Below are 55,141 nucleotides of genomic sequence, written 5' to 3' on the forward strand. Positions count from 1 at the left end.
GAAGTCGGGGATGACGTCGATCGGCGAGATGATGTAGAGCACGCCAAGGCCCATCATGGTCAGCTTGCCCTTGCTCATACCGGGGTACTGCCCGCGCATGACCGCGCCGATCATCCTGGGGAGGGCGCGCAGGCGAGCGCCGAGACCGGGCGAGCCCGGCTTCGACACATTCCTGTACGTCTTCCACGCCTGCGCCGCGCGCGCCGCCTTCGCCATGGGGATTCCTCTCGGAAGCACGTTCGCCTGGTGGCGTATTACCCCACCACCTCACGATATAACGCGTGATTTTCCGATACGGTTCCCGAACGCCCGCCGCGACCGGGACGATCACACCCCCGCCGCCGCTCCCGTCCATCCGTTCCCCGATATCACCAAATATCCCGAAAAAATAGCGTCAGCGCATCGCCGGATGCTGGAAGGGCCGCTCCTCCTCGATCTGGGCGGCCACCCGGATGAGCAGATCCTCCCGTCCCGCCGCGGCGACCAGTTGCACGCCTACCGGCAGACCGTCCGCGGTGCGGTGCAGCGGCAGGGAGATCGCGGGCTGCCCGGTGGCGTTGATCGGCGAGGTGAACGCCACCGCCTGGTTGGTCAGGCCCCGCGAGAGGCTGACGTCGTCCGCGGGCAGCCGGCCGAGGCGGAAAGGCGCCACCCCCAGGGACGGCATGAGCAGCAGGTCGTGGGATTCCCACCAGGCGGCCATCCGCCGCCGGAACCCGTCGATCCAGTCGCGCGAGGCCAGGTAGCCGACCGCACCGAGCTCGCGACCCGCCGCGCCCAGGATCCGGTTGCGCGTCTCCACCTCGTCCAGCTCCACGGGTCTGCCGCGCCAGCGCCCGATGTCCTCCAGGTCGGCGGCCACGTGGGCGGCGACGACGGTGCCGAAGTGCGTGGCGAAGCCGTCCTCGGCGAGCGCGGACGGTCCCCCCGGCTCGACGTCGTGCCCCAGCGCCGCCAGCAACCCGGCGGCCCCGGTGACCGCGGCCACCAGGTCCGCCTCCGGCGGGACGGTCCCGTCCGGATGTTCGGTGAGGAAACCGATCCGCAGCCGCCCGGGGTCGGCGCCGACCTCCTCGGCGAGCGGGCGCCGCCAGGCGGACGCGCCGTACGGATCACCCGGCATCGTCCCCGCGACCACGTCGAGGGTCGCCGCGCTGTCCCTGACCGTACGGCAGAGCAGGCCCGCGGCCGAGAAGCCCGCCCAGGGCTCGCCCGCCGACGGCCCCGAGCTGACCCTGCCCCTGCTGGGCTTCAGCCCGACCAGCCCGCACATACTCGCCGGGATCCGGATCGATCCGCCGCCGTCGCTGGCCGTGGCCACCGCGACCATGCCCGCCGCCACCGCCGCCGCGGATCCCCCGCTCGACCCGCCGCTGCTGTAGCGGAGGTCGTACGGGTTGCGGGTCGGGCCGAACGCCACCGGCTCGGTGGTGATCGCGGTGCCGAACTCCGGGGTGTTGGTCCGGCCCAGGATCGTGAACCCCGCCCGGCGCAGCTTGGCCACCGCGTAGCCGTCACGCTCCGCCGAGATCCCGTCGAGGGTACGCGATCCCGCGCGGTACGGCTCACCGGCCATGCCCCAGCCCAGATCCTTCAACAGTGTCGGCACCCCCGCGAAGGGAGCGTCGAGCTCGACCTTGTCCGCCTCCTCCAGTGCCCGCTCGAACCTGCGGTGGACCACCGCGTTGATCGCGCCGTCACACGCCTCGATCCGCGCGATCGCCGCCTCGGCGAGCTCTCTCGGAGAGACCTCTCCCTTCCATACGGCCTGCGCCTGTCCGAGCGCGTCCAACTTCAACAGGTCATGCAAGAGTCACTCCTCGGCGGGGGCCAGATCTCGTACGGCCTGCGTGATCGGAACCTCGCCACCGGGGATGGGGGCGAGAACCGGGGTGCTCAGACCGTTGCGCACATACTCCCTGATCCTGGCCCTGCACGTGGCGGCGTCGCCGTGCACGATGAGCTCGTCCACCACCTCGTCGGGGATGGCCTTGAGCGCCGCCTGCCGGTCACCGGCCGCCCATGCCTCGTGCATCGGCCGCAGCACCTCCCCGCGCCCCAGCCAGTCGTGGAAGGCCGCGTAGACCGGGACCGTCAGATAGCTCGCGAGCATCCAGCGCCCGAGCTCGCGCACCTTCTCCGCGTCCTCGCTGACGCACACGAACAGCCGGGCGATCAGCTCGGTCTCCTGCCCGACCTCGGCCCTGACCTTCAGCACGTCCTGCGGCGAGAGCCAGTTGGTGATCGCGCCGTCGGCCTCGCCGGCGGCCAGGTGCAGCATGCGGGGGCGGAGCGCGGCGAGCACGATCTTCGGCGGGATCTTGGGGGCGCGCTCCAGCTTGAAACCCTTGACCTCGAACGTCTCGTACCGCTCGGTGACCTTCTCTCCCGCGAGGGCCTTGCGCAGGAAGCGCAGGGTGTCTCTGGTCCTGGCGAACGGCTTGACGAACGCTCCGGCGTTCCAGCGCTCCACGATGGCCGGGGAGGAGGCCCCGATGCCCAGGACGAAGCGATCGGGGGCGAGGTCGGCGAGCGTCGCGGCGGACATGGCGAGCAGGCCGGGCCCCCGGGTGGAGACCGGGACGATCGCGCTGCCGAGCCGTACCCCAGGCGCCCATTCCGCGGCCATCGCCAGGGGCACGAAGCCGTCGACGCCGTTGACCTCGGCGGACCAGGCGTCGGTGTAGCCGAGCCCGGGGAGTTCGGCGATCAGATCCTTGGAACCGGCCAGCGAGCGGTCGTAGAAGGGAACCGTCATACCCCAGCGTGGGCCCGTAACCATCGTGCCGCCTCCATGTCAGTGGTCGCCGCCCCGGGACCTTCCCCCTAGAACGACATTCTGATGTAGCTTGCCGCACCCGGCCGGGGGGTCGTCAATAGGTTGACTGTACCAACCAGACGGTATGCCCCGGATGTAATGATCTATATCGACTCCCCGCTTACCCTCTCATTACTTTCCGTATGATGTTAGAAACCTTGCGTGACGACGCATCGGTGGAGGAAAAAACGACGGGGCCTGCTCGGCGCGGCGATCCTCGCGACCTGTATCGCGGCCCCCGCACCGGCCGCGCCGGCCGTGCCGCCCTCGCTCTCGGCGCTCTCGACGCGCTCGACGCTCTTGACGGCGGGCGGTGCCGGCCCGCCCGCCCCGCGGGTCGTCCAGCACGTCAGAAAGCCGATCTCGGCCTCCAGTCGCTCAGCGCGCCCGGAACCCGAGACGGACCACTCGACGGCAGGCCCCCAGGCGAGTTGGGAGCCCGGATATCCGGCCATGCCGCCACCCGAGATGAAGGCCGAGCCCGACTACCCGACAGCACCTCCCCGGGTGAACTGGGAGCCCGAGGATCCGGTCGCGTTTCCCGCCGAGGTGAAACCCGAACCGGACCATCCGAAGAAACCGGGCTATCCGGCAGACATTCCGATCAAGCCGGAACCGGAGCCGGATTCCAAACCCAAGCCCGAACCGACACCCGAACCCGAACCTGAACCCGAACCGACACCCGAGCCCGAACCGGAGTCGCCTACGCCCGCCCCACCCTCACCGCCCCGGCCCCTCCCGCCCGCCTACGTTCCCAAGGCCGCTGTCACGCCGACACCACCCCGGACCCGCCCCCCGCGGCCCGCACCGGTGACGCGTCCCAGCGTTCCTCCCCTCCTGCGGCAGCGACTGGTGCTGGACCGCTACGCCGAGCGGCGCGAGGGCACCGACCGCAGGCTCGTCCTCCTGGTGATGTTCACCGGCGTGATCTCGGTCACCGCGGTCGCCGCCCTCAACCACCGGGGCCGCAGATAGCGCGGACGGCACACGACCGGACGACGAAGCCCGCCGGGAACCACCGGCGGGCTTTTCCGATCCCGGACGCGCCGAACTACGGCTGGGCGGGAAACTGGCCGTCGATCTGGTCGTACTGCCGCTGCGCGGCCTTGAACGCGTCAGGCCCGACGGCACCAGGCCCGCTGAACGGGTGGCTGATCAGGATGATGAAACACACCCCGATGACGACCACGCCCACCCGGACCAGATCGGCGACGATCGACGGGAACGTGGGCCGCACCCTGAGCGTCCAGGGCAGCGCGATCACCAGCAGCCCGGAGAGGATCATCGAGATCACGAAGATGCTCTCCAGACCGGTGCTCGCGTCGTCCCCCCTTACCGTTCGGGCGTGGGAGATCTCGGAGATCCGGTCGAGCGCGTCCTGCTGGAGGTTCTTGCTCGCGTCGCCGATCGGCTGGAGCCGGAGCACCGAGGCCCGCATGTCGGCGAGGGTCTGCCCGGGGAGCGGGGACATCTCGCTGCCGGCCATGAGCGGCCAGTCGAGGTCGATGCTCTGCGCGGTGTACTGGCGGATCTGGGTCCTGACCGGCACCGCCTCGGGGATGGGCGCCACCGACCAGTACATCTCGGTGAGACTCTCGGCCTCGGCCTGGACGTCGGTCTCCGTCGCCCAGAGCCCGTCCCGGCACAGGACCGCGGCGTAGGCCAGCACCAGCAGGTAGACGGCGAGGGCGAGATTGGCGGAGAAGTCGATGGACGACGAGCCGTGCCCGTCGTCATCCCGCCCCTTCCTCCTCAGCACACGGAACGCGATCAGCAGGATCGCGACGGACAGCACCACCAGCACGGCTACCCAACCCATGGGACTCCCTTGAATCCGTCATCAAATCAACCACTCAGGGTAATCAGATCGACACGATGATTCCTGGAGTTCCGCCGGTATTCACTCGCGAAGTTCGTGAACTCCCGCGATGAAGTCACGGGCGACCCCGCGCAGGCCAGGCAGGTGCGAGAGCCCCACCAGCCGGTCCACCAGCGGCACGGTGAGCTCGATGAACCGATATGTCCGTCGGCATCCCTCCGAGTCGTCGTGCACCCAGAACAGCACGACGCCCATCGACATCAGCCAGAGCAGTTCGGGCAGCTCGGCCCGCAACTCGGCGTCCATGCGGTCGGAGGATCCCTCCACGACCCGCCGGTAGATCTCGATCGACGCTTCCCTGGAGGGCGAGGACTCGGCGCTGAACGGGTTGAGCGGGTTGCTCGGCTCGGCCGCGTGCTTGAAGAACTTCACCGCGAACTCGTGGTACGGCTCGGAGACCCGCACCCACTCCCGCAGCACGCCTTCCAGCCGTGCGGCGAATCGGTGCTCGGTGGCCAGCAGCTTCTCGCACGCGGCCTCGTGCTCGGCCTGGGCCCGGTCGTAATAGGTCTGAACCAGGATCTCCTTCGAGGCGAAGTAGTAGTAGGCGTTGCCCACCGACACCCCGGCCTCGGCGGCGATGGCCCGCATCGTGGTCGCCTCGTACCCTCGCTCGCGAAAAAGCCGCAGGGCCGTCTCCACGATGACCTCACGGGTTCTGTCTGATCCACGGCTTCTCGGGGGCGGCTCGGCCATAGAGCACCTGTCACCTATCGCTTGGAGCTGGGAGAACGGGCTCGTCGGGTCTCTCTCCACTGGACGAACCCTAGATCATCCGTCCCGCGTCACCAGGGAGAAGCCCCAGTCAACGACCCTAGGCGCGCCACATTGCCCCCGCCACTCATATCAACTATTGCCACCCGGCTCTCGCCTCCGCGTGCCTCTGACGGTAGCGACCCGATCATGCCGAGCACCGTGCGCCCCCTGTCTCAGCAGGTCATCGAGCCGCACGATGATCCCCATTACCGGGCAAAATTCACTCTTCGGGAGGGATCATCCGGGTTCGGGGGTGGGATTGATCCATTTGGCGGAAGGGCTCCCGCGACAAGGGATACATAATGGGGACACGTCCCTGTAGACAGCGGGCTGCCCGGTTCACCGCCGGAGCACTGCTCGCTCTGCAGATATCTTTCATCGCATCGGCCCGGGACGACAGTGCGACCGCGGAGAGCGGACACGCGTCGGCCACCGTCACGATCGTGAGCCGGCCGATCACGGTCGGCCCGGCGGAGGCACGCCGGTCCACGATCATCGGGACGTACGACACCGGCGCCCTGGAAACCGCCGGGCTCTACCGCCGGACCGTCCACCAGGAGCCCTCCCTCCAGGGGAGGGACATCGCCACCGCGGGCACACCGCCGGAACAGACGGCCCCCCTGATCCTCGAGACCACGGGACGGACGCGGGCCACCGCCCTGGCGGGCACACCACCGGAACAGGCGACTCCCCCGATCATCGAAGCCGCGGCGCGAACGCGGGACACCGCCACCGCGGACGCGCCATCGGAACAGGCAGCCCCCCTGATCCCCCAGAGCCCCCAGGAGACCCGGGCCTTCCAGCCGCGGTCCCTCCCCGAAACCTTCGCGGAGCAGGCACCTTCCGCCCCCGAGAGCCCGACCGAGGCCCACCCCCCTCAGGCGCAGCGGGCCAAGCAGCGCCAGCCGGTGCGGCTGGCGCAGGCGGACGCCAAGCAGCGCCTGCGGGCGGCGGGCCTGACCTGGAGCTCCTCGGGTAAATGCGCGAACCGTCGCGGACGGCACTGCACCTCGCTGCAGGCGGTCCGGGCCGCCACCGTCTCCGACGTGATCGAGCTGAAGCGCCGCAGTGGTTGTCCCCTGGTCGTCACCGGCGGCACCGAGGTGGGCCATGCCCCGGGCCCCTACAGCCACTACATGGGCTACAAGCTGGACATCAAGCCCAACGAATGCATCAACCGCTACATCACGAAGAACTATCCGTCACAGGGCATACGAGGTGACGGAGCCCCCCTGTACGGCGAATCGGCGACCTCGGGCACCCTCTACGCCCGCGAGGCGGACCACTGGGACATCCTCTTCCGCTGACTCGCGAGATCCCACCTCCCAAGCGCCGGGTTCCACCGCCTCCGGTGCCCGCCGCTCACGCGAGCGCCGCGAGGGTCGTGCGGCGACATCCGATGCCGCCGCACGACCGGGGAGGTTACCCGAACTCGGCCGCGACCAGCTCGGCGATCTCCGCCGCGTTCAGGGCGGCGCCCTTGCGGAGATTGTCGCCACAGACGAACAGGTCGAGGGTGTTGGGGAAGTCGAGCGCCTGGCGGATTCGGCCCACGTAGGTGGGGTCGGTTCCGACGACGTCCGCCGGGGTCGGGAAGACGCCGTTGGCCGGGTCGTCCATGACGACCACGGTCGGAGCGGCCTCCAGGATCCGATGGGCGTCGGCGACGGTGATCTCACGCTCGAAGGTCGCGTGCACGGCCAGCGAGTGGGTGGTGATCACTGGGACGCGGACGCAGGTCGCCGAGACCTTCAGGTCGTGGATCCCAAGGATCTTCCGCGACTCGTTGCGGAGCTTGATCTCCTCGGAGGCCCAGCCGCCGTCCTTGAGCGAGCCCGCCCACGGCACCACGTTGAACGCCACCGGTGCCGGGAAGGGCGACTCGGCGTCCCCGAGCCTGTTCTGCAGGACCTTGCGCACGTCACCGGCGGTCTGCCCAACCGTACGGTCGCCCGCCAGGGCCTCGACCTCGTCGTAGAGGCGGGCCGAGCCCGCCACACCCGCGCCGGAGACCGCCTGGTAGGAGGCGACCACCAGCTCACGCAGGCCGTACTCCTCGTGGAGGGCACCCATCGCGGCCATCATCGACAGGGTCGTGCAGTTGGGGGTGGAGATGATTCCCAGCGGCCGCTCGCGCGCGGCCTCGGGGTTGACCTCCGGCACGACCAGCGGAACCTCGGGGTTCATCCGGAAGGTGCCCGACTTGTCGATGACGACGGCACCGCGCTCGGCGGCGATCGGCACCCACGTCGCGGAGACCTCGTCCGGCACGTCGAAGATCGCGATGTCGACGCCGTCGAAGACCTCGGGAGTCAGCTCCTGGACGACGAGGTCCTCACCGCGGACCCTCAGGACCTTGCCCGCCGAGCGGGCGGACGCGACGAGCTTGATGTCTCCGTAGACGTTCTCGCGGCCGGAGATGATGTCCCGCATCACGGTGCCGACGGCGCCGGTCGCGCCGATCAGGGCAAGGGTGGGCTTGCGGCTCATCGCCCGGTACCTCCATAGATCACGGCTTCAACCTGGTCGGCGTCGAGGTCGAACGCGCGGTGCGCGGCGCTGACCGCCGTGTCCACCTCGTCCTGTCCGACGATCACCGAGATGCGGATCTCCGAGGTGGAGATCATCTCGATGTTCACCCCCGCGTCGGCGAGAGCGGCGAAGAACGTCGCGGTGACGCCGGGGTGCGAGCGCATGCCCGCTCCGATCAGCGAGACCTTGCCGATCTGGTCGTCGAAGAGCAGCGACTCGAAGCCGATGCGCTCCTGGATCTTCTTCAGCGCGGTGAGCGCCACGGAGGCGTCACTCGTGGGCAGCGTGAAGGAGATGTCAGTCCGGCCGGTCGTCGCCGCCGACACGTTCTGCACGATCATGTCGATGTTGACCTCGGCGTCGGCGAGTGTTTTGAAGATCGTCGCAGCCTCGCCGACCTTGTCGGGCACCCCGACAACGGTGATCTTGGCCTCGCTCCGGTCGTGCGCGACGCCGGAGATGATCGGCTGCTCCATCTCTGTTCCTTCGCTGTCGGGGTCGGAGACGACCCACGTGCCTTCCTTGGTGCTGAACGAGCTTCTGACGTGGATCGGCAGGCCGAAACGGCGAGCGTACTCAACGCAGCGCAGGTGCAGGATCTTCGCACCGCAGGCCGCCATCTCCATCATCTCGTCGTACGAGATCTTGGGAATCTTACGGGCGGTCGGGACGATGCGGGGGTCGGCGGTGAAGACGCCGTCCACGTCGGTGTAGATCTCACACACGTCGGCGTTCAGGGCGGCGGCGAGCGCGACCGCCGTGGTGTCCGAGCCTCCCCTGCCGAGCGTGGTGATGTCCTTGGTGTCCTGGGAGACGCCCTGGAACCCGGCCACGATCGCGACCTGGCCGTTGTCCAGCGCCCCGCGTATCCGGCCGGGCGTCACGTCGATGATGCGCGCGCGGCCGTGCGAGGAGTCAGTGATCACGCCGGCCTGGGAGCCGGTGAACGAACGCGCCTCCTGACCGAGGTTGGCGATCGCCATCGCCAGCAGCGCCATCGAGATGCGCTCACCCGAGGTGAGCAGCATGTCAAGCTCCCGGCCAGGCGGGAGCGGCGAGACCTGCTGGGCGAGGTCGAGTAGTTCGTCCGTCGTGTCACCCATGGCGGAAACGATTACCACGACGTCGTTGCCGGCTTTTTTCGTCGCGACGATCCGCTGAGCGACCCGCTTGATGCAGGACGCGTCGGCGACGGACGAACCACCATACTTCTGAACAACGAGCGCCACGAGATGTCTCCGAAGCAATCTAGGGCTGTGGAGTTCACAGTCTACTGGCGCCCTAGCTGGGACCTTCTGATGTGGCTCAGTATGTGGACGATCACACGGTTGTGCGCTCCTCGGCGACATCAAGCCGGGTATGGGCGACAAGGGCCTGAAGTGCCCGCATCGCCGCTCCGGCGTGGTTTCCCCAGGTGTTGAAATAGGAGTACTGCCACCACCAGAGAGCCTCCAGCGGGCGACCCGCACTGTGGTGCCGCAGACCGTGCAGGAGGTCGGCGGCCACCGCCGTCAGGTCGTCGGAGAGACGGTACGGAGTGACCCCGGTGTCCTTGTAGGGGTCGAAGACCTCGGCGTAGTCGTCGACCGGCCCCAGCCGCTCGGCCAGAGCCGTTCGGACGGCGTCGACGTCCGGGTCCTCGCCCAGATGCGGTTCCCAGTTGCCCGACAGGATCACGTCCTGGCTCGCGCCGAGCTGCGCGCCGGCCGAGCTGACCTGCGCGACCTCCACCAGCAGCAGGGGCAGGATGGCGTCGCCGCCCTCGCCGCCCGCCAGGCGGGTCAGGCCGTCGATGTAGTTCTTCGCGTGCTCCGCGATCCGCTCCGCAAGAGCACTCCACGCGTCATCAGACATCAAGGAGCCTCCTTCCCTCGAACGCGCGGCCCAAGGTGACCTCGTCCGCGTACTCGAGGTCACCGCCTACCGGCAGACCGCTGGCCAGTCGTGTCACTTTCAGTCCCATCGGCTTGACCAGACGGGCGAGATAGGTCGCCGTCGCCTCCCCCTCAAGGTTGGGGTCGGTGGCGAGGATCAGCTCGATGACCTGGCCGTCCGCCAGGCGGGTCATGAGCTCTCTGATGCGCAGGTCGTCGGGGCCGACACCGTCGATCGGGCTGATCGCCCCGCCCAGCACGTGGTAGCGGCCTCGGAACTCGCGGGTCTTCTCGATGGCCACGACGTCCTTCGACTCCTCGACGACGCAGATCACGTGGGGATCGCGCCTGGCGTCACGGCAGATCCGGCACTCCTCCTCCGCGGCGACGTTGCCACAGACCCGGCAGAAGCGGACCTTCTCCTTGACCTCCAGCAGCACGTGCGCGAGCCGTTTCACATCGGCCGGCTCCGCGGCCAGCAGGTGGAACGCGATGCGTTGCGCGCTCTTGGGACCGACGCCGGGGAGCATCCCCAACTCGTCGATCAGGTTCTGGACGACCCCTTCGTACATGACCTAGAACCCGGGAAGCTGGCCGAGCCCGCCCCCGCCCCCCAGCCCCTGCGCGAGGGGACCGAGCTTCTCCTGTTGTAGGTCGGCCGCGGCACGCACGGCGTCGCGGATGGCCGCGATGACCAGGTCGGCGACGGTATCCGCCGTCTCCTGGGGGTCACCGGGGTCGATGGCCTCGGCGCTGATCTCTAGTTCGAGCAGTTCGCCCCCGCCGTTGACCGTGGCCACGACCAGGCCACCGCCCGCGGAGCCCTGAACCTCCGCGTCGTTCAGCTCCTGCTGGGCGCTCACAAGCTGCTGCTGCATGAGCTGAGCCTGCTCCAGCAGCTGCTGCAGGTTGACATCCCCTGGGTTCACCGTCGTTGTGCTCCTCATTCGTGACATCGGTCGTCACGAGCCTACGGGTTCTGAGCCGGGTGTTGTACTGAAGCGAGCACGGGTTCCCTGCTGACAGGGATTAAACCTTCGTCGGGTCCCGGGCCCCCTCCAGACGTCCGGGACCCGACATGACACGCCCCGGAGCGGCCGCACACGGCGGCGTGTGATCGAAAGGTAACCGTCCGAAGGTTGCACACACGTTGCGATCGTCCGCTCACTCTTCGCGTGCCCTCTTTGATCGAACGGGTTGCGTGCGGGGTTCTGAGCCCCGATGCTTCCGCCATCGGCTCTGTTCCGGGGGGATATGTGTCCGACAGCCAGATGAGAGCCGTCCAGACAGCCGATCTCGACTCCTACGCGTCACGGCTGCGGCGCCTGCACGAGGCCCTGAGCGACGGTGAGCAGCCGGTGGCCGAGGGACCCAGAAGCGTGATCTCCTCGTCGTGGCGGCGGTCGCTGGACGCCGGGATCGACCTCGAGACCAGGTCGGCCCCGCCGGCCTTCGAGGGCCAGGACGTCCGGGAGGTCCGTTCGGCCCACCCGATGAGCGGGCTGCTGCCGATCATCACCGGCACCCTGCTGGGAGCCGCCGCCGAGGGCGACCAGATCCTGCTCATCGCCGACGCCGAGGGCAGGGTGCTCTGGCGGGACGGCGACCACCGGACGATGGAACGCGCCGACGAGGTGGGGCTGGCCGCCGGCTTCGACTGGAGCGAGCAGGCGATCGGGACCAACGGCCTGGGCACCGCGCTCGCGACCCGGCGGCCCCTCCACGTCTTCTCCTCCGAACACCTGGTCAGGGCACTCCACATCTGGTCCTGTTCCGCCGCGCCGGTCATCGATCCCGACAGCGGCGGCCTGCTGGGCTGCGTCGACGTCAGCGGCACGACGCGCGCCATGCACCCGGCGAGCGTCGCCCTCGTCGAGGCCGCCGCGCGGCTGGCCGAGAGCCACCTCACGCTGCGCATGCTCGAACGTGACGAGCGGCTCAGACGCCGCCACGAGAGACAGGTGAGCGCGCTGCGCGGCGAGCCTGGCGCCCTGGTCACCGCGACCGGGCGGATCATCGCCGGTGACGACGCACCGCAGTGGGGTCACCGCATCCGCCTGCCCGAGGTGGGCCACCGTCTGGTCCTGCCCGACGGGCGGAGTGCCTTCCTTGAACCGCTCGGCGACGGAGGCTTCCTGCTCCGCCTCGCGGGTCCGGCGCGTGACCCCGTGCTGACCCTGTCCCTCCTCGGCACCGAGCACCCCTCGGCGTACCTGGAGGGGGTCCGCCTGCCGCTCTCCCTGCGCCACGCCGAGATCCTCGCGATGCTCGCCCTCAACCCCCGGGGAATGACGGCCGCCCAACTCTCCTTCCACTTGTACGGCGACGCGGGAAATCCGGTGACCATCCGTGCCGAGATCCACCGGCTCCGCATCCACCTCGGCCACACCATCGCCGCCAGGCCGTACCGCCTCACCTGCACGGTCGAGGCCGACTTCCTGGAACTCAAGCGGCTGCTCGCGGCCGGCGAGACCGCGCCGGTCGCCCGTGCCTACCGCGGCCCCCTGCTGCCCCGCTCCGAGGCGCCCGCCCTGCGCCGCGAGCGGGAGGAACTGGAGGGCCAGGTACGGGCCCGCCTCCTGCGGCGGGGCGACCCCGACGACCTCTGGGCCTACACCGAGACCGAGCACGGCAGGAACGACATCCAGATCCTCGAACGCCTCGCCGCCACGCTGCCCCGCCACGACCACCGCGCGGTGGCGGCCCGGATCCGCCTCAGCGGCGTCGACCTGCCCTGAGGTCCTCGCCATCCCGAAGGCGGGGATTCCCGTGCCGCCACGGGTGCGGCGGGTTTCCCGGCGACCACTTTCAGGGCGAACGCGCGCCGTCGACCGGTCTGAGACCTCCGGGACGCGGGTGGGAGCGCGACGTGCAGCCCGTCAGGTGTGGTCGATCTCGCCGATGATCTGGCCACCCAGCTCGCGCTGGATGAGGGCCATCCCGGTGAGCGCGTCGACGTCGGCGTCCGCGTCGTTCAGCGGGTCGACCTCGTCGGCGTCGGGGGCGGCGCCGCGGTTACCCCGGGCGGGCACCGCGTCGGGCCAGGCCGCCTTGCTGCCGGTCTTGGCCACGGCCCTTGGACCGGCCTGGGCGGCGGCCTTGGCGGCCGAGCGGGCGGCGGCCAGACCGGGACCGGGGCCGGAGATCGGCGGGGGAGGCGAGCCCGGGTCCTCCGGCATGGGGGCGTCCGGCCAGGACTCGTCCGTCGCGGGCGGGGTCTGACCCGCCGGGGCCTCCCGCTCCGCCTGCGGCGCGGGCGGAGCGACGGGGGCCTGCGCCTGACGGACGGGCGCCTGTGCCTGCGGCTGCGATGGCTGGGGGGTGGGCTGCTGGGGGGCCGGGGGCTGTCTCGGTGCCGGCGCACGGCCCCCGCCCGACGGAGCGGGCCCGTTGCCGACGACGGCCTCGACCTTCCAGGTCCCGCCCAGAACCTCCTGCAGCACCGCCGCGACGACCGCGTCCTTGCCGCCCCCAGTGAAGTTCTTCATCGCGCCGACCTGCGCGAACCCCAGGGTTACGATCTTGCCCTCGACCCCGACGACCTGGGCGTTGGTGTTGACGTTGGCCCATACGACGATGCTGCGCCGCTTGAGCGCGGCGAGCACCTGGGGCCACGCCTGCTGCACGGCCCCGCCCCCGGAACCGGGCGCGACCGCCGTGTCGACCGGCGCGGGCGCGCCGGGAGCCTGCTGAACGGGCGCCTGGGCCTGCTGCCCCGTAGCCGGTGCGCCGGGCCTGACCGCCACCGGCCAGTCATCGCCCTGGGCGCCGGGCTGCTCGACGGGTGCCTTGACGACGGGCGGTGCGGGCCGCTCCGCCTGTGGCGGGGGCGCCGTGTGGACCACCGGTGCCGGTACCGGAGCCGCGGCCTGCGGAGCGGCGTGCACGACGACCCCGCCCCGCTCCAGCCGCTCCAGCCGTGCCAGCAGCGCCGTCTCGCCCTGCGCCGCGCCGGGAAGCAGGATCCTGGCGCACATCAGCTCAAGGAGCAGCCGGGGCGAGGCCGCACCGCGCATCTCGATCAGGCCCGCGTTGAGGATCTCCGCGGCGCGGGTCAGCTCGGCCGGGCCCATCGAGGCCGCCTGGACCTGGAGCCGCTCCAGCTCGTCGCCTGGCCGGTCGAGCAGCCCGCTGGTGGCCGCCTCCGGCACGTTGGCCAGGATCACCAAGTCACGGAAGCGCTCCAGCAGGTCCATCGCGAACCGCCGGGGGTCGTGGCCGCCCTCGATCACCCGGTTCACCACCTGGAACACCAGCGCACCGTCGCGGCCGGCGAAGGCCGCGACCACGTCGTCGAGCAGGTCACCGTCGGTGTAGCCGAGCAGGGAGACAGCGCGCGCGTACGTGATGCCCGCCTCGTCCGACCCGGCGAACAGCTGGTCGAGGATGGAGAGCGAGTCGCGGGCCGAACCCGCGCCCGCCCGGACCACCAGCGGGAGCGCGGCGGGCTCGAACGGGACGTTCTCGGAGGTGAGGATCTCCTCCATGAGCGTGCGCAGCGCGGCCGGCGGGATCAGCCGGAACGGGTAGTGGTGGGTCCTGGACTTGATCGTCCCGATGACCTTCTCCGGCTCGGTGGTCGCGAAGACGAACTTCAGGTGAGGGGGAGGCTCCTCGACGAGCTTGAGCAGCGCGTTGAAACCCTCGCGGGTCACCATGTGCGCCTCGTCGATGATGTAGATCTTGAAGCGCGACGACACCGGCGCGAAGAAGGCCCGCTCGCGCAGGTCGCGGGCGTCGTCCACGCCACCGTGCGAGGCGGCGTCGATCTCGATGACATCGAGGTGGCCGGGGCCGGTGGGCGCCAGCGCCACGCAGGACTCGCACTCCCCGCACGGGTCGGGGGTCGGGCCCTTCTCACAGTTCAGGGAGCGGGCGAGGATGCGCGCGCTGGACGTCTTGCCACATCCCCTGGGCCCGCTGAACAGGTAGGCGTGGTTGATGCGCCCGCTGCGCAGCGCCTGGCGGAGCGGATCGGTGACGTGCTCCTGACCCTTGACCTCGGCGAAGGTTCCGGGCCGGTACTTGCGGTACAGCGCAAGACTCATGCGACGATCCCACCTGCGAGGGGTCCTGAAACGAAAGACCCCTCGCACACCCGCCAGAGCCCGCTTATCCTTGCTGCCTTCCGGCCCTGGGGAGGTTCACAGGATGACGCCGCGCGAGGGGTCGACCCTCAGTCTAGCCTCAGATCCGAGTGCTCGGGGTCGGAAATCCATGGTCCGCGCACCTCGAAAGTTGGGTAAGCTTCTCCACGGAGGATTCGCCTAGTTGGCCTAGGGCGCACGCTTGGAAAGCGTGTTGGGGGCAACCCCTCAGGAGTTCGAATCTCCTATCCTCCGCCTTCTCGGAAGGGGCGGCCCGCGTCGGCGGGCCGCCCCTTCCGGCGTTCGGGTCTCGGTTGGCCTTTTCCGGGGGTTCTTCCCCCCACCCGCCGACGCGGTGTCCACGTCCCGGGGAGCATCGGCTGCCGGGGCCACCCCGGACCGGAATGCGGCCGACGCTCCACGGCGGCGCGGAACCGGCCATGCCGAAGGTGCATGCCGGCAGCGAGGCCGGAGCCGGCGCCGCCACGGCGGCCCATCGGCGGTGACGGCGGCGATGCGCGGGTCCATGCCCAACTCGCCGTAGATGTGCACCAGGTGGGTCTTGACCGTCGCCTCGGTGATGAAGAACCGCCTGGCGACCTCCCGGTCGCCCGTGCCGAACGCGCGAAGCGCCGTTAAGTTAAAGGCGGCCATGCTAGCGTGATCACGCTCATATTTGCTTGTTTGGGATGATTGATAACCATCTCCTGAGCAGTCAGGCGAGAGCCCTTGAAGATCACTCGTTGGGTCGCGGGCGGCATGACCTTGGCCGCTGCGGCCGCCTTCACCCTGGTGTCCGCCGGTCCCGCGCAGGCCTTTCCCCAGGGCTCCTGCGGACATTCGTACCGCAAGGTAGCCAGCTATCCCATCGCAAAAGAGGCAAAGGACGGTAAGACGTACAGGATCGGTTCCAAGCCCGTCGTCCACGGGGGCACACCAGAAGGCAAGTGGATGCACTGCGGTTAGACACCGCTCACCGCCTCTGACCCGGTGACGGGGAATCCTCGACCTGGAACGGCCACCGCGTGGTGCATGGGACAGAACCGGTTTTCCCGTCGCCGACACCGTGGGAACGTCCGCCGAGCCTCAGGGCGTCGAGCGGGAGACCTGTGCGGGCATGTCAGACCCTTCTCGGGGCAGGGGAAGCGCCCCAAGCGGATCGAAGGGACGTCGGGCGATGGATTTCAAGGACGATGTCCAGCTGGACAGCTCGCAGGTCGAAAGCCGCGGCCGGGGGAGGGTTCCCGGTGGAGGTCTCGCGGTCGGCGGCGGTGCGGCCGGAATCATCGCGCTCATCCTCGCGCTGGTGTTCGGGATCAACCCCGGAGACATCACCGGCGGGTCCGAACCGGCCCCGGTCGGCCCGGGCGCCGACCTCTCGGCGCAGTGCAAGACCGGGCGGGACGCCGACCAGAACGAGGAGTGCCGGGTGGTCGGCGTGGTCAACAGCATCCAGGAGTACTGGCCGAAGGCGGTCGAAGGATACGAGCCCGCCAAGACCGTCATGTTCTCCGGCCAGGTCGGCACCGCCTGCGGTGCCGCCGACGCCTCCGTCGGCCCGTTCTACTGCCCGGCCGACCGCCAGGTCTACCTGGACCTCGGCTTCTTCAAGGAACTGGAGAGCAGGTTCGGCGCCAAGGGTGGCCCCTTCGCCCAGGCGTACGTCATCGGGCACGAGTACGGTCACCACGTCCAGCATCTGCTCGGTACCGACGCCAGGGTCCAGGGTGACCGGCAGGGCCCCAAGAGCGGCTCGGTGAGGCTGGAGCTGCAGGCCGACTGCTACTCGGGCGCCTGGGCCAAGAACGCCTACGAGACCGGCCTGTTCGAGAAACCGTTCAGCGGGACGGACATCGAGGAGGCGCTGAGCGCCGCGTCCGCCGTGGGCGACGACAGCATCCAGGAGCGGACCCAGGGCCGGGTCACCCCCGAGGGCTTCACCCACGGCACGTCCGCGCAGCGCGTCAAGTGGTTCACCACCGGCTACCGGAGCGGCGATCCCGGCAGGTGCGACACCTTCTCCGGCGGCATCTGAGAACTCCGGCGGCGCCTGCCCAGGACGCATCCGAAAGACGGCCTCCGAACTGCGGCGATGAAGGTCGGACAGGCGAGAGGCCGGATTCTCTCCTAAACTACGTACTGTGATCTTCAAGCTGGTCGGCGATGGACGGCCCTACCCCGAGCACGGTCTCTCGCATCGCGAGTGGGCGCAGATACCGCCGCGACAGGTCCGGCTCGACACGCTGATCACCACGAAAGCGGTGCTGGACCTGCACTCCCTGCTTGCCAAGGACTCCACGTTCTACGGCGACCTGTTCCCGCACGTGGTCCAGTGGCGCGGCGACCTCTATCTGGAGGACGGCCTGCACCGGGCCCTGCGCTCGGCCCTGCACCAGCGCTCGATGCTGCACGCCCGGGTCCTGGAACTGCCCGCGGAGAACTGAGGCCCCGGGTGGGATTTGCCGGGCTCGCGAAAGGGATGGAGCGGCGGGGAAGGACGGCAGAACGCGGAAAGGGGCTCCCGCGACCGCGGGAGCCCCTTCTGTGTGGCGGTGGAGGTGGGATTTGAACCCACGGATAGGTTGCCCCATCACACGCTTTCGAGGCGTGCGCCCTCGGCCACTAGGCGACTCCACCGCGGAGCAGCCTACCGGATAACCGCTATTGCTCGCGCATCCGGCGAGCAGTGAAGAACTCGGTGAGAACCGCCGCGCAGTCATCGGCCAGGACACCTCGCAGCACCTCGGGCCGATGGTTGAGGCGGCGGTCCCTGAGCACGTCCCAGAGCGACCCCGCCGCTCCGCCCTTGGGATCGACGGCGCCGTAGACGACGCGATCGACCCGGGCGAGCACGGCGGCTCCCGCGCACATGGTGCAGGGCTCCAGGGTGACCACCAACGTGCAGCCGGTCAGCCGCCACCGCCCACACGCCTTCGCGGCCTGCCTCAGGGCGAGCACCTCGGCGTGTGCGGTGGGGTCGGCCGAAGCCTCCCTGTCGTTTCCCGCACGCCCCAGCACGGAGCCGTCCGGGCCGATGACCACCGCACCGACGGGCACCTCGCCGCGGGCTCCGGCTTCGGCGGCCTGCGCCAGGGCGAGCCTCATCTCCCCGACGTAGTCCGTCAACGCAACCGGTCGAGCTCGTCGGCGAAGGCCAGCCGCTCGGCGATCACCGAGAGCGTGTCCCCGGGGAGCGCGCCCTCCTCCATGCTGAGCTCGACGAGCTCGTCGGAACTCAGCCCGAGGTCGTCCAGCAACTCGAAGTCGCCCGCCGGCCGCACGCCCAGGTCGGGTGTGTCCTTGTCGACCGCCACCCCGGCAAGCTCGGTGAAGAGCTCACCGAGGCCGTCGGAGAGCCCCGCGTGGGCATCGGACAGGAAGGTGCGTGGCTCCAGGTCGCCCTGGTATCGGACGATCGCGAACCATTCGTCCTCCACCTCCACACACAGAAGAGCAAGCTCGTCGCCGTTGAGCCCCAGATGCTCCTGAACGGCGTCGCCGAGATCGTCGACGATCTCGGCCTCACTGAGGTCGACCTCCGCGCCTTTCCAACCGTCCGGCGTACGGACGAAGGCCGCGGAGAAAACACTGTTACGGGGTGGTCTGGAGGGCATGGCCGATCTCCCGAGGTCAGCCGAACACAGAGTCGATGGCGCGTTCGAACGGCTCGGAGAACCCCAGCCGCGCGGCGATGCTGGACAGGACGTCCTCCGGCAGGAGGTCGATGTCGCCAGAAAGGATGCCGAGCTCCATCTCGTCGAGCCCCAGGTCCGCGAAGATCGACAGGTCCCCCGCGGGGAGCGCCGTCTCCTCGTCCTGAAGAATCGCGTCGAGTTCGTCCTCGTCGGGAACCGGTACGTCCAGGTATTCCAGCGCCTGCCGGGCGAGCGGGAAATCCCAGGACGCGGCGATGTCGGACAGGAAGACCTCGACCCTCTCGCCGAACACCCGTAGCGCCACGAAGAACTCATCCCCAACGGCGACCAGGCCAATCGTGCCGTTCATGCTCGGCTGCTGGCGCAGGGCGTGGATGAGGCCGTCGAGGTCGGAGGTGAGGGACACGGGGAGCGTCTCCGCCTCCCAGCCGTCGTCCTCGCGGTAGATCACGATGGCAAAGTCCAGCGAGTCTTCGTCTGACATGGCCATCCCCACCGAATGCTTTCTCTACGGAGGTCAATGCTTTCAGAAGCGGGACACGGACGTGGGCCTCTCCAACCAAATTGTGATCAAATCCGAGTGAGCGGGTGATGTCGAACAGGTGCCGCCCGCCCGCCCCCGGCTTATCGCCTGCCGAGTGTCCAGGATATCTTTGGCCACCATGGAAACCCTGGTCGTCGACCATCCCCTGGTGGCCCACAAGCTGACCGTGCTACGGGACGCCGGTACGGACTCCCCCACTTTCCGGCGTCTCGCCGACGAGTTGGTGACCCTGCTGGCCTACGAGGCGACCAGGCACGTCCGCGTCACCGAGTGGTCGGTGCAGACGCCCGTGGCTCTCGCCAAGGGCGTGCGGCTTGCACAGCCCTGCCCGCTGGTGGTCCCGATCCTGCGCGCGGGACTGGGGATGCTGGAGGGCATGACCCGGCTACTGCCCACGGCCGAGGTCGGTTTCCTCGGGATGATCCGCAACGAGTCCACGCTCCAGGCGGAGACCTACGCCACCCGGCTGCCCGACGACCTCTCCGGCCGTCAGGTCTACGTGGTGGACCCGATGCTGGCCACCGGCGGCACCCTCGCCGCCGCGATCCAGTTCCTCTTCGACCGGGGCGCCGACGACGTGACCGCGCTCTGCCTGCTGGCCGCCCCCGAGGGCATCGCCCACATGGACGAGGTCTTCAACGGCAGCGGCAAGCCGATCCGCCTGGTGACCGCGGCCCTGGACGAGCGCCTGAACGAGCACGGCTACATCGTCCCCGGGCTGGGCGACGCCGGAGACCGCCTCTACGGCGTCGTCTGAGCACTCCCCGGCATCGCCGCCGGCCCGAAGGTTCCGGGATTTCAGAGCCATCCTTTTCCCTTGAAGGATGGTTCTTCTACTCGCCGATCGTTACACAACGCGGTCGAGTGGGTACGAAGAGTCGCGAAGACATCTCTTCTGTGTCCCCGGTCCGCCGAGGCCGCGGGCGCACACCAGGGAGAACCATGAGCGAGCGAATCATCCCGGACACCGAACCCGACCCTTACGCGGACTTCAGCGCCGCGCTCAGGGACGAGTTCTCCGAGGTCCATCCGGCGACCACGGTGACCCGCTGCATAGAGGCGGCTCACTACGGAGCGCTGGAGGTCGTCGGCCACGCCCATCCGACGCTGGTCGAGCGGATCGCCCGCAAGCACCTCGAGGTCCTCGCACTGGTCGCGAGCGAACGCGGGTGACGGGTCATGAGGGGCGCGGATGTCCGGGAGGTGTGCCCCACGGGGCCCTCGCGCGGGATCCTCGCGACACGTACGAGACCGAATGAGCCGATGCGCTTTACCGCGGCATGGCCCTGGGTAATGTATATGGCGGGTGCAGTGGGTGAGTGGTAGTGGGAGGCCAACGTGCAGGTCAAGAAAGTCCTATCGTATAGCGCTGTCGGTTTTGTGGCGTTTTTCCTGTTCACCCGACCAGGTGACGCAGCCAACGCCGTAAGGGGTGCCATGGACACGGTTTACACGGCGGCCGATTCTCTGGCCCAATTCGTCTCACATCTGTCATGAGGCTAGTGACCCACGGGGACTCCGCCCCCTCGTCGGTCAACCGCTACCTACTCCCCCACGAACACCAGGTCATCATGGTGCGGCGCCACCCGGCCGTGCTGCTTCGCGCGGTCGCCGAGGTTTTCGGCGGCCTGATCCTCGCCGGACTGCTGAGCAAGTGGTTCGGCGACCAGGGCGGCGGTGGCGTGCTCGTCATCGTCTGGTGGGCCTGGCTGCTGTTGTTGATCCGCTTCGTCTGGAAGGTCGCGGAGTGGTCGGTCGACTACTTCGTCGTCACCTCCAAGCGCATGCTGCTCACCACCGGCTTGATCACCCGCAAGGTCGACATGATGCCGCTCGGCAAAGTGACCGACATGAGCTTCCAGCGCTCGATCCTCGGCCGCATGCTGGGCTACGGCGAGTTCGTTCTGGAGTCGGCCGGTCAGGACCAGGCTCTGTCGAGGGTCAATTACATTCCATACCCGGAGACCCTCTACCTGGAGGTCTGCCAGATGCTCTTCCCAGGGGGCAATGATTCGGATGATTAGCGCCCTATGTCCATATTGACAGCAATGACATAGTGGCTGCCCACACTCCCCGGTGAGGATTTTTCACGCGGGGTTACCCGATTCGACTGCTTCATGCAATCATGGCGGGAACATTGACCATCCCCCGCCCTGAGAGATCAGATGCCGAGTCAGGGAACCATCGGTGACCGCGTCCGCGGACTGCGACTGAGTAGGCGCATGTCCCAGGCCCAGCTGGCAGGGCCCGACCTTTCCGACAGCTACGTCTCCCTCATCGAGTCCGGCAAGCGGACGCCGACCCCCGTGGTCGCCCGTCTGCTGGCCGAGCGACTGGGGTGCACCACCGAGTTCCTGCTGCACGGGATCGAGCCGCGCCAGCGCATCGACACCGAGCTTGGTCTGCGCCACGCGGAGTTGGAGCTTCTCCACGGCGACCCGTCCGTCGCGGCGGACCGTTTCGGTGAGATCGTCAAGGTCGCCGGCGAGGAGAACGCGATGCTGGCCGCGCACGCGCGACTCGGCCGCGCACGCGCACTGGAGGCCCAGGGCAGGGTCGGTCCGGCGTTGGAGGCGTTCGAGCGACTCCGCCGTGAGGCGGCCGCCCACCCCGAGCGCCTGGCCGACCTGCCGCTGACGGTGGCGCTGAGCCGCTGCTACCAGCGTGCCGGAGACACCCCTCGCTCGCGCGACCTGGCCGCCCACGCGCTCAGCGAGGTCAACCGGCTCCCCCTGTCGCAGGGCGAGATCGCCGTCGAACTGGCCGCCTCCCTGATGGAGACCGAAACCCCCCGCGGGCCCGGCTCGCAGGGCATGTCCTACGTCCGGCACGTCCTGTCGACCAATGGCGTCCCCACCGCGGTCAACCGCACCGCGGAGATCCACGCCCTCTGGCGAGCGAGTGTCGCGGCCTCCGGCAGAGAGGACTCGGCACTGGCCGTCCGCCTCGCCGACGACGCGATCGCGACCGGGCGCCCGGCGCGGATGGCGTCGCAGCTCGCCCTCATCGCGATGGACTGGGCACGTCTCGCCGCCTCCACGGACGGCGAGTCACTCGACGAGGCCCACAAGCTCGCGACCAGCGCCGGCAAGGTCTTCGCGGCGTTCCCCGAGCGCATCCACGAGTACATCAGGAGCATCATCGTGCTCGCCCAGGTCCGGCTGGCGACCGGCGACGCTCAGGGCGCGGCGGATCTGGCCGGAACCGCCCTCGACATGCCGGGCGGCCAGGCGGGTGCCATCGGGGCGACCGCGCAGCTGGTTCTCGCCCGGACCGCGCTGGCCCACGGCCGGAGCGACGTCACAACCGCCCTGGACACCGCCAAGCGGCTGCTGAACGGCGTCCGGTACGAGCTCTCCGGCCCTGACCGGGGGACCGCGCGGGTCTGGCGTGACCTCGGAGACCTGTACGGCCAGGTCGGTGCGCGTGATGACCAGGCCAGCGCGTATCGTAGGGCTCTCGAAACCGCTGGGGTGCGCGACGCGCTGGTGGGCGTGACCGTCGACTCGGCTCTGGTCCGGTAAGACCGGTTTCGCTAAGGGAGTTCCAGATTTGTTTTCGCACCTCTGGAATAACTAGGGTCTACCAGTCATTGATTCATAGGATGATTGGTTTCTCCGGAGGAGGCGGACGGTGAGTCTGCGTACGGCGCAGCGAGCATCCCTCGTCGACCAAGTGATCGATCAACTCAAGGAGCAGATCACTTCTAACTCCTGGCAGATGCACGCGAAGATTCCTACCGAGACCGTACTCGCCGAACAACTCGGGGTCGGTCGCAACACCGTGCGCGAGGCGGTGCGGGCGCTCACACACGCCGGCCTGCTGGAGTGTCGCCAGGGTGACGGGACGTACGTTCGCGCCACGAGCGAACTCTCCGGGGCCATGCTGCGGCGGCTACGCTCCGCCGAACAGCTTGAGATCCTGGAGGTGCGGCGTGCGCTGGAGGTGGAGGCCGCCAGGCTCGCCGCGACCAGACGCACCGATGCCGACATCGCCGCGATCGAGGCGGCGCTGACCGAGCGGGACAACGCCTGGGAACTGGGCGAACCCAACACGTTCGTCGAGGCCGACCTGGCCTTCCACATCGCGGTGGTCCGTGCCACCCACAACCTGGTGCTGATCGAGCTTTACGAGGACTTCTCAGCGGCGCTGCGCGCCAGCATCACCGCCGCGGGCACCTCGCTGAGCAGCACCCTGAACACCACCTACATCCCGCACGACGCCATCGCCCGCGCCATCGCGGCCGGTGACGCCGCCGCCGCCGAACACGCGGGACACGCGTGCATGGAGCACATCCTGATCGCCCTGACCGAGGAACAGGAACTCTCCGCCTGACCCCTCCTTCCCATGACCTCTCACAGTGCGGGGCCGCACTGTGAGAGGACCCCTGGGCAGCGAGACGGCCGGCGCGGGAAACGTCCCGGCAGGTGCCCAGATCCCCCGGCGCGCCGGGCATGGAGGCGTTCAGGTCAGGCGCAGGGACATCACCAGGTAGCGGAAGGCGGGGTCGGCATCGCCGGGAACCTCGGTGATGAGGGCCGGGCGGCTCGGCGACTCCATGTTGAGCCGGACGAACTCGGTCTCGACACCGTTCAGGCCGTCGAGCAGGAAGTGGGACTGGAAGGCGATCTGGATGTCGTCACCGGACAACTCGGCGTCGACGACCTCGGTGCCGCGGCCGATGTCGCCGCCACCCGCCTGGATGAGAACCTGCCCCTGGCCGAAGGAGAGCCGGATCGGGGTGTTGCGCTCGGCGACCAGCGCGACCCGCTTGATCGCGTCGACGAACGGGGCCACCCGCAGGTCGGCCCGGATCGACCAGTCGTCGGTCAGCCGCGCGCGGTAGTCGATGAACTGCTCGTCGAGCAGGCGGACGGTGGTGGCCCTGCCCACGCTCTCGAAACCGGCGATGCCCTCACCCAGCGCCACGGAGACCTCGCCTCCGCGCAACGATCTGGCCACCTCGACAAGCACTCGCGCGGGCACCATGGCGGCGGCCGCGGTGCCCGGCCGCTCGGGGCGCCAGCCGAACTCCCTGGCCGCGATGCGGTAGCGATCGGTGGCGGCCAGGGTCACGTCGTCGCCGGAGATGTCGACCCGGATGCCGGTCAGCATGGGGAGGGTCTCGTCGCGGCTGGCCGCCGGAGCCACCTGGCCGACCGCGGTCGCGAAGATCCCGCCGCCCACGGCGCCGATCTTGGGGGGCATCTCGGGGAGGGAGGGGAAATCCTCAACCGGCATGGTCAACAGGCCGAACTCCGCGCTGCCGCAGGTCAGAACCGCCTCGGAACCGCTGCTGACGACCTCCACCACGTCGCCGGGCAGGCTGCGGGTGATCTCCGCGAGAATCCGGCCCGGAATCAGTGCCCTGCCGGGCTCCGCCACGACAGCCTCGATCGAGACGCGGGCGGAGACGTCGTAGTCGAAGACCGACAGCACGAGATCGTCCCCGTCGGCCTCCAGAAGCAGCCCGGAGAGCACGGGAATGGCCGGTCGGTTCGGCAGCACCCGGGCCACCCAGGCCACCGCGTCGGCCAGGACATCACGGTTAACCCGGAACTTCACCTGATCATCCCTTCGTCCTGAACAGCACCGCCACGTGCGGAAACCGTCCTTCAGCACGTTATCCGCTAGGACCGACAGAACAGGGTCCGGGCCTGGGAAAGTCAGCCCCGGGCCGCGTTGAGATAGGTCAGGACGGCGAGCACGCGGCGGTTGTCGTCATCGGAGGGGACAAGGTCGAGCTTGGCGAAGATACTGGCCGTGTGCTTGCCCACCGCGCTCTCGCTGAGGAACAGGCGCTGGGAGATGGCCGCGTTGGAGCGGCCCTCGGCCATCAGCTCCAGCACCTCGCGCTCGCGCGGGGTCAGCGCGCCGAGCGGCTGGTGACGGATGGTGCTGGCCAGCAGCTTGGCGATCACCTCCGGGTCCATCGCGGTGCCTCCCGCGGCGACCCGGCGGACCGCGTCGACGAACTGTTCGGCGTTGAAGACCCGGTCCTTGAGGAGGTAACCGACCGCCCCCGAGCCGTCGGCCAGCAGTTCGCGCGCGTACAGCTGCTCGACGTGCTGGGACAGGACGAGCACCGGCAGGCCGGGGACGGCCCTGCGCGCTGCCAGCGCCGCCTGGAGCCCCTCGTCGGTGAACGTGGGCGGGAGGCGCACGTCGACCACCGCCACGTCGGGCCGGAGCTCGATCAGCGCCTTCATCAGCTCGGGCCCGGATTCCACCGCCGCCACGACCTCGAAGTCGTGCGCCTGGAGCAGGTGGACCAGACCGTCCCGCAGAAGGTAGAGGTCTTCGGCGATGACGACTCTAAGGCTCATCGACCCAACCATAGGCGGGCCGGCACGACCTCCGCCAGCCGGCGCCGGCTGGAGTGCATGGCGGGGATGATCATGCCCGCGGCGTACATGGAGAGGCCCAGGGCGATGTTGAAGACGATCAGCGGCCACTGCAGGGGCTCGGGCAGGTAGAGCGCGAGGAACCAGCTGAGGTGCTCGGTGTCGATGATCTTCATGACCATCGTCACCAGCCCCTGCGGGAAGAGCGGTAGCCAGCCGAGCCCCCAGCAGATCCCAACGATGACGGCCTTCCCCCGAGGTAGCGGCGTGCTGTCCCGGCGCTTCTCGGCGAGCGCGTTGGGCAGGTCGAACGTGGCGGTCGTCGGGCCACCGCGCGGACTGCTGACCGCGAGCACCCCGTCGAAGGCCGCCAGCCTGCGCTCGATGCCTCGCAGGCCACTGCCCAGCGACGGGTCGGCGCCTCCCGCTCCGTCGTCGGTGACCACGACGCGCAGCGCGCGGTCATGGCTGCTGATGTCGATCGACACCCGCTCGGCGCCACCGTGGCGGGCCGCGTTGGTGAGGAGCTCGCTGATCGAGAAGTAGGCGGCAGACTCGACGGGCGAGTCCGGGCGGGCGTCCAGGTCCACGGTGACCGTGACCTTCAGTGGACTGTCCAGCGCCAGGGCGCGCACTGCGTCACCGAGGCCGCGCTCGGCCAGGACCGGTGGATGGATGCCCCTGACCAGGTCACGCAGCTCGACGAGCGCCGTGGAGGAGGCCTCCCTGACCTTGCCGAGCAGGGCCTTGGCGGCCGCCGGATCCTTGTCCATCAGTTCCTCGACCGCGCCCAGCGTCATGCCCATCGCGACAAGCCTCGCCTGCGCACCGTCATGCAGGTCGCGCTCGATCCGCCGCAGCTCGGACGCCTGGGAGTCGACCGTCGCCAGGCGCGCCTGGTCGAGCCGCTGGACCCGCCCCGCGAGCACGGACTTGGCCGTGGGGGAGAGCAACAGGTGGTTCCACCAGGCGTACCCCCGCAGCAGGTGGGGCAGCGCGATCAGCGCGACCGCGGCGGCGCCCCCCAGGAGCGGGGGCACGACCGCCGGCATCGCGGACCGCGACGCCAGGACTGCGCCTGTGGCCAGGGTGAGGGGGAGCAGCAACAGAGCGGCCGCGACCACCGGGTTGAGGAACAGCCAGAGCCCGTCCCGCCAGGTGGCCGGGTCGCCGAACATCCACTTCCAGCGGTTGTTCCAGTCGGGCCAGCGTGGCGTCTTGTAGAGCTGGCGCTCGTGGCGGTACCACCCGTCGGGCTGGGGTCGCGTCGGCAGCGGCGGCGGCAGGTAGGGAACCGGCACCGCGGTCCCGAGCCAGGTGCCGGTCAACCTCCTGGCGAACGCCGTACGGTACCTGATCAGCCAGGCCGTCGGAGGGAACACAAAGATCATCCCCAACCCGAACGTCAGCAGGAACGCGAACAGGGTCAGTGCCACCAGGGCGATGTCCACCAGTGCCATCGCCCCCAGGGCCAGTGCCTTGCCGACCGCCGCCGCGTACGTCTTCATGTGTCAAGTCTCGATGATGTCTCCGGATGTGCCCAGTGGTGGCGGACGCCGTCCGGGGGTGGAGGTAGCCACACCCCTGCCGGGTGCCTGGCCCGCCCCCACCTGGGGTCCAGGTGGATTCTCCCCGCGCGGTGCGACTCCTAGCGTCGGTTGGCATGAAGGTCATCGAGGTCAGCAACCTCCGCAAGCAGTACCGAGACCAACTGGTGGTGGACGACGTCTCGTTCACCGTCGAAGAGGGCGAGATCTTCGGCGTTCTCGGCCCCAACGGTGCCGGCAAGACGACCACCGTGGAGTGCGTCGCCGGCCTGCGCGTCCCCGACTCCGGGACCGTCAGCGTGCTCGGCGGCCTCACCGGCACCGAGCTCAGGGAACAGCTGGGCGTCCAGTTGCAGAGTTCCACGCTGCCGGGAAAGCTCAAAGTGTGGGAGGCGCTCGACCTGTACGCGTCCTTCTACCGGACCCCCGCGGACTGGGTCGAGCTGCTGGAACGGGTCGGGCTCGCCGACAAGCACGACACTCCCTACGGGAAGCTCTCCGGCGGCCAGCAACAGCGGCTCTCGATAGCACTGGCCCTGGTCGGCAACCCGCGCGTGGCGATCCTGGACGAGCTGACCACGGGCCTGGACCCGCAGGCCCGCAGGGACACCTGGGAGCTCATCGAGCGGGTGCGCGATGACGGTGTGACGATCCTGCTGGTCACCCACTTCATGGAGGAGGCCGAGCGGCTCTGCGACCGGCTCGCGCTGATCGACTCCGGCCGGCTGGTCGCGCTGGACAGCCCGTCGGGCCTGATCGCCAAGGTCGGCGGGCAGCAGACCGTCAGGTTCCGGCCCTCCCAGCCGTTCGACGACTCGGTGCTCAAGGCACTGCCCGAGGTCACCGAGATGAGGCGGAGCGGCGGGCAGATCACGGTCACCGGTACCGGTGACCTGCTGCTCGCGATCACGATCGCCCTGTCCGCCGCCCATGTCGTACCCGCCGACCTGCGCGTGGAGCAGGCCAATCTCGACGACGCCTTCCTGGGCCTCACCGGAAAGAAGCTTTCCTGATGAACAAGATGATCCTGACCGAGCTCAAGCTCTTCCTGCGGGACCCCGCCGGCCCGATCTTCGCGATACTGCTCCCCCTCGTGCTCCTGCTCGGGCTGGGCAGCACCGCCGGACTTCAGGAGACCCCTCCCGAGATGGGCGGGGAGCGGATCATCGACACTCACTTTCCCACCATGATGGTGATCCTGGCCGTGGTGACGATGGCACTGACCACCCTGCCGGCGGCGCTGGTGAGCTACCGGGAGAGCGGCGTGCTGCGCCGGATGTCCACCACCCCGGTCAACCCGGTCCGGTTGCTGGTCGCCCAGGTCGTGAACAACCTCGCGGTGGCGATCATCGCCACCGTCCTCCTGATCGGCCTCGGTGGCCTCGTCCTCGGCCTGACCCCGCCCAGGAACCTCCTGGCCTTCGCCGGGGTGTTCGTGCTCGGCACGGCCTCGATGTTCGGCCTGGGGCTGCTGATCTCCGCCTTGGCGCCCAGCGCGAAGTCCGCGCCGGGCATCGGCTCGCTGCTGATGTTCCCGCTGCTGTTCATGTCCGGGATGTGGGTTCCCAGGGAGTTCATGCCGGACCTGGTGCGGCAGATCGGCGACTTCCTGCCGATGGCGCCGTTCGCCACGGCGCTCCGCGACACGTGGGCGGGGCACGCGCCACAGCCGCTGCACCTGGTGGTGGTGGCGGTGACCCTGCTGGTCACGGGTGGACTGGCCACCCGACTGTTCCGGTGGGAGTAGCGGACAGGGTGTGATGACGATCCGCTGTGGCCCGTCCCTCGCGTGGGGCAGGGACGGGCCACGGCTTGTTTCCGCCTTCTTTCCCGGGAAGGGTTCGACGTACTGGGCGGCGGGAGGCTGATATGTCACTCTTGAGTGATGCTGATCCTGGCGCACGTAAGTGACGTCCACATCGACGGTTCCCCCCGCAGCATCGACAGGACCCGATCCGTCATGCGGCACCTGGAGAACCTTTCCGGCCCGCTGGACGCGGTCGTGGTGACCGGCGACATCGCCGACAACGGCCTGATCCAGGAGTACGAGATCGCGCGCGAGCTGCTGACCACACGCCATCCGACGATCATCTGTCCAGGCAACCACGATGCCCGTTCGGCGTTCCGCAAGGTCATGCTCGACGAGGACGGCGACGGGCCGGTCAACCAGGTTCTCCGGCTCGACGGGCTCACCGTCGCGCTGTGCGACTCCAGCGTCCCCGGCCGGCCGGAGGGCTTCCTGGAGGACGAGACGACCGCCTGGCTGCGGGACGTGCTCGCCGAGAGCCCGGACACCCCGGCCATCATCGGTATGCACCACCCGCCGGTGTCGCTGGGCATCCCGTACGTGGACGCGATCCGGCTACGGAACCCGGAGCGGCTGGAGGAGATCGTGCGGCGGTACCCGCAGGTGGCGGCCATCATCGTCGGCCACGCCCACACCGCGGCGAGCACCACCTTCGCCGGCCTGCCGCTCTCGGTCGCTCCCGGCGTCGTCTCGACGCTGCTGCTCAACCAGGAACTCGACATCCCGGTCCCGGTCGACTACGACCTGCCGCCGCAGATCGCCATCCACGTCTTCGACGACGGCCGCCTCGTCACCCACGTCCGCCCGGTCCTCTGACCTCGCCTCGGCCCGAGTTCCAGGAGGGGGCCGGCATCGCCATGGCCACCGCACCGCTCTCCGCGGCGCTTGCCCCGGTAACGCGGGACACGGCCGCGACCACGGCGGACGCCTACTTCGCGGCCCCCCTGTTACCGCTCAGTTCCGCCCGTACGGGCCTGGGTTCCTCACCCGTGCGGAGGTCGTACGCGTCGCGGGCGGCCATGATCTCGGGCATGTGCTCCTCGGACCAGCTCTTGATGCCCTCCATCAGCGTGACCACGCTGTGGCCCAGCGCGCTGAGCTCGTACTCCACCCGGGGCGGGATCGTCGGGTAGACGGTGCGGATCACCATCCCGTCGCGTTCCATGTTCCGCAACGACTGGGTGAGGCTCTTCTGGGTGATCCCGTCGAGCCTGCGGCGCAGCACACCAAACCGGACCGGGCCGTCCCGCAGGGCGTCCACCAGCAGGCAGGTCCACTTGTTGGCAATCGCCTCCAGCACCTTCCGCGAGCCGCACTCCCGGAGGTAAGCGTCGACGGCGCCACGTTCTCGCAGGCCAGAAATAGTTTCCACAAGGTACCTATATATCTCAAAGGTGCCTTCTTACCAAGAGATACCGGCATCGCGGACGATTGATCTCGACGAACTTCCCCGCAGAGGAGATCACGATGCGTGCCATCACCCAGTCCGCCTTCGGTGACCCGTCCGTACTCGGCACCGCCCAGGTCGACCGGCCTGAACCGGATCACGGGCAGGTCCTGATCAGGGTCGGGGCCGCCGGGGTCAATCCGGTCGACGGGGCCGTCCGCTCCGGCGCCTACCCGCTGCTCGGCTCGCCGCCCTTCGTTCTCGGCTGGGACGTCGCGGGCACCGTCGAGTCCACCGGACCCGGCGTGTCCGCGTTCGCCCCCGGTGACGAGGTGCTTGGCCTGCTCGCCTTCCCCGGTGCCGGCAACGCCTACGCCGACTACGTGCTCGCCTCGCCCAACGAGATCGTCCACAGACCGGCCACCCTGTCCGTGGAGGAGGCGGGCGGACTCCCGCTGGCCGGCCTGACCGCCTGGCAGGCACTGGTCGGCATCGCCCGCCTCGGCGAGGGGGAGCGGGTGCTCGTCCACGCCGCCGCCGGAGGGGTCGGCCATCTCGCCGTCCAGATCGCCGCGTCTCGGGGAGCGCACGTCACCGGTACCGCTCGGACCGCCAAGCACGACCTCCTGCGCGAGCTCGGCGCGGACACGCTGATCGACCACACCGTCGCCGACTTCGTCACCGAGACCGAGCCGGTGGACGTGGTGTTCGACCTGGTGGGTGGCGATTACGGAGAGCGTTCCGCCGCCGTGCTCAAGCCCGGCGGCGTGCTCGTCGGCGCGGTCGGGGGCAACCTGGGCATCACCGGGGAACGCGCGGCCGAGCTGGGGGTGCGGCTCGCGGTGGTGAACGTGCGTCCCTCGGCGGCCGACCTGTCGCGGCTGGTGGCCCTGGCGGAGTCGGGCCGGCTCAGGGTCCATGTGGACCAGGCGCTGCCGCTGACCGAGGTGGCCAAGGCGCACGAGCTCCTGTCGACCCGCCGCACCACCGGAAAGATCGTCCTGATCCCCTGATCCCCGTGACGGTCCGGTCATGGGCACCGGGCCGAGGTCGCCAAGACGGCGTGTCGGCCTCTTTCCGAAAGGGATGCCACAACGATGCGTTCGCTGCCCTTTCCTCCTGTACCGGCGAGTTCGTGGAGGTAGTTGGATAGTGGCCATGACGCCGCACCCGGATCTCCTGCGAGTGCTCGGCGAGGTGCGCGTGCTCCTCGCCCAGCCCGACAACGACTTCGCCTGGTCCTCCTGGGAGAACGCGGACGCGGCTCTGGCGGAGATCGACGCCGCGATCGCCCGGATCGGCGCGGACGGCCGGCTCCCGCCCGGGCTCGTGACACTGTTCGCACCGACCGGGCAGATCCAGGAGGTCGCGAGCTCCAGCGGCTGGGACGACGCGTTTCTCGTGCTGGCCGACCGCTTCGATGCCGCGCTGGAGTAGGGCATCGACACGGCCGGCTCCTGCGGACTCGGTACCGTCCTTGCCTCGGACATGGGGCCGGGCGACGGGGTGAGGCCTTTTCACGGCTTGACGGCGATCTCCTCCGCACCGTGCCGGATCCGGACGTGCCCGTCGCAGTTCCTCGACACAAGCCGCCGACCTGCACTTTCTCCCGTTTGTTGCCGGTGACGGGTTTCCTGGCGCCGCCCCGAGTGGTTCTCCGAAAGCGGGCGGTCGTCTCCCGGGCGCGGGGAGTTCGTGGCTACGCCGAGGAGATCGAGGTCAGGTAGAGGGTCACGATCGTCTGCCCCCCTCGGCGTCGAAGACGTCGAACGCTCGCACCGTGCCCTGCTGCAGGGTGTCGGTCAGGATCCTCTGCGGGTGGTCGACGGCATGGCGCAGCACCACCGGATAGCGCCCGTCACGGCCGCCCACTCCGATCGAGAACTGATCGTCCTTGGGGTCGTACTCCAGGTAGGCCAGCGGTAGCTTCTCGGCCCCCAGCAGGTCCCCGAAGTCCTTGCTCATCACTTCGATCGTCACCTCGGCGCCCTCGTAGTTGCGCGTCATGGTGTCGAAGAATTCACGCCACTCCTCACGCACGAGTTCCGACCGCTGCTGGTTCATGTGATGGCTCCCTCCCGCTCAAAGCCCGTAGGCCGCGTGGTCCCCATCCTTGGCGATCCCGAGACCATGCCACATCACCCGATCGAGTAGGAATCCCCCGTCGGGGCAGCAGCATCCCGAACGCCATACGGCCGCGGCTCCCGGTCTTGACCGGCACCCCGTAGCAGCGCCGGCGGCCACGGTGCCGCTCACCCGCTCTCATCTGTGAGACTCCCGAACTTGACTGTCTTGCCCTTGGTCGCCTGGGGCGTGGAGGGCTGCGGGAGAATGGCGGGCGTGAGGGTTGGCGCCGTTGTGAGGCCGCTGGTGAGCGGGGCGACCTATCGGCAAGGGGTCCACCTGCTGCTCGGCGGGGTGCTGCTGCTGCCGTACGTCCTGGTGGCGGTCCTGTTCGCGCAGATGTTCACCGTGCCGGACGCGCCTTACGGGCTGCTGCTGCTCGTGCTCGCCCTCGCGGTCGTGATCGGCGTGGTGCCGCCGTTCCTGCGTGGGACGAGGGCACTGGAGATCGCGGCCGCGCGTGCCCTGCTCGGCGTCGAGCTTCCGGATCCGACCGGGACGGCGGAGTCCGGACGGGAGGCGTGGGAGACCCGCCTGCGGGCGGCCCTGTGGTTCGCCGTTCACCTGGTCGCGGGCGGGGTCGTCGCGTTGCTGATCCTCATTCCCCTGGTGATGGGTGTGACGTTCGTCGTCCAGTGGTTCGGCATCACGGGAGGCGCGCTGGACGGGCTGCGAATCGGGCCGCTGGACGAGCACGACACCGGGTGGCTGTCGCTGCTCGGCGTGGCCACGCTCGCCGGGGTCCTGTACGCCGTGGCGGGGCTCGGGGCGCTGGCGGCCGTCATGGCGCCGGTGCTGCTCGGACCCTCGCCGGCCGAACGCATCGCGGCGCTGGAGGCGCGGGCGGCCCGCCTCGCCGAACGCAACCGGCTGGCCCGCGAGCTGCACGACTCCATCGGGCACGCGCTGACCGTGACGATGCTGCAGGCGTCCGCCACGCTGCACCTCCTGGACACCGACCTGGAGTTCGCCCGCGGCGCGCTCCAGGCGATCGAGGAGACCGGGCGAGCCGCGACGGAAGACCTCGACCGGGTGCTCGGCATGCTGCGCGAAGACGAGCGGGCCGACGAGCTGGGCCGGCAGCGAGCCGCTCGGGGGGCCAACGAGCGAGCCGGTGCGCGGGTCGGCGGGGCGCCGCACGAGCTGGGTGACCTGGACAGGCTGGTGGCGCATTCGCGCGGAACCGGCGTCGAGGTGGACACCGAGATCGAGGGCTCGGTGGACGACCTGCCCGCCCTGGTGTCCCGGGAGGGATACCGCATCATCCAGGAGAGCCTGACGAACGTGCTCCGGCACGCGGGACCGGTTCCGGTCGCGCTGCGCGTCGCCGTGACCGGGCCTACGCTGACGATTGAGGTGTCCAATCCCGTAGCCGCCTCCCATCCACGGCGCGAGGGCGGGCGCGGGCTGGAGGGCATACGCGAACGTGTCACGCTGCTCGGCGGCACGATGACGGCAGGCCCCGACGGCGCCCACTGGCGCGTCTCGGTTCGACTGCCGGCACTGGAGGGAGAGGCATCGTGACGCCCCCAGCGGGGGAGACAAGCTCGTGACGAGGGTTCCGGTACGGACGCGCGTATCGTGACGGCGGTCCGGGTATGGTCACTGCTTGCGGAGAGGGAGGGGCCGTGACGATTCGGGTGGCGATCGTCGACGACGAGGAACTGATCCGGGTGGGGCTCCGGGTGATCATCGACGCGCAGTCCGATCTGGAGGTCGTCGGGGAGGCCGCCGACGGTGCCGAGGTGATGGCGATGGTGGCCCGCACCCGGCCCGACGTGCTCCTCATGGACGTGCGGATGCCTGCGATCGACGGCATCGAGGCGACGCGCCGGCTGCTCGGCGCGTCGAGCGAGCCGCCACGCGTGCTGGTGATCACGACCTTCGAGAACGACGACCACGTGTACGAGGCGCTGCGCGCGGGCGCCGCCGGGTTCATCCTCAAGCGCACCCGGCCGCCGGAGGTCGTGGAGGCGGTACGGGTGGTGGCACGCGGGGAGTCCCTGGTGTTCCCGGCGGCGATCCGGCGCCTGGCCGGCGCGTACGGCCTCGGCGGGATCGACGGGTCGGCCGCCGACCGGCTCCGCCGTGCCCGCCTGACCGAGCGCGAGGAGGAGGTCCTGCGCCTGATGGCCACCGGCCTGTCCAACGCCGAGATCGCCGCGCGGCTGGTGGTGGGGGCCGAGACGGTCAAGACCCACGTCGGCAACGTGCTCGCCAAGCTCGGAGCCCGCGACCGGACCCAGGCCGTGATCGCCGCCTACGAGTCCGGTTTCGTCAGCCCGGTCGGCTGACCGTCACTCCGGACCTTCCCGCCCTCCGGAACCTGCCCGCTGTCCCGGGACGGCCGGCCGTTCGGGACGTGCCTGCCGCTCCGTGCTTCCGGGAGTGCTCCTGGGCACCCGGCCCCGTGGGGTGCCCAGGAGCAGGACGGGGATGGACCGCATGGTCGGCATGGCCCGCTCAGCCCTGCCTTCCGCAGGTGCCGCAGACGCCGCGCCGCCGCACCTGGTACCCGTAGGTGGCGACCGCGAGCGCGACACCCCACAGCGGCCACAGCGCGTGCGTGGCGGCCAGGACCGGGCTGTAGCCCGTGAGATGCCCGCTCTCGAGGGAGAAGATCATCCCGAGGCCCCCGGAGATCACGATGGGGACCACGTACGCCGCCGGGATCACCGCGAGCCTGATCGGGACGCGGCGGCCGGCCAGGCCGATCATCCAGCGAGGGAAGACCTCGCCCCAGCGCTGGATGAGCCCGAGGGTGAGGATCGCGCCGGCGACCGCGAACGTCCCGAGACCGGCGCCGGCCCACACAGCGCCACTGTCCCACAGGTCGCGCAGCATCTCGTCGCTGATGCCGAGCGGTACGCCCGCCAGCCAGGCGTAGCGGCTCACGGAGTAGAGCAGGGGGATGACGACGGCGACGATGGTGGCCCGGCGGCCCCAGGCGGCGATCCGCAAGCGGTCGGCGCCCGAGAAGTCGCGGCCGCGGCCGCAGCGGGCGCAAGCGCCCCGGCCGCGGCGCTGCCAGGAGAGCACGGTGCAGGCGGCGAGGAATCCACCCAGCATGCACCACACCTGATTGCCCAGCGACCAGGTGAACACGGTCCCGTAGTCGATCCCCCGCGGCCAGCCGAAGGGGGCGCCGAGGATGAGCATGGGCGCGTACCCGGTGAGGGCGAGGACGTTCACGGTCGGTACGAGGACCAGCAGGGCGGCGGCGACGGTCCAGCCGAAGCCGAGCAGAAGGGCCCGGCCCGCCCGCGACGGCCGCACCGCGTGCGGACCGGCCATGGCGAGGCAGGCGACCGTGGTGGCGAGCAGGACCAGCGCGAAGAGGGGCGCACCGACCTCGGGCGGCAGGTCCCGCAGTGGCCCCGCCCGGCCTTGCGGGTCGTTGCGCCCGAACGGGAATCCGCTGCCGGTGATGGTCCAGATGAGCGCGACGACACCGTAGACGGCGGCCCAGATCGCCGCGGCGTAGCCGATCCATCCCGAACCGGTGCCCGGTGACCCGGCGATGGCCGATGTCTCGGCAGTGGGGGCGGGTGCGGTGGTGGCGGAGGGCGGCTCAGGGATGGACGAGGGCGCGGTGGCGGCCTGGTGCCGCGTCGGCGTCGCCGGGTCCCCGACGGGTCGGCCATCCGGGGTGAAGGATGAGGATGACAAGGTGCCCTCTTGGTGAGAAGTGCGTGGAATCTCGCACTCCCATGCTCGTCCCGGCCGTGCCCGGACGACTCCCCCCGCGATGGGACCCCGGTCCCCCACACGGGGGATCCGCAGCCCCGCGAGCGCACGCCACCCGCGCCGGCATGGCCGAGTTACGACCAGTCCGATGTGACAGTCGGCCATCCCCATAGCGGGCTCGCGAGCTCGGAGTGGCTGGGCCGGGAGCGGACGGTGTCTGCTTCCCTGAGACGAGACGACGGACTCCATACCGTCTCAGCATGGTGGCCAACTGGCCGGACAGTGGCCTTGGCCAATGAGAACTGGCCAAGAGCGGTGAGACCCTACAGGTCCGCCTAGTGGGGGGCCATGTCGACGAAGCGGCTGTAGTGGCCCTGGAAGGCCACGGTGACCGTGGCGGTGGGGCCGTTACGGTGCTTGGCCACGATCAGGTCGGCCTCACCGGCCCTGGGCGACTCTCGCTCGTAGGCGTCCTCCCGGTGGAGCAGGATGACCATGTCGGCATCTTGCTCGATGCTTCCGGATTCGCGAAGGTCGCTGACCATGGGCCTTTTGTCGGTTCGCTGCTCGGGGCCACGGTTGAGCTGGGAGATCGCGATCACCGGGACCTCCAGCTCCTTGGCGAGCAGCTTGATGGCCCGGGAGATCTCCGAGACCTCGTTCTGGCGGCTCTCGGTCTTCTTCGGCGAGGACATCAGCTGCAGGTAGTCGATGATGACGAACCGCAGGTCGTTGCGTTGCTTGAGACGGCGGCACTTGGCCCTGATCTCCATCATCGACATGTTGGGCGAGTCGTCGATGAACAGCGGCGCCTCGGCCACCTCGCCCATCCGCCGGGCCAGCTTGGCCCAGTCGTCGTCGGTCATCGTGCCCGAGCGCATGGCGTGCAGTGCCACCCGTGCCTCGGCCGACAGCAGGCGCATCGTGATCTCGTTACGGGACATTTCCAACGAGAACACCACAGTCGTCATGCCGTGCTTGATAGCAGCAGATCTGGCGAAATCTAGCCCCAAAGTCGACTTACCGATGGCCGGACGGGCAGCCACGACAATCATCTGGCCGGGGTGCAGGCCGTTGGTGAGCGAGTCGAGGTCCTGGAATCCGGTGGGGACACCGACCATCTGACCACCCCGGCCCCCGATGGCCTCCAGCTCGTCGAGGGCACCCGGCATGATGTCGGCCAGGGGGATGTAGTCCTCGGAGGTGCGGCGCTCGGTGACCTTGTAGATCTCCGCCTGGGCGCGGTCGACGAGGTCGTCGACCTCCTCGTCCTGGCCACCGTAGCCGTAGGAGACGATGCGGGTGCCCGCCTCGATCAGGCGGCGGAGGATGGCCTGCTCCCGGACGATCCTCGCGTAGTAACCGGCGTTGGCCGCGGTCGGCACGACGGCGGTCAGCGTGTGCAGGTAGGCTCCGCCGCCGACCCGGGCGACCTCGCCTCGCTTCTGCAGCTCATCGAAGATGGTGACGGCGTCGGCGGGGTCACCCCGACCGTAGAGGTCGGTGATGATGTCGTAGATGATCTGGTGGGCGGGCCGGTAGAAGTCATCGGATCGCAGGATCTCGACCACGTCGGCGATGGCGTCCTTGGAGAGCAGCATGCCACCCAGGACGGACTGCTCGGCCTCGATGTTGTTCGGCGGGGTGCGCTCGAAACCTGGCTCGAAGACCGGTGGCTCTGCGATGCTCACCGAACACCCCCTCTTTCGAACACAGTTACGCTATCTCTATTTTTAGCCGACCGGTGTGACAGTTTCGCGGCTCGGCGCCCCGACTGGCAACGCGGGCTGTCGACAGAGGTGTGGATAAGCTGTGCACTTCTTCCCCAGAGGTGTGGGCAGCCTGGGGACAGTCCTGTGGATAACTGTTGTCCACAGCTGTGGATATCTTTCTGACCAGGGGAAATGTAATCCACCGCCTGTGGAGAAAAGAAAGTTGGGGCGACACGCCGGGAGTCGCCTTAGATGTCATGAGCCGACCGGTTCATCCTGCTGAAGATCCATCGGGAGGTAAGAGACACAATGGAGCTGTGACTCTTACGCCTCGACCCGGCCGCTCTGGTCGCGACCACGACAGGCAGATCCTGCGGCTGGCACTGCCCTCGTTCGGCGCCCTGGTGGCCGAGCCGCTCTTCCTGCTGACGGACACCGTCATCGTCAGCCGCCTGCCCGCCCCCGCGCTCGGCGCCCTGGGGGTGGCGAGCACGGTGCTGAGCTTCCTGGTGGGGATGTGCGTGTTCCTGGCCTACGGCACGACAGCGGCGGTGGCCAGGCAGATCGGGGCGGGCGAGACCGGGCGGGCACTGCGGCAGGCGGTGGACGGCCTCTGGCTGGCCGCCGGGGTGGGATTGGCGATCATCGTGGTCGTCTGGCCCCTGGCCCCCTGGCTGATCCACCTGATCGGCGCCGAGGGAGAGCTCGCCCGGCAGGCGGTCACCTACCTGCGGATCAGCCTGCTCGGCGTTCCCGCCATGCTGGTGGTACTCGCGGGCACGGGCGTGCTGCGCGGCATGCAGGACGCCTCGACTCCGCTGCTGGTGTCGGGGGGATCCTTCGCGTTGAACGCGGTGCTCAACGTCGTGTTCGTCCTGGGACTGGGCTGGGGGATCGCCGGCTCGGCCTGGGGCACGGTGCTGGCCCAGGCGCTCGCCGCCGCCGTCTACCTCGTCCTGATCTTCGTCCGTTACCGTGCGCCGTTCCGCCCGGACCCGGCGGGCGTGCGGGCGGCGGGCTCGGCCGGGATCGCCCTGATCATCCGTACGGCGTGCCTGCAGACGGTGCTGGCCGTCTCCGCCACGATGGCCACCCGGATGGGAACGGACCAGATCGAGGCATACACCGTCGCCATCAGGATCTGGATCCTGATGGCGTTCGCCCTGGACGCGATCGCGATCGCCGGACAGGCGATCACCGGTCGCGCCCTGGGTGCCGGCGACGTGGCGGGAACTCGCGCGGCGACCTGGAGGATGGTGATCTGGGGAGTCGGCTCCGGCGTGCTGCTCGGCCTCGCCGTGCTGGTGGCCAGGCCGTTCATCCCCGGTCTGTTCGACGCGAGCCCGGCCGTCGCCGCGGAGCTGCTCGACCTGCTCTGGGTGGTGGCCGCCCTGCAGCCGATCGCCGGGGTGGTGTTCGTGCTGGACGGTGTGTTGATCGGTGCCGGGGACCAGCGCTACCTCGCCTGGGCGGGGGTGTGGACGACGATCGCCTACCTGCCCGCCGCGTTACTGGTGGATCTCTGGGGCGGTGGCCTGGTGACGCTCTGGCTGGCGTTCGGGCTGTGGATGATCGCCCGGCTGATCACCCTTTCGACGCGCGTGTACGGCCCGGCGTGGCTGGTGGTCGGCGGCTGAGCGGGCGGGTAATCCGGGCGTGACACTGTGGTGTCCACGACGTGACCGGATAGCACTTGTCCCAGGTGACCCCCCTGCGGCACTGTGAAACAAGTCCGACAATAAGGGTATTTAGCCCATCACGATTGGCCAGGTCGTGCCCGAAGGTCCTCCCCCGTCGATCGTGCGCCGCATGCCACCGAGCCATGCCACAGACCGGTGGACCGGTGCGCGCCACGGCCTGCCCATGGCCTATCGCAGAGCCGATCTCGTCGTCCTCGGTATCGGCGTCATGATCGGTGCGGGCATCTTCAGCCTCGCCGGCCGCCAGGCGGCGACCATGGCCGGGCCTGGCGTGATCCTCTCCTTCATGATCGCGGGAATCACCAGCCTGCTGGTGGCCTTCTGCGTCGCCGAACTGTCCTCCGCCATGCCTGCCTCGGGAAGCGCCTACACCTTCAGCTACGTCATCTTCGGCGAGGTCTGGGCCTGGGTGGTGGGCTGGGCTCTGGTCATGGAACTCCTGCTGGCCGCGGCGACGGTGGCCCGCGCGTGGTCGCTCTACGCCGCCCAGATGCTCACCGACTTCGGGGTACGCCTTCCCGACGTGGTCGCGGGGATGGTCGGCCGGCACACGGGTTTCGATCTTTTCACGCTGTTCATCCTGGTGATCCTGACGGCCGTGGTGGCCCTGGGCGCCCGCGTCGGACTGCGCGCCCTGTGGATCATCGTGATCGCCAAGCTGCTGGCCGTCGGCGCGGTCATCGTGGTCGGCGCCCTCCACTTCGACCAGCGCAACCTAGCGGCCATCCCGGTGCCGGCGGTGCCCGCGGAGAAGGCCGAGGAGGCCCTGCACTCCCCGCTGATCGGCATCGTCTTCGGCCAGACGGGCGCCTTCGGCTGGTTCGGCATCTTCGCGGCCTCGGCGGTCATCACCTTCGCGTACATCGGCTTCGACGTCGTGGCCACCGCCGCCGAGGAGGCCGAGGACGCCCCGCGCTCGATCCCGCAGGGCATCATCCGCGCGCTGGTGATCACTACGGTCATCTACATCGCGGTCGCGCTGGTGATGGTCGGGATGACCCCGTACGACAAGATCGACACCGCCGCGCCACTCGCCAACGCCTTCCGCGACGCCGGCGAGGGCTTCATGGTGCACGTCATCAACATCGGAGCGGTGCTCGGCCTCACCACGGTCGTCCTGGTGCTGCTCGTCGGCCTGACCCGCGTGCTGTTCTCCATGGCTCGCGACGGGTTGATCCCCCGCTCGCTCTCCAAGATCAACCGTAGCTACCACAGCCCGACGAGGGCCACGCTGGTCATCGGATTCCTGGCGATCCTGCTGGCCGAGTTCGTGGACGTGTTCACGCTCGAACCGCTGGTCGTGATCGGTGCCCTGTTCGTGTTCATCTCCGTGGCCGGCGGAGTGATCAGGATGCGGCAGACGATGCCGGACCTGCCCAGGGGCTTTCGCACCCCGCTCTCTCCCGGCGTGCCAATCGCCTCGATCGCCGCCTGCCTCTGGCTCATGGTGAACCTCCAGCTCATCACCTGGCTGTACTTCATCATCTGGATGGCCTTCGGCGTGCTGGTCTACCTGGTGTACGGCAGGCGCAACAGCGTGCTCGCCAGGATGGCGCAGTCCGTCCCCGAGGCTCCCGCCCCCTCCGCAGGGCCGCCGGGGCCTCCCGGCCCTCCGGAAGGTCCCGGCGGCCCCGGCACCGGGTCCCGCGGCAGGCACCGGCGCTGAGGTCTCCGCGAGCGTCTGGAGCGCGGGGTCCCGTCCCTCGAAAATCCGGCCTCCCCGGGCCGGAGGACGTCAAAGGCGCCGGGCGTCGATCACGCTCTGCACGAACTCCCTGGTACGAGCCTCGCGGGGAGCGGTGAAGATCTGCTCGGGGGTGCCGCGCTCCAGGAGCACACCACCGTCGAGGAAACAGACGGTGTCGGCGATCTCGCGGCAGAAACCCATCTCATGCGTGGTCAGGACCATGGTCATGCCGCCCTCCTTGAGCTCCCGGATGATCCCGAGCACCTCCTTGACCAGCGCCGGGTCCAGCGCCGAGGTGACCTCGTCCAGCAGCATCAGGCGGGGCTGGGTGGCCAGGGCCCTGATGATGGCGACTCGCTGCTGCTGGCCGCCGGAGAGCTGATCCGGGTAGGCGCCCGCCCTGTCCGCCAGGCCGAACCTGTCCAGCAGGTCACGGGCCTGTTGCTCGGCCTGCCTTCTGCCCACGCCGTGCGCCTTCCGCGGGGCCAGCGTGATGTTGTCCAGCACGGTCATGTGCGGGAACAGGTTGAAGGCCTGGAACACGATGCCCATGCGCTTGCGCACGTCGTTGAGATCGGCGCGGGCGTCGGTGATCTCCTCGCCGTCCAGGCGGATCGTGCCGTCGTCGGCGGTCTCCAGCAGGTTCACGCAGCGCAGCAGCGTGGACTTCCCCGATCCCGAGGCACCGATCAGGCAGACCACCTCGTGCGGGTCGACCTCCAGGTCGATACCGCGCAGCACGCTGTGGCCCCGGTAGTTCTTCCACAGGCCCTCGATGCTCAGCAGGCTCATGTCCCCTCCTTTCCGCCGGTTTCCCGCTGCCCGCTCACTGGCTCCGCCGCCGCTGCGAGCGGACCGCCAGATAGTCGGTGAAGCGGGCCATCGGAATGGTGAGCAGGATGAACAGCAGCGCCGCCACCAGGTAGGGGGTGTAGTTGAAGTTGCCGGCCACGTGGATCTGCGCCTGCCTCAGCGCCTCCAGCGGGCCGATCGTGGCGACGAGCGCGGTGTCCTTCTGCAGCGAGACGAAGTCGTTGAGCAGCGGCGGCACCACCCGGCGCACGGCCTGCGGCACCACCACGTGACGCATGGTCTGGCCGTGGCTCAGGCCGAGGGACCGGGCGGCGGCCCGCTGGCTGGGATGCACCGACTCGATACCCGCCCGGAAGACCTCCGCCACGTACGCTCCGTACGAGAGCGTGAGTGCGATGATGCCCAGCGTCGCGAGGTCCGTCGGGGTGCCCTGCAGGCCGAGCGCGGGCAGCCCGAAGCCGACGAGATAGATGATGAGGATCGTGGGCACGCCGCGGAAGATGTCGGTGTAGATCACCGCCAGGGCGCGCAGCGGGAAGAAGACCGGCGCCGTGAGGTTGCGGGCCAGCGCGACCAGCAGGCCCACGAGAAGGATCAGCGGCTCGGCGATCAGGAAGATCTTGATGTTGAGCAGGAACCCGCTCAGCACGTCCGGCAGCGCCTTGACGAACTGCTCGGGATCGAAGAACGTGTCCCGCACCCGGGGCCAGCCGGGGGAGGCGGTGAAGAGCCAGAACAGCAGGACGATCACGATGATCGTCGAGACCGTCGCGACGGAGCCCGAGCGGAGAGACGATCTCCTGCGGAGCCGCTCCCGCTCAAGCTGCCGCTCGCTCTTCGTCCAGTCGTCGGAGAGCCGCAGGCTCTCGTCGTTCCTCATCGAGCGCCGCGGCGCGGACCGTACGCGCTCCGCGCCCACGGCGGTGGCATGAGCTCCGGGATCACTTCAGCTCCGGCGCACCCGCGGCGGAACCGAGCCACTCGGTTTCGATCTTCGCCAGCTCGCCGGAGGCGGTCAGCTTGTCGATCGCCTCGTTGACGCAGCTCACCAGCGGGCTGCCCTTCTCGAACACCACGCCGAAGACCTCGGGAACGCCGGAGGCGGTGCCGAACTGGCCAACGATCTTGGAGTTCTCGACCTGGGCGGCGGTCACGTAGAACGCGGTGGGCAGGTCCACCACCACCGCGTCGACCTGCTTGTTCTTCAGCGCGTTGACGGCGTCGATCTGCTCGTTGTAGACGTTGAGCTCGGCCGAGGGCTGGATGACGTCCTTGACCGCCTGCAGCGAGGTGGTGCCGACCTGCACGCCGATCTTGGCGTCCTTCAGGGCCGCCAGGTCCGTGGCGGCGGCGACCTTCGAGCCGTCCAGCGCGACCACCGCCTGCTTGACCGTGTAGTAGCCCTTGCTGAAGTCGACGACCTTGGCCCGGTCGGGGGTCACCGAGACCTGGTTGACGTCGAAGTCGAACTGCTTGGCACCCGGCGCGAACGCGGAGTCGAACTTCACGGTGGCCCAGGTGACGTCGCCTTCGGCGAAGCCCATCTGGCCCGCGACGGCGTAGGCGACGGCGCTCTCAAAGCCCTTGCCGTTGGCCGGGTCGTCGTCGTTGAACCACGGCTCGTAGGCGGGCTTGTCGGTGCCGATGGTGAGCTTGCCGGGGGTCTTCAGCGCGAGGCTCTCCTTGGCACAGGCGCTGGAGGCGGCTCCGGAGGCGCTCGGGGCCGCAGAGCTCGTCTGGGTCGTCGTTTCCGAGGCCGGCGCACAGGCCACCGCGGTCGCCGCGAGGGCACCGAGCGCGAGCAGCATCGAGGGACGGACCATGACAAGACCTCCAGGGGGAAGCAACGATTCCCGAATTGTATGTATCAGCGATGACCTGGAGTAACACGGTCTCGGCATGTGAGCCTCTTCTCGCGGACGAAGAGCCTTCCGCACGCCCCGCTGATATCCCGGCGGGCGGCCGGGCCATGGAGAACCGACACCGCCGGTTGCGAAAGAACAAGGGCTCCTCCCCGCGAACGGGGAGGAGCCCTTGTCTCACTGGGCCTCTCAGGCCGCGACGACCTCGACATCGAGGGACGCGGAGACCTCCGGGTGCAGCTTGACGCTGACCCGGTGGGAGCCGAGGCTCTTGATCGCGGAGGCGATCTCGATGCGACGACGGTCGAGCACGGGGCCACCGGCGGCCTTGACGGCCTCGGCGACGTCACCCGTGGTGATGGAGCCGAAGAGGCGACCGGACTCGCCGGCCTTCGTCTTCAGGACCACCTTCAGGGCCTGCAGCTGGCCGGCGACCTCCTTGGCGGTGCCAAGGTCGCGGATCTCGCGGGCGTCGCGAGCCTTCTTGATCGAGGAGATCTGCTTCTCGCCGCCGCGCGTCCAGAGGATCGCGAAGCCGCGGGGAAGCAGGTAGTTGCGGCCGTAGCCGTCCTTGACCTCGACGATGTCGCCGGGGGCGCCGAGGCCGGTGACCTCACTGGTGAGAATGAGCTTCATCTGTCCGGACCTCCTTAGCGCGCGGTGCTCATGTACGGCAGGAGCGCCATCTCACGAGCGTTCTTGATAGCGGTCGCCACGTCACGCTGGTGCTGGGTGCAGTTGCCAGTCACCCGGCGGGCACGGATCTTGCCGCGGTCGGAGATGAACTTCCGAAGCAGCGCCGTGTCCTTGTAGTCGACGTAGGAGATCTTGTCGTGGCAGAACAGGCAAACCTTCTTCTTGGGCTTGCGCAGTGCCGGCTTGGCCATCGTGGTGCTCCTTTCAGAGCCCCGCCGTCAGGCGGGAATGGTCGCTGCGGATATGGACTGGGATTGCGGGAGGACCGCCGTCCCTAGAAAGGCGGTTCGTCGCTGAAGTCGCCGCCGCCGAAGCCGCCGCCACCCTGCTGCTGGCCGCCGCCCCCGTAGTTGTTGCCGCCGCCGCCGAAGCCGCCACCTTGCGGTGCGGCGGGCGCCGCGGAGGCCCACGGGTCGTTGGCCGGGCCGCCGCCGAAGCCGCCGCCACCGCCCTGACGGGCGGTCTTGTTGACCTTGGCGGTCGCGTTTCTCAGGGAGGGGCCGACCTCGTCGACCTCAACCTCGTAGACCGTGCGCTTCTCGCCTTCCTTGGTCTCGTAAGACCTCTGGCGCAGCCGTCCCTGAACTATGACCCGCATGCCGCGCTGGAGGCTCTCGGCGGCGTTCTCCGCCGCCTGCCGCCACACGTTGCAGGTCAGGAACAGGCCTTCGCCGTCCTTCCACTCGTTGGTCGTCTTGTCGAGGAACCTCGGAGTGGATGCGATGCGGAACCGGGCCACCGCTTGCCCCGTGGGGGTGAAGCGCAGCTCCGGGTCGTCGACGAGGTTGCCGACGATGGTGATCGTGGTGTCGCCTGCTGCCATGGCTAGCGCTGCCCTTCCTGCGGCCTTCGCTGGTTATCGGCTCAGAGTACGGCTGCCGCCCGACAAAATGCCGGGAGTTAGTGCACGTCCGGGCGGAGAACCTTGGTGCGCAGAATTCCCTCGTTGAGGTTCATCTGCCGGTCGAGCTCCTTGACCGTGGCGGGCTCGGCGCTCAGGTCGATGACGGCGTAGATGCCCTCGGGCTTCTTCGCGATGTCGTAGGACAGCCTGCGGCGACCCCACACGTCGACCTTCTCCACGGTGCCGCCGTCGTTGCGGACGACCGTGAGGAACTGGTCGAGGGAAGGGGCGACCGTACGCTCATCGAGCGAGGGGTCAAGAATGACCATCACTTCGTAACGGCGCATGCTGACTTCAACCTCCTCTGGACTCTTGCGGTCACGACACCGTGCCGTGACAGGAGGACGCTGACGTGCTTCACCTCGGGCGCCCATTTCGGCGCTCGGGGTGGAGGGTGGGCGATAACACACCCATTCGACGTAGCCGTGCCAGCCTACCAGTCCGTCAAGGGTTGGGCCGTCGCCTCGCCGGGCACGTCCTGTCGCAGGAGAAAGAGGAGGCGGTGAAGATGCCTCGTGCGTATGGACATGCCCGGAAGAGACCCTTGCGGTTCACGTTGAACACCGACGGGCGTCGTCACAGGATCGAGAACGTGCTGAGCGTCGTCACGATCGGCTGCGGACTGCTCGCCTTCGCCACCGGACTGATCCCCGCCGCGCATGTCGTCGCCTCGTGGGCGGGGGTGCTGGGATTCTGCGGGGGCCTCTACTCGCAGTACGTCTCCGCGACGACGCCGGAGCGCGCGCTGAACATCGTGGGCATCGTGGCCTCGTTCGTCGGTGTGGCCTTCGGCATCTATCACGGGGGTTTCCTCCCGTGAGGCCCCGAATCAGACGAAGGCCACACCGGCGCGGGGGCGGCTAACCATTCAGGCGCAGGTCCACGCCGAGCAGGACGAGGAACCACAGGAAGACCGCCAGCAGAGCCTCGGCGACGTCCTTCAGGAGCGCGGGAGTGATGTAGTCGTACACCCAGGCGACGTAGAGGCCGACCAGGATGTAGATGAGGCCGATGAGACTGATCCCTCTGCGATAGTAGGCCACGTGGACTCCTTGTGTTCGGCCCGTGGGGGTGAGTGGTAGGGCGCGCCCTGCGACTGCCCAGGGCCTCGCCGTTGAAACAGCTAGGCTCGGACACATGCCGCTTATCGGAGCTCATGTCGACCAGGACGACCCGCTGGCGCACGCCAGGGCGCGCGGCGCCGAGGTCGTGCAGTTCTTCCTCGGTGACCCGCAGGGCTGGAAGGGCCCGGTCATCGGCGAGAAGACCCGGGAGATCAAGGACTCGGACGTGGAGGTCTACGTCCACGCCCCCTATGTGATCAATGTGGCGACCGCCAACAACCGGGTCCGCATCCCCAGCCGCAAGCTGCTCGGCTCGCATCTCGCCGCGGCGGCCGAGCTCGGCGCCAGGGGGCTGATCGTCCACGGCGGGCACGTGGGGGCCGGGGACGACCCGCAGAAGGGCTTCGACAACTGGCGCAAGGTGTTCGAGCGCCTGGAGGAGCACCGGATCCCCGTGCTCATCGAGAACACCGCGGGCGGCGGCAACGCGATGGCGCGCAAGCTTGAGCGCATCGCCCGGCTCTGGGACGCGCTCGACGGCTTCGACGTGGGCTTCTGTCTCGACACCTGCCACGCCCACGCGGCCGGCGAGGACCTGGCGGACGTGGTCGAGCGGGTCATGGCGATCACCGGCAGGATCGACCTGATCCACTGCAACGACTCTCGCGACGCCTTCGACTCCGGCGCCGACCGGCACGCGAGCCTCGGAGCGGGTCAGATCGACCCCGAGCTCATCCTGAGCGTGTGCCGGAGCGCGAACGCGCCGATCGTGGTGGAGACGCCCTTCGACGGCCAGGCCGCCGACATCGCCTTCCTCAGATCGAAGCTCTAGCGCGAGACCTCGGACGGGAGAGTCCGTCCACAGCCTGTGGATAACTTGGTGGGATTACTTTTCCCCGGAAACGGGTAAGGGGCTGCTCCCGGCGCTCAGCCCACCCAGGCACCGTCGGCGAAGATCAGCGCGTTGAGCGCCATCAGCGGGCCCACCACCAGGGCGTAGACGACGATGATCCACCGCCGCCACGGTGCCTGCCCGCCGCTCGCCTTCGCGATCAGGATGAAGAGCGGCCACCACAGCAGCGCCGAGCGCGGAACCGACAGGTAGTAGGCGGAGCAGAGCAGGGCGCCCACCTGAAGTCCCACGTAGACGAACTCGCTCCACCTCCGCAGGTAGAGCAGGACCAGTACGAGCACGACCCCGACGATCGCCCCCACGATCTCAAGCCGGAACGCCCAGGCGAACCGGCCCTCGCCCATGGCCGAGTTCCAGGTCGTGATCAGCGACTCCCAGGGCCACACCATGTGCCGACCCCAGCCGGCCTCCTGGGCACTCTTCCAGGCCAGCCAGTCGCCGGTGCGGGAGTGCTGGTAGGCGGAGTAGAGCACCAGCGGCACGAACGGGAGCACCAGCCAGCCGGCCTGCCGTACGAGCTGCCGTACGGGCCGCCGCCGGGCGAAGAACTCCACGATCAGCGCCAGGGCCAGGAACAGGCCGGTGATCCGCACGCAGGAGGCGCCCGCCGCCAGGACCGCGGCGAGCGGCCAGCGCCCCCTGCGCGCCGCGAGCCAGGCGGGAACGGCGAAGGCCAGGAAGAGCGACTCGCTGTAGCCCGCGAACAGGAACACCGCCATCGGCCAGAGCAGCAGCGCCAGCACCGCGTGCCGGCCGGTCCCCGGGGGCCCCTCGAACTCGGCCAGCCTGGCGAGCGCCATCATCGCGACGGCACCGGCCACGAAGGAGATCAGCAGCCCGGCGACCGTCCAGTCGCCGACCACGAGGTGCACCGCGCGGAGCGCCAGGGGCATCCCGGGGAAGAAGGCGGGCAGCCCCTTGTCAGGCTCGCTGCCGGGGGCGCCACCGTAACCGTGCTCGGCGATGGTGGCCAGGAGGCTGGCATCCCAGTGCTTCCAGCGCTCCAGGAACGGCGGCGGGACCGCGTCCCCCTCCATCATCGCCTGGGTGCCGACGACGACCAGGGCGACGATTCCCAGCCTGGAGGCCAGCCAGAGCAGCAGCCCTTCCTGCGCGGTATCCCGCGGGGGCTCGACAGGATTCACAAACTGGGATTGTCGCGGATCATCCCGACCGGCCGCCAGACTCACGCCGTTCCCCGGTGCTAGGAGAGCGCGAGCCGGAAACGGTCGGGTGCGCCGTCGAAGACACCGCCCGCCTGGTCGTCGGTCCCGTCCTGGCGGATCACGTCCTTGTCGGGGACGAGGATGTCCCTCACCACGAACGCCATCATGATCAGAATGGTGATCGCGCGGGCCCACACCGCGGTGAAGTAGGTGTCGCCGGCGATGCCCAACGCCTCGTTACCCGGCTGGATACCGACCAGATAGAGCCAGATCGCGAAGAAGTACCAGCACTCGGCGAGCTGCCAGAGCGCGATCGGCTTCCAGTTCGGCCTGGCCAGCACCGCGAAGGGGATCAGCCAGAGCACGTACTGCGGCGACCACACCTTGTTGGTCAGCATGAACGCGGCCAGGGTGAGGAAGCAGAGCTGCATCAGGCGCGGGCGGGTCCTGGCCGTCACGGTGAGCACGGCGATCGCCAGGCAGAACGCGGCGAGGGAGACGATGCCCAGCTTGTCGACGAGTTCGGCGTCACCGAGGATCGGCCACTGCTTCTGGTTGAAGAAGTACCAGAGCGAACCCCAGTCGGCCCCCCGCTCCTGGCTGAAGACGTAGAACCGCTTCCAGCCGTCGAAGGCGAACACCATGATCGGCACATTGACGACCAGCCAGGCTCCCACGACGCCGCCGAGCGTCTTGAGGAACGGCACCCACCTGCCGGTGCGCAGCGTCAGCAGGAACAGCGGGCCGAGGAACATCAGCGGGTAGAACTTGGTGGCGATCGCCAGGCCAAGCAGGATGCCGGCGAGCCACTGCCTCCGCTTCGACCAGGCCAGCAGCGCGCCCAGCGCGAGAGCGTTGGCCGCCAGGTCCCAGTTGATGTACGCGGTGAGGATCAGCCCGGGGGCCAGGGCGTACCAGAGCGCGTCCCAGCGCCTGGCCGGACCGGCCAGCGCGGCCATCAGCAACACGCCGACGACCAGGCAGATCGCCATGAGGATGACCGTGAGGTCGTAGAACGCCGTCCCCTGGTCGGTCATGGGGGCGACGATCCGGCGGAAGAACTCCATGATCCCGCCGATGCCGACGGGGTACTCGACCGGGTAGTCGAAATAAGGGATCTTGCCCTCGTTGAGCTTCTCGTTCCACCACAGGGGATAGATGTCGGTGTAACAGAAGTTCGTGAACTGCAGGGTCCCGTCGTTCCACGCCCCGCCGACGCGGCACGGCCACTTCCAGAACCAGGCCAGGATGGCCCCCAGCCCCGCGAACAGGGCCAGGGGCACGTACGGGATGGCCCGGGTGCCGAACTCCGATAGCGGGCGCCGCGACGTCAGGAGATCCTTCATCAGGGGCGTCGTCCGCTCGCGGCGGGTGTCGGCATGATCGCCGCGCCGGGCGCCCCGGGAGCCCCGACCGCGCCGGGGGCGCCGTTCTCGGTGATCTCGCCGTTCGGCGGACCGTCGCCCGAGCCGTCGTTGCCGATGTCGCAGGAACCGTCCCAGGGCAGGCACTCGCGGCCGTCGGGGTTGTCCGGCTCGCCGCCGCCGCCGTCGCTGGGCCAGTTGCCGCCACCGTCGCCGCTGTCGGGGAACGGATTGTCGTCCATGGTCGGCGTCGCGGTGGGCGTCGGCTTGGGCGTGGCCAGGTTGCTCTGCGAGCCGGTGTTGGCCCTCGGCGGGAACTGCTGGACCTCGTCCTTGGCGGTCACGGCCTGCATGTAGTCGTGCCAGATCTGGGTCGGGGTGCCACCACCGCCGATGAAGGAGGGCATGGACTCCTCCTTCCAGAGGATCTTCGAATCATCGATCTTGCGGTTCGGCAGGCCGTACTTGTCGACTTTGAGCTTGCGCGTCCCCGCCTTGTTGTAGGGCACGTCCTTGGACATACCGACCGCGGTGACGACCTGCGGGGTGAAACCGACGAACCAGGCGTCCTTGTAGCCGTTGTTCGTGCCGGTCTTGCCGGCCACCGGCCGCGAGCCGATGTTCGCGGTGGCGCCGGTGCCGCTCTTCACCACGGCCTGGAGCGCGACCGTCGCGTCGGCCGCGGACTCGGGGCTGATGATCTGCCGCACGGTGGCCTGCTCCGCGAGCACCAGGGAGCCGTCGATCTTGGTCACCTTGACGACGGTGTGCCAGTCGGCGTGCTTGCCCTCGTTGGCGAAGATCGAGTAGCCGGCGGCCTGCTCGACCGCGGTGACCGAGGCGCTGCCGATGGTGACCTGGAACTTCTGCTCGTCGACCGCGTAGTCGACCGCGTTCTTGCCGCCGTAGGAGGGGTTGTACTTGGCGGTCTCGCCGACCCCCGCCTCCTTGGCGATCCTCGCCACCTCGGGAAGCGTGACGACCTCACCCATCTGCACGAAGACCGTGTTGACCGAGCTGGCCATGGCCTTGATCATGTCGATCGCCCCGTACGCGGTGTTCCCCGAGTTGCTGATCGGGGTGGTGCCCGGCATCTTGATCGTGGCCATGCCGTCGACGTAGCTGTCGAGCGACCTGCCGCTCTCCAGCCAGGCCGCGAGCACGTAGGGCTTGAACGCCGAGGCCGCCTGCTTGGTGGAGTCGAAGGCGCGGTTGTTGAAGTCGTTGACGAAGTCGTCGCCGCTGTAGAAGGCGAGCACCCGGCCGTTCTTCGGATCCACCGAGGCGACACTGGCGTGGATGGTCGACTCCAGACCGGCGGTGCGGGCCTTCACCGCCTTCTGCGCCTCCTCCATCATCTTCTTGTCGAAGGTGGTGTAGACCTTGAGGCCCTCGGTCTCCAGCTTCTCCTGGGAGATCCCCCGCTGCTTGAGCTCCCGGAAGACGATGTTGAGCATGTAGCCCTTGATCCCCTTGAAGGTCTGCGAGACCTTGACCTTGGCGAACTTCAGGTCATCGAAGGAGCTTCCCGCGTACTTGCCGTACGCGGCGGGGTCGATCTCCGCCATGTTCCTCAGTGCGGCGCCGAAGCGCTCCTTGGTCGCGGCGTAGTTGCCGGCCTTCTCCTGGATGTCGAAGGCGTCGGGGTTCTGGATCCGGCCGGCCAGGTAGGCGCCCTCCTGCGGGGTCAGCTGGCCGATGTTCTTGCCGAAGAACGCCTTCGAGGCGGCCTGGATGCCGTACGCGCCGCGGCCGAAGTAGATGAGGTTGAGGTAGCGCTCAAGGATCTCGTCCTTCTCCAGCGTCTTGCTGATCTTGACGGCGACGAAGATCTCCTTGATCTTGCGCTGTACCGAGACCTCCTGGCTGAGGCCGTCGTAGTAGTTGCGGGCCATCTGCTGGGTGATGGTCGAGGCGCCCTGGAGCTGGGCTCCGCTGACCGTGCTCCACACCGAGCGGGCCATGCCGGTGAAGTCGATGCCGCTGTCGGTGCGGAAGCTCTTGTTCTCCAGGGCGATCACCGCGTCCTGGACGTGCTTGGGAATCTGGCTGATCTTCACCGGGGTGCGCTTGACGCCGAGGCGCGCGATCGGGGTCTTCTTGTCCCGGTAGTAGATCACGCTGCCCTGGTCGTTCACGCTGTCCTGCGCGGTCTCGGGGATCGGCGTGTTGGCGTAGGCCACCGCGATCATGCCGAAGACACCGGCGCTGAGGACCACGAAGCTGGCCATCACGATCTTCCAGTTGGGCAGGAAGCGCGTCCACCGCCTGGCCTTGGGCCCGTCCTCGCCGTCGCCGGGACCGTACCCCCCGGGGCCCCCCGGGCCCCCCGGGCCGCCCGGACCCTCTGGACCCCCCTGGCCTCCGGGACCGCCCGCGCCACGCCCGGCGCGGCGTCTGCGCGTGCCACCCTCACCGGACCTCGAACCGGCTCCCGCCTGGGCGGCGAGCATCGCCTGGGTGTCCTCGAACGCGGCCTCGGCCCGGCGGCCTGTCGGGTCGGTGTCACGGCGACGGAACTCACCGCCCCGCTGCTCGGGCTCGCGCGGGGGCATCCCGCCCGGAGCGCCCGCGTCCCGCCGGGGCTGGGCACCCGGGTGCTGGGGCGCGCCGCCGGCGTAGGGCATCCCGCCGGGCTGGGGCATCATCATGGTCCGGTTGTCGGCCCCCGCGCCCTGTGGCGGCCGACCTTGCTGCTGTTCCCAGCTCGCGCCGCCGGTTTGAGAGTTTTGTGAAGGGGGAACTGCACGGGGAGCGGCTCCTGGGCCTGAGCGACGGCGCCGCCCCTGACGAGCCGACCCGTCGGCGCCCTCCTGGCGCCCGTTCGGCTCCGGGTCATTGCTGTGGCTGTAACTCACGCGTCCTCGTTCGGTCATCGGGGTCTACGACGGCGTGCTGGCGGGCGAGACTACCTCCTGATCACCGGAGATCTCGCCGCCTTGGCTCACTGGTAGCCGGCCCATTCGGGTGGATCTCCGTTCCCGAGGACGAACGAGATCGTCAGCTGGTTTCGACAACAACCTTGGCAGACCTCTCCCACGTTGACGCGGGATTCCCCGTATTGGAAAGCGGTCCACGCCGCGCGGGGGCCGTGCCCCATTGCCGCCTGTTGTGACCACATAGGCGCCAGACTACGGCTTTTTGTTGTTTGCTCCCAACCTCTTGGGAAAGTCGCTGATTGCAGGGTTATGTTGAATGGACGTATCCTGCGGATGTATCGGCTCGATACATCGACGCGAGAGGTGGTGGTTTCCGGTGGCCGGCGGACGTGGCGGGGTGCTGGAGCTGGCCGTGCTCGGGTCGTTGCACGAGACCCCGCTCCACGGCTACGAGCTGCGCAAACGGCTCAACGCTCTGCTCGGCATGTTCCGGGCCTTCTCCTACGGCTCGCTCTATCCGTGCCTCCGCCAGTTGCTCACCGACGGACTGATCATCGAAGACGGCGATGCCGCCGCGGCCAACGCCGACAGCCCCATCGCGCTCCCCGGCCGCCGTTCGAAGATCGTCTACCGGCTGACCGCGGAGGGCAAAGAGCGCCTGCACGAGCTGCTCACCCAGGCCGGCCCTTCGGCCTGGGAGGACGAGAGCTTCGGCGTGCACTTCGCCTTCTTCAGACACACCGAGGCGGAGGTGCGCCTGCGCATCCTCGAAGGCCGGCGCAGCCGGCTCGAGGAACGCCTGGACGGCGTGCGCACGGCACTGGCCCGCACCCGTGAGCGGCTGGACAGCTACACCCTTGAGCTCCAGCGTCACGGTCTGGAGTCGGTCGAACGCGAAGTGCGCTGGTTGAATGAGCTGATCGCCACCGAACGGCGAGCGTCGCCGCCGGACGAGGAGCAGCGATCCGCGCGGGAGGAAACGTCCCGGGCGCCCGAGCCCGGAGCGGGCACGACGGGGCGGCCTGCCACCCCGGAAGACAACTGACCACCAAAGAACAAAAGGGGAGCGAGTGCCATGGGTTCGGTGCGCGTAGCCATTGTCGGTGTAGGCAACTGCGCCACGTCGCTCGTACAGGGCGTGCACTACTACCGGGACGCCGACCCCGGTGCCCGGGTGCCGGGCCTGATGCACGTCAAGTTCGGCGACTACCACGTCGGCGACGTCGAGTTCGTCGCGGCGTTCGACGTCGATGCCAAGAAGGTCGGCCGCGACCTGTCCGAGGCGATCGTGGCCTCGGAGAACAACACGATCAAGATCTGCGACGTACCGCCGCTGGGCGTCACGGTGCAGCGCGGCCACACCTTCGACGGTCTGGGCGAGTACTACCGGGAGATGGTCGAGGAGTCGGACGAGACTCCGGTCGACGTCGTTCAGGTCCTCAAGGACAGCAAGGTCGACGTGCTCGTCTCCTACCTGCCGGTGGGCTCGGAGGATGCCGACCGCTTCTACGCCCAGTGCGCCCTCGACGCGAAGGTCGCGTTCGTCAACGCGCTGCCGGTGTTCATCGCCTCCGACCCCACCTGGGCCCAGAAGTTCGTCGACGCCGGCGTCCCGATCGTCGGTGACGACATCAAGTCACAGGTCGGGGCGACGATCACGCACCGCGTGATGGCCAAGCTGTTCGAGGACCGCGGCGTCGAGCTGCTCCGCACGTACCAGCTGAACTTCGGCGGCAACATGGACTTCATGAACATGCTGGAGCGCAAGCGCCTGCAGTCCAAGAAGATCTCCAAGACCCAGTCGGTCACCTCGCAGATCCCGCACGAGATGCGGAAGGCCGACGTGCACATCGGTCCTTCCGACCACGTGCCGTGGCTCGACGACCGCAAGTGGGCGTACGTGCGCCTGGAGGGCAGGTCCTTCGGCGACACACCCCTCAACCTGGAGTACAAGCTGGAGGTCTGGGACTCCCCCAACTCCGCCGGCATCATCATCGACGCGGTCCGCGCCGCCAAGATCGCCCTTGACCGGGGCGTCTCGGGGCCGATCCTGTCGGCCTCCTCGTACTTCATGAAGTCCCCGCCGGAGCAGTACTCCGACGATGAGGCGCGCGAGTACGTGGAGAAGTTCATCCGCGGCGAGGTCGAGCGCTGACCGATCGGCGCCCGCTCACGGCGAGAGCCCCCGACCCGGGTGAACGGGTCGGGGGCTCTCGCCATATGAGGATCGCCGGCGGGCTCCCGCGTCAGCGGGCGGCGGGTGGGAGGTCGGCGGGGTCGGCGGCCCGCCAGGCGAGCGGGTCCGCGCCAAGCTCGATCAGCTGGGGGACCTGCTCGCG

At 69.1% G+C, this 55,141-nt stretch carries 57 protein-coding genes, 2 tRNA genes and 1 other RNA gene (2 of these 60 cut by a window edge); 24 read left to right on the plus strand and 36 right to left on the minus strand.

The window, feature by feature from the left end; all coding sequences use genetic code 11:
- The 4 genes from ABZU75_RS00800 to ABZU75_RS00815 form a co-directional block, all read right to left on the minus strand.
- On the minus strand, positions 1–216 hold the 5' portion of the coding sequence (locus ABZU75_RS00800) for a YkvA family protein (protein ID WP_355547611.1). 123 nt of this gene lie to the left of the window's left edge; 216 of the gene's 339 nt are visible here — the first part of the coding sequence; the start codon lies at positions 214–216; the stop codon falls past the left edge of the window.
- 178 nt (positions 217–394) lie between these two features.
- Positions 395–1,810, minus strand: a complete 1,416-nt coding sequence (locus ABZU75_RS00805) for an amidase (RefSeq protein ID WP_355547614.1) — start codon at positions 1,808–1,810, stop codon at positions 395–397.
- 3 nt (positions 1,811–1,813) lie between these two features.
- The gene (locus ABZU75_RS00810; RefSeq protein WP_350913597.1) at positions 1,814–2,782 is read right to left on the minus strand and encodes an LLM class F420-dependent oxidoreductase; all 969 of its coding nucleotides are present in this window, start codon (positions 2,780–2,782) and stop codon (positions 1,814–1,816) included.
- Between the two features lie 185 nt (positions 2,783–2,967).
- The gene (locus ABZU75_RS00815; protein WP_355547617.1) at positions 2,968–3,273 is read right to left on the minus strand and encodes a hypothetical protein; all 306 of its coding nucleotides are present in this window, start codon (positions 3,271–3,273) and stop codon (positions 2,968–2,970) included.
- 355 nt (positions 3,274–3,628) lie between these two features.
- On the opposite strand from ABZU75_RS00815, the gene ABZU75_RS00820 reads away from it, so the two are divergent.
- Positions 3,629–3,793, plus strand: coding sequence for a hypothetical protein (locus ABZU75_RS00820; protein WP_350913599.1), 165 nt, complete (start codon positions 3,629–3,631; stop codon positions 3,791–3,793).
- A gap of 76 nt (positions 3,794–3,869) precedes the next feature.
- Here ABZU75_RS00820 and ABZU75_RS00825 read toward each other — a convergent pair whose 3' ends face one another.
- Positions 3,870–4,637, minus strand: coding sequence for a hypothetical protein (locus tag ABZU75_RS00825; RefSeq protein ID WP_355547621.1), 768 nt, complete (start codon positions 4,635–4,637; stop codon positions 3,870–3,872).
- Positions 4,638–4,718: 81 nt separating this feature from the next.
- Positions 4,719–5,339 (minus strand): TetR family transcriptional regulator, encoded by a 621-nt coding sequence (locus ABZU75_RS00830; protein ID WP_355547624.1) that lies wholly within the window; start codon positions 5,337–5,339, stop codon positions 4,719–4,721.
- Between the two features lie 557 nt (positions 5,340–5,896).
- On the opposite strand from ABZU75_RS00830, the gene ABZU75_RS00835 reads away from it, so the two are divergent.
- Complete coding sequence (locus tag ABZU75_RS00835; RefSeq protein WP_355547627.1) at positions 5,897–6,760, plus strand: hypothetical protein; 864 nt, start codon at positions 5,897–5,899, stop codon at positions 6,758–6,760.
- Between the two features lie 115 nt (positions 6,761–6,875).
- On the opposite strand, the gene ABZU75_RS00840 is transcribed toward ABZU75_RS00835, so the two are convergent.
- The 5 genes from ABZU75_RS00840 to ABZU75_RS00860 form a co-directional block, all read right to left on the minus strand.
- Complete coding sequence (locus ABZU75_RS00840) at positions 6,876–7,943, minus strand: aspartate-semialdehyde dehydrogenase (protein ID WP_350913606.1); 1,068 nt, start codon at positions 7,941–7,943, stop codon at positions 6,876–6,878.
- Positions 7,940–9,214, minus strand: a complete 1,275-nt coding sequence (locus ABZU75_RS00845; protein ID WP_355547632.1) for an aspartate kinase — start codon at positions 9,212–9,214, stop codon at positions 7,940–7,942. The genes ABZU75_RS00840 and ABZU75_RS00845 overlap by 4 nt, the downstream gene beginning before the upstream one ends.
- A gap of 91 nt (positions 9,215–9,305) precedes the next feature.
- Positions 9,306–9,839 (minus strand): DUF5063 domain-containing protein, encoded by a 534-nt coding sequence (locus ABZU75_RS00850; RefSeq protein ID WP_350913610.1) that lies wholly within the window; start codon positions 9,837–9,839, stop codon positions 9,306–9,308.
- On the minus strand, positions 9,832–10,431 hold the full coding sequence (gene recR, locus ABZU75_RS00855; RefSeq protein ID WP_355547637.1) for a recombination mediator RecR: 600 nt from the start codon (positions 10,429–10,431) through the stop codon (positions 9,832–9,834). Before recR ends, ABZU75_RS00850 begins: the two co-directional genes overlap by 8 nt.
- A 3-nt stretch (positions 10,432–10,434) precedes the next feature.
- A complete protein-coding gene (locus tag ABZU75_RS00860; protein WP_343971709.1) occupies positions 10,435–10,788 on the minus strand; it encodes a YbaB/EbfC family nucleoid-associated protein in 354 nt (117 codons plus the stop codon).
- 342 nt (positions 10,789–11,130) lie between these two features.
- Here ABZU75_RS00860 and ABZU75_RS00865 point away from each other — a divergent pair, with 342 nt between their 5' ends.
- Positions 11,131–12,597, plus strand: coding sequence for a GAF domain-containing protein (locus ABZU75_RS00865; protein WP_355547641.1), 1,467 nt, complete (start codon positions 11,131–11,133; stop codon positions 12,595–12,597).
- A 141-nt stretch (positions 12,598–12,738) separates the two neighbouring features.
- Here ABZU75_RS00865 and ABZU75_RS00870 read toward each other — a convergent pair whose 3' ends face one another.
- Both ABZU75_RS00870 and ffs read right to left on the minus strand, forming a co-directional pair.
- A complete protein-coding gene (locus ABZU75_RS00870) occupies positions 12,739–14,907 on the minus strand; it encodes a DNA polymerase III subunit gamma and tau (RefSeq protein ID WP_355547644.1) in 2,169 nt (722 codons plus the stop codon).
- Positions 14,908–14,937: 30 nt separating this feature from the next.
- Positions 14,938–15,033: signal recognition particle sRNA small type (gene ffs / locus ABZU75_RS00875), an RNA gene on the minus strand.
- Between the two features lie 82 nt (positions 15,034–15,115).
- Between ffs and ABZU75_RS00880 the strand changes: the two genes are divergently transcribed.
- The 3 genes from ABZU75_RS00880 to ABZU75_RS00890 all read left to right on the plus strand — a co-directional run bounded on the left by ABZU75_RS00880 (position 15,116) and on the right by ABZU75_RS00890 (position 17,390).
- A tRNA-Ser gene (locus ABZU75_RS00880) sits at positions 15,116–15,201 on the plus strand.
- A 922-nt stretch (positions 15,202–16,123) separates the two neighbouring features.
- Positions 16,124–16,981 carry a neutral zinc metallopeptidase gene (locus ABZU75_RS00885; protein ID WP_355547647.1) on the plus strand — a complete coding sequence of 286 codons (858 nt, stop codon included), beginning with the start codon at positions 16,124–16,126 and terminating at the stop codon, positions 16,979–16,981.
- A 106-nt stretch (positions 16,982–17,087) separates the two neighbouring features.
- Complete coding sequence (locus ABZU75_RS00890) at positions 17,088–17,390, plus strand: type II toxin-antitoxin system VapB family antitoxin (RefSeq protein ID WP_355547650.1); 303 nt, start codon at positions 17,088–17,090, stop codon at positions 17,388–17,390.
- Positions 17,391–17,493: 103 nt separating this feature from the next.
- Here ABZU75_RS00890 and ABZU75_RS00895 read toward each other — a convergent pair.
- From ABZU75_RS00895 to ABZU75_RS00910, 4 genes are all read right to left on the minus strand, one after another.
- Positions 17,494–17,583, minus strand: a tRNA-Ser gene (locus ABZU75_RS00895).
- Positions 17,584–17,607: 24 nt separating this feature from the next.
- The gene (gene tadA / locus ABZU75_RS00900; RefSeq protein WP_343970930.1) at positions 17,608–18,051 is read right to left on the minus strand and encodes a tRNA adenosine(34) deaminase TadA; all 444 of its coding nucleotides are present in this window, start codon (positions 18,049–18,051) and stop codon (positions 17,608–17,610) included.
- A gap of 17 nt (positions 18,052–18,068) precedes the next feature.
- Positions 18,069–18,560, minus strand: coding sequence for a tRNA adenosine deaminase-associated protein (locus ABZU75_RS00905; RefSeq protein ID WP_350913622.1), 492 nt, complete (start codon positions 18,558–18,560; stop codon positions 18,069–18,071).
- 16 nt (positions 18,561–18,576) lie between these two features.
- Complete coding sequence (locus ABZU75_RS00910) at positions 18,577–19,086, minus strand: tRNA adenosine deaminase-associated protein (RefSeq protein WP_355547654.1); 510 nt, start codon at positions 19,084–19,086, stop codon at positions 18,577–18,579.
- A gap of 178 nt (positions 19,087–19,264) precedes the next feature.
- Between ABZU75_RS00910 and upp the strand changes: the two genes are divergently transcribed.
- The 5 genes from upp to ABZU75_RS00935 all read left to right on the plus strand — a co-directional run bounded on the left by upp (position 19,265) and on the right by ABZU75_RS00935 (position 23,481).
- On the plus strand, positions 19,265–19,903 hold the full coding sequence (gene upp / locus ABZU75_RS00915) for a uracil phosphoribosyltransferase (protein ID WP_350955987.1): 639 nt from the start codon (positions 19,265–19,267) through the stop codon (positions 19,901–19,903).
- Positions 19,904–20,088: 185 nt separating this feature from the next.
- A complete protein-coding gene (locus tag ABZU75_RS00920) occupies positions 20,089–20,319 on the plus strand; it encodes a hypothetical protein (RefSeq protein WP_030919778.1) in 231 nt (76 codons plus the stop codon).
- Between the two features lie 320 nt (positions 20,320–20,639).
- Positions 20,640–21,170 carry a PH domain-containing protein gene (locus tag ABZU75_RS00925; protein WP_030919774.1) on the plus strand — a complete coding sequence of 177 codons (531 nt, stop codon included), beginning with the start codon at positions 20,640–20,642 and terminating at the stop codon, positions 21,168–21,170.
- Positions 21,171–21,311: 141 nt separating this feature from the next.
- Positions 21,312–22,670: a helix-turn-helix transcriptional regulator gene (locus ABZU75_RS00930; protein WP_355547660.1), complete on the plus strand. Its 1,359-nt coding sequence runs from the start codon at positions 21,312–21,314 to the stop codon at positions 22,668–22,670.
- A 109-nt stretch (positions 22,671–22,779) separates the two neighbouring features.
- Positions 22,780–23,481: an FCD domain-containing protein gene (locus ABZU75_RS00935; protein WP_355547663.1), complete on the plus strand. Its 702-nt coding sequence runs from the start codon at positions 22,780–22,782 to the stop codon at positions 23,479–23,481.
- A gap of 129 nt (positions 23,482–23,610) precedes the next feature.
- Here ABZU75_RS00935 and dnaN read toward each other — a convergent pair whose 3' ends face one another.
- From dnaN to ABZU75_RS00950, 3 genes are all read right to left on the minus strand, one after another.
- The gene (dnaN, locus tag ABZU75_RS00940; protein WP_355547666.1) at positions 23,611–24,711 is read right to left on the minus strand and encodes a DNA polymerase III subunit beta; all 1,101 of its coding nucleotides are present in this window, start codon (positions 24,709–24,711) and stop codon (positions 23,611–23,613) included.
- A gap of 101 nt (positions 24,712–24,812) precedes the next feature.
- The gene (locus tag ABZU75_RS00945) at positions 24,813–25,472 is read right to left on the minus strand and encodes a response regulator transcription factor (RefSeq protein ID WP_355547669.1); all 660 of its coding nucleotides are present in this window, start codon (positions 25,470–25,472) and stop codon (positions 24,813–24,815) included.
- Complete coding sequence (locus ABZU75_RS00950) at positions 25,469–26,998, minus strand: histidine kinase (RefSeq protein ID WP_355547672.1); 1,530 nt, start codon at positions 26,996–26,998, stop codon at positions 25,469–25,471. The genes ABZU75_RS00945 and ABZU75_RS00950 overlap by 4 nt, the downstream gene beginning before the upstream one ends.
- A gap of 155 nt (positions 26,999–27,153) precedes the next feature.
- On the opposite strand from ABZU75_RS00950, the gene ABZU75_RS00955 reads away from it, so the two are divergent.
- The 3 genes from ABZU75_RS00955 to ABZU75_RS00965 all read left to right on the plus strand — a co-directional run bounded on the left by ABZU75_RS00955 (position 27,154) and on the right by ABZU75_RS00965 (position 29,660).
- Positions 27,154–28,050 carry an ABC transporter ATP-binding protein gene (locus ABZU75_RS00955; protein ID WP_355547675.1) on the plus strand — a complete coding sequence of 299 codons (897 nt, stop codon included), beginning with the start codon at positions 27,154–27,156 and terminating at the stop codon, positions 28,048–28,050.
- Complete coding sequence (locus ABZU75_RS00960) at positions 28,050–28,784, plus strand: ABC transporter permease (protein WP_350913641.1); 735 nt, start codon at positions 28,050–28,052, stop codon at positions 28,782–28,784. Before ABZU75_RS00955 ends, ABZU75_RS00960 begins: the two co-directional genes overlap by 1 nt.
- 138 nt (positions 28,785–28,922) lie before the next feature.
- A complete protein-coding gene (locus tag ABZU75_RS00965; RefSeq protein WP_355547679.1) occupies positions 28,923–29,660 on the plus strand; it encodes a phosphodiesterase in 738 nt (245 codons plus the stop codon).
- Positions 29,661–29,772: 112 nt separating this feature from the next.
- On the opposite strand, the gene ABZU75_RS00970 is transcribed toward ABZU75_RS00965, so the two are convergent.
- The gene (locus ABZU75_RS00970; RefSeq protein WP_355547682.1) at positions 29,773–30,216 is read right to left on the minus strand and encodes a helix-turn-helix domain-containing protein; all 444 of its coding nucleotides are present in this window, start codon (positions 30,214–30,216) and stop codon (positions 29,773–29,775) included.
- 95 nt (positions 30,217–30,311) lie between these two features.
- Between ABZU75_RS00970 and ABZU75_RS00975 the strand changes: the two genes are divergently transcribed.
- Positions 30,312–31,244 (plus strand): NADP-dependent oxidoreductase, encoded by a 933-nt coding sequence (locus ABZU75_RS00975; protein WP_355547685.1) that lies wholly within the window; start codon positions 30,312–30,314, stop codon positions 31,242–31,244.
- Between the two features lie 145 nt (positions 31,245–31,389).
- Positions 31,390–31,668, plus strand: coding sequence for a hypothetical protein (locus ABZU75_RS00980; protein ID WP_355547688.1), 279 nt, complete (start codon positions 31,390–31,392; stop codon positions 31,666–31,668).
- A 294-nt stretch (positions 31,669–31,962) separates the two neighbouring features.
- On the opposite strand, the gene ABZU75_RS00985 is transcribed toward ABZU75_RS00980, so the two are convergent.
- Positions 31,963–32,295, minus strand: a complete 333-nt coding sequence (locus ABZU75_RS00985) for a DUF5335 family protein (protein ID WP_355547691.1) — start codon at positions 32,293–32,295, stop codon at positions 31,963–31,965.
- A gap of 276 nt (positions 32,296–32,571) precedes the next feature.
- Here ABZU75_RS00985 and ABZU75_RS00990 point away from each other — a divergent pair, with 276 nt between their 5' ends.
- Both ABZU75_RS00990 and ABZU75_RS00995 read left to right on the plus strand, forming a co-directional pair.
- The gene (locus ABZU75_RS00990; RefSeq protein WP_355547694.1) at positions 32,572–33,879 is read left to right on the plus strand and encodes a histidine kinase; all 1,308 of its coding nucleotides are present in this window, start codon (positions 32,572–32,574) and stop codon (positions 33,877–33,879) included.
- A gap of 104 nt (positions 33,880–33,983) precedes the next feature.
- On the plus strand, positions 33,984–34,649 hold the full coding sequence (locus ABZU75_RS00995) for a response regulator transcription factor (protein WP_355547697.1): 666 nt from the start codon (positions 33,984–33,986) through the stop codon (positions 34,647–34,649).
- A 169-nt stretch (positions 34,650–34,818) separates the two neighbouring features.
- Here the strand turns inward: ABZU75_RS00995 and ABZU75_RS01000 are convergent, their stop codons facing one another.
- Together ABZU75_RS01000 and dnaB are read right to left on the minus strand one after the other, a co-directional pair.
- Complete coding sequence (locus ABZU75_RS01000; RefSeq protein WP_355547700.1) at positions 34,819–36,024, minus strand: hypothetical protein; 1,206 nt, start codon at positions 36,022–36,024, stop codon at positions 34,819–34,821.
- 353 nt (positions 36,025–36,377) lie between these two features.
- Complete coding sequence (dnaB, locus tag ABZU75_RS01005) at positions 36,378–37,733, minus strand: replicative DNA helicase (protein WP_030919742.1); 1,356 nt, start codon at positions 37,731–37,733, stop codon at positions 36,378–36,380.
- Between the two features lie 338 nt (positions 37,734–38,071).
- On the opposite strand from dnaB, the gene ABZU75_RS01010 reads away from it, so the two are divergent.
- Positions 38,072–39,391 carry an MATE family efflux transporter gene (locus tag ABZU75_RS01010; RefSeq protein ID WP_355547705.1) on the plus strand — a complete coding sequence of 440 codons (1,320 nt, stop codon included), beginning with the start codon at positions 38,072–38,074 and terminating at the stop codon, positions 39,389–39,391.
- A gap of 226 nt (positions 39,392–39,617) precedes the next feature.
- Positions 39,618–41,120 carry an amino acid permease gene (locus tag ABZU75_RS01015; RefSeq protein ID WP_355547708.1) on the plus strand — a complete coding sequence of 501 codons (1,503 nt, stop codon included), beginning with the start codon at positions 39,618–39,620 and terminating at the stop codon, positions 41,118–41,120.
- Positions 41,121–41,189: 69 nt separating this feature from the next.
- Here ABZU75_RS01015 and ABZU75_RS01020 read toward each other — a convergent pair whose 3' ends face one another.
- The 7 genes from ABZU75_RS01020 to rpsF form a co-directional block, all read right to left on the minus strand.
- Positions 41,190–41,933, minus strand: a complete 744-nt coding sequence (locus ABZU75_RS01020) for an amino acid ABC transporter ATP-binding protein (protein WP_355547711.1) — start codon at positions 41,931–41,933, stop codon at positions 41,190–41,192.
- A 34-nt stretch (positions 41,934–41,967) separates the two neighbouring features.
- Positions 41,968–42,834, minus strand: a complete 867-nt coding sequence (locus tag ABZU75_RS01025; RefSeq protein WP_355547714.1) for an amino acid ABC transporter permease — start codon at positions 42,832–42,834, stop codon at positions 41,968–41,970.
- A 61-nt stretch (positions 42,835–42,895) separates the two neighbouring features.
- On the minus strand, positions 42,896–43,777 hold the full coding sequence (locus tag ABZU75_RS01030; RefSeq protein ID WP_355547717.1) for an ABC transporter substrate-binding protein: 882 nt from the start codon (positions 43,775–43,777) through the stop codon (positions 42,896–42,898).
- 228 nt (positions 43,778–44,005) lie between these two features.
- Positions 44,006–44,452: a 50S ribosomal protein L9 gene (rplI, locus tag ABZU75_RS01035; RefSeq protein ID WP_350913669.1), complete on the minus strand. Its 447-nt coding sequence runs from the start codon at positions 44,450–44,452 to the stop codon at positions 44,006–44,008.
- A 14-nt stretch (positions 44,453–44,466) separates the two neighbouring features.
- Positions 44,467–44,703: a 30S ribosomal protein S18 gene (rpsR, locus tag ABZU75_RS01040; RefSeq protein ID WP_012895699.1), complete on the minus strand. Its 237-nt coding sequence runs from the start codon at positions 44,701–44,703 to the stop codon at positions 44,467–44,469.
- Positions 44,704–44,786: 83 nt separating this feature from the next.
- Entirely contained in the window at positions 44,787–45,335 is a 549-nt protein-coding gene (locus ABZU75_RS01045; RefSeq protein WP_355547721.1) for a single-stranded DNA-binding protein, read from the minus strand.
- A gap of 77 nt (positions 45,336–45,412) precedes the next feature.
- A complete protein-coding gene (rpsF, locus tag ABZU75_RS01050; protein WP_030919721.1) occupies positions 45,413–45,703 on the minus strand; it encodes a 30S ribosomal protein S6 in 291 nt (96 codons plus the stop codon).
- Positions 45,704–45,960: 257 nt separating this feature from the next.
- On the opposite strand from rpsF, the gene ABZU75_RS01055 reads away from it, so the two are divergent.
- On the plus strand, positions 45,961–46,236 hold the full coding sequence (locus tag ABZU75_RS01055; protein WP_350913674.1) for a hypothetical protein: 276 nt from the start codon (positions 45,961–45,963) through the stop codon (positions 46,234–46,236).
- A gap of 40 nt (positions 46,237–46,276) precedes the next feature.
- On the opposite strand, the gene ABZU75_RS01060 is transcribed toward ABZU75_RS01055, so the two are convergent.
- Positions 46,277–46,459, minus strand: coding sequence for a hypothetical protein (locus ABZU75_RS01060; protein ID WP_030919717.1), 183 nt, complete (start codon positions 46,457–46,459; stop codon positions 46,277–46,279).
- Between the two features lie 94 nt (positions 46,460–46,553).
- On the opposite strand from ABZU75_RS01060, the gene ABZU75_RS01065 reads away from it, so the two are divergent.
- Entirely contained in the window at positions 46,554–47,312 is a 759-nt protein-coding gene (locus ABZU75_RS01065) for a deoxyribonuclease IV (protein ID WP_355547726.1), read from the plus strand.
- 95 nt (positions 47,313–47,407) lie between these two features.
- Here the strand turns inward: ABZU75_RS01065 and ABZU75_RS01070 are convergent, their stop codons facing one another.
- The 3 genes from ABZU75_RS01070 to ABZU75_RS01080 are packed head-to-tail and all read right to left on the minus strand — an operon-like array spanning position 47,408 to position 52,574.
- Positions 47,408–48,538 carry a hypothetical protein gene (locus tag ABZU75_RS01070; protein WP_355547729.1) on the minus strand — a complete coding sequence of 377 codons (1,131 nt, stop codon included), beginning with the start codon at positions 48,536–48,538 and terminating at the stop codon, positions 47,408–47,410.
- A 59-nt stretch (positions 48,539–48,597) separates the two neighbouring features.
- Positions 48,598–49,905 carry a glycosyltransferase 87 family protein gene (locus ABZU75_RS01075; protein WP_355547732.1) on the minus strand — a complete coding sequence of 436 codons (1,308 nt, stop codon included), beginning with the start codon at positions 49,903–49,905 and terminating at the stop codon, positions 48,598–48,600.
- Complete coding sequence (locus tag ABZU75_RS01080) at positions 49,905–52,574, minus strand: transglycosylase domain-containing protein (RefSeq protein WP_355547735.1); 2,670 nt, start codon at positions 52,572–52,574, stop codon at positions 49,905–49,907. Before ABZU75_RS01080 ends, ABZU75_RS01075 begins: the two co-directional genes overlap by 1 nt.
- A 604-nt stretch (positions 52,575–53,178) precedes the next feature.
- On the opposite strand from ABZU75_RS01080, the gene ABZU75_RS01085 reads away from it, so the two are divergent.
- Together ABZU75_RS01085 and ABZU75_RS01090 are read left to right on the plus strand one after the other, a co-directional pair.
- Positions 53,179–53,847 (plus strand): PadR family transcriptional regulator, encoded by a 669-nt coding sequence (locus ABZU75_RS01085; RefSeq protein WP_355547739.1) that lies wholly within the window; start codon positions 53,179–53,181, stop codon positions 53,845–53,847.
- A 30-nt stretch (positions 53,848–53,877) separates the two neighbouring features.
- Entirely contained in the window at positions 53,878–54,957 is a 1,080-nt protein-coding gene (locus ABZU75_RS01090; protein ID WP_355547742.1) for an inositol-3-phosphate synthase, read from the plus strand.
- A 91-nt stretch (positions 54,958–55,048) separates the two neighbouring features.
- Here ABZU75_RS01090 and idi read toward each other — a convergent pair whose 3' ends face one another.
- Positions 55,049–55,141, minus strand: the 3' end of a protein-coding gene (gene idi / locus ABZU75_RS01095) for an isopentenyl-diphosphate Delta-isomerase (protein WP_355547745.1). 489 nt of this gene lie beyond the right edge of the window; only the last 93 of its 582 coding nucleotides appear in the window; its start codon lies beyond the right edge, outside the window; its stop codon occupies positions 55,049–55,051.

It is taken from the genome of Streptosporangium sp. NPDC005286, assembly GCF_040607515.1.
GTDB lineage: Bacteria > Actinomycetota > Actinomycetes > Streptosporangiales > Streptosporangiaceae > Streptosporangium.

What these genes read in the sequence shown, in the direction of transcription:
- ABZU75_RS00810 (WP_350913597.1), bottom strand. Translation starts at nt 2,782, where the DNA reads ATGGTTACGGGCCCACGCTGGGGTATGACGGTTCCCTTCTACGACCGC.
- ABZU75_RS00815 (WP_355547617.1), bottom strand. Translation starts at nt 3,273, where the DNA reads ATGGCCGGATATCCGGGCTCCCAACTCGCCTGGGGGCCTGCCGTCGAG.
- ABZU75_RS00825 (WP_355547621.1), bottom strand. Translation starts at nt 4,637, where the DNA reads ATGGGTTGGGTAGCCGTGCTGGTGGTGCTGTCCGTCGCGATCCTGCTG.
- ABZU75_RS00840 (WP_350913606.1), bottom strand. Translation starts at nt 7,943, where the DNA reads ATGAGCCGCAAGCCCACCCTTGCCCTGATCGGCGCGACCGGCGCCGTC.
- ABZU75_RS00850 (WP_350913610.1), bottom strand. Translation starts at nt 9,839, where the DNA reads ATGTCTGATGACGCGTGGAGTGCTCTTGCGGAGCGGATCGCGGAGCAC.
- recR (WP_355547637.1), bottom strand. Translation starts at nt 10,431, where the DNA reads ATGTACGAAGGGGTCGTCCAGAACCTGATCGACGAGTTGGGGATGCTC.
- ABZU75_RS00865 (WP_355547641.1), top strand. Translation starts at nt 11,131, where the DNA reads ATGAGAGCCGTCCAGACAGCCGATCTCGACTCCTACGCGTCACGGCTG.
- ABZU75_RS00870 (WP_355547644.1), bottom strand. Translation starts at nt 14,907, where the DNA reads ATGAGTCTTGCGCTGTACCGCAAGTACCGGCCCGGAACCTTCGCCGAG.
- ABZU75_RS00885 (WP_355547647.1), top strand. Translation starts at nt 16,124, where the DNA reads ATGGATTTCAAGGACGATGTCCAGCTGGACAGCTCGCAGGTCGAAAGC.
- tadA (WP_343970930.1), bottom strand. Translation starts at nt 18,051, where the DNA reads ATGAGGCTCGCCCTGGCGCAGGCCGCCGAAGCCGGAGCCCGCGGCGAG.
- ABZU75_RS00905 (WP_350913622.1), bottom strand. Translation starts at nt 18,560, where the DNA reads ATGCCCTCCAGACCACCCCGTAACAGTGTTTTCTCCGCGGCCTTCGTC.
- ABZU75_RS00910 (WP_355547654.1), bottom strand. Translation starts at nt 19,086, where the DNA reads ATGTCAGACGAAGACTCGCTGGACTTTGCCATCGTGATCTACCGCGAG.
- upp (WP_350955987.1), top strand. Translation starts at nt 19,265, where the DNA reads ATGGAAACCCTGGTCGTCGACCATCCCCTGGTGGCCCACAAGCTGACC.
- ABZU75_RS00920 (WP_030919778.1), top strand. Translation starts at nt 20,089, where the DNA reads ATGAGCGAGCGAATCATCCCGGACACCGAACCCGACCCTTACGCGGAC.
- ABZU75_RS00925 (WP_030919774.1), top strand. Translation starts at nt 20,640, where the DNA reads ATGAGGCTAGTGACCCACGGGGACTCCGCCCCCTCGTCGGTCAACCGC.
- ABZU75_RS00930 (WP_355547660.1), top strand. Translation starts at nt 21,312, where the DNA reads ATGCCGAGTCAGGGAACCATCGGTGACCGCGTCCGCGGACTGCGACTG.
- ABZU75_RS00945 (WP_355547669.1), bottom strand. Translation starts at nt 25,472, where the DNA reads ATGAGCCTTAGAGTCGTCATCGCCGAAGACCTCTACCTTCTGCGGGAC.
- ABZU75_RS00950 (WP_355547672.1), bottom strand. Translation starts at nt 26,998, where the DNA reads ATGAAGACGTACGCGGCGGCGGTCGGCAAGGCACTGGCCCTGGGGGCG.
- ABZU75_RS00955 (WP_355547675.1), top strand. Translation starts at nt 27,154, where the DNA reads ATGAAGGTCATCGAGGTCAGCAACCTCCGCAAGCAGTACCGAGACCAA.
- ABZU75_RS00960 (WP_350913641.1), top strand. Translation starts at nt 28,050, where the DNA reads ATGAACAAGATGATCCTGACCGAGCTCAAGCTCTTCCTGCGGGACCCC.
- ABZU75_RS00965 (WP_355547679.1), top strand. Translation starts at nt 28,923, where the DNA reads ATGCTGATCCTGGCGCACGTAAGTGACGTCCACATCGACGGTTCCCCC.
- ABZU75_RS00975 (WP_355547685.1), top strand. Translation starts at nt 30,312, where the DNA reads ATGCGTGCCATCACCCAGTCCGCCTTCGGTGACCCGTCCGTACTCGGC.
- ABZU75_RS00980 (WP_355547688.1), top strand. Translation starts at nt 31,390, where the DNA reads ATGACGCCGCACCCGGATCTCCTGCGAGTGCTCGGCGAGGTGCGCGTG.
- ABZU75_RS00985 (WP_355547691.1), bottom strand. Translation starts at nt 32,295, where the DNA reads ATGAACCAGCAGCGGTCGGAACTCGTGCGTGAGGAGTGGCGTGAATTC.
- ABZU75_RS01015 (WP_355547708.1), top strand. Translation starts at nt 39,618, where the DNA reads ATGGCCTATCGCAGAGCCGATCTCGTCGTCCTCGGTATCGGCGTCATG.
- ABZU75_RS01020 (WP_355547711.1), bottom strand. Translation starts at nt 41,933, where the DNA reads ATGAGCCTGCTGAGCATCGAGGGCCTGTGGAAGAACTACCGGGGCCAC.
- ABZU75_RS01025 (WP_355547714.1), bottom strand. Translation starts at nt 42,834, where the DNA reads ATGAGGAACGACGAGAGCCTGCGGCTCTCCGACGACTGGACGAAGAGC.
- ABZU75_RS01030 (WP_355547717.1), bottom strand. Translation starts at nt 43,777, where the DNA reads ATGGTCCGTCCCTCGATGCTGCTCGCGCTCGGTGCCCTCGCGGCGACC.
- rplI (WP_350913669.1), bottom strand. Translation starts at nt 44,452, where the DNA reads ATGAAGCTCATTCTCACCAGTGAGGTCACCGGCCTCGGCGCCCCCGGC.
- rpsR (WP_012895699.1), bottom strand. Translation starts at nt 44,703, where the DNA reads ATGGCCAAGCCGGCACTGCGCAAGCCCAAGAAGAAGGTTTGCCTGTTC.
- ABZU75_RS01045 (WP_355547721.1), bottom strand. Translation starts at nt 45,335, where the DNA reads ATGGCAGCAGGCGACACCACGATCACCATCGTCGGCAACCTCGTCGAC.
- rpsF (WP_030919721.1), bottom strand. Translation starts at nt 45,703, where the DNA reads ATGCGCCGTTACGAAGTGATGGTCATTCTTGACCCCTCGCTCGATGAG.
- ABZU75_RS01065 (WP_355547726.1), top strand. Translation starts at nt 46,554, where the DNA reads ATGCCGCTTATCGGAGCTCATGTCGACCAGGACGACCCGCTGGCGCAC.
- ABZU75_RS01075 (WP_355547732.1), bottom strand. Translation starts at nt 49,905, where the DNA reads ATGAAGGATCTCCTGACGTCGCGGCGCCCGCTATCGGAGTTCGGCACC.
- ABZU75_RS01080 (WP_355547735.1), bottom strand. Translation starts at nt 52,574, where the DNA reads ATGATGATGCCCCAGCCCGGCGGGATGCCCTACGCCGGCGGCGCGCCC.
- ABZU75_RS01090 (WP_355547742.1), top strand. Translation starts at nt 53,878, where the DNA reads ATGGGTTCGGTGCGCGTAGCCATTGTCGGTGTAGGCAACTGCGCCACG.